This window comes from Verrucomicrobiia bacterium (assembly GCA_019634635.1).
In the GTDB taxonomy this organism is placed as follows: domain Bacteria; phylum Verrucomicrobiota; class Verrucomicrobiia; order Limisphaerales; family UBA9464; genus UBA9464.
On sequence record JAHCBB010000026.1, the window covers coordinates 1 to 57,671 of the forward strand.

General features: G+C 67.1%; 41 protein-coding genes, 1 tRNA gene and 1 pseudogene (1 of these 43 running past the window's edge). 17 read left to right on the forward strand and 26 right to left on the reverse strand.

Annotated features, from left to right (window positions below; all coding sequences use genetic code 11):
* Positions 1 to 116: 116 nt before the first annotated feature.
* The 6 genes and pseudogenes from KF791_15415 to KF791_15440 form a co-directional block, all read right to left on the reverse strand.
* Positions 117 to 2,834, reverse strand: coding sequence for a polynucleotide kinase-phosphatase (locus KF791_15415; protein MBX3733964.1), 2,718 nt, complete (start codon positions 2,832 to 2,834; stop codon positions 117 to 119).
* Positions 2,831 to 3,601, reverse strand: coding sequence for a nucleotidyltransferase domain-containing protein (locus KF791_15420; protein ID MBX3733965.1), 771 nt, complete (start codon positions 3,599 to 3,601; stop codon positions 2,831 to 2,833). Before KF791_15420 ends, KF791_15415 begins: the two co-directional genes overlap by 4 nt.
* Positions 3,602 to 3,700: 99 nt before the next feature.
* Positions 3,701 to 3,907 (reverse strand): hypothetical protein, encoded by a 207-nt coding sequence (locus tag KF791_15425; GenBank protein ID MBX3733966.1) that lies wholly within the window; start codon positions 3,905 to 3,907, stop codon positions 3,701 to 3,703.
* Positions 3,904 to 4,431: a hypothetical protein gene (locus KF791_15430; GenBank protein MBX3733967.1), complete on the reverse strand. Its 528-nt coding sequence runs from the start codon at positions 4,429 to 4,431 to the stop codon at positions 3,904 to 3,906. The genes KF791_15425 and KF791_15430 overlap by 4 nt, the downstream gene beginning before the upstream one ends.
* Positions 4,428 to 5,055, reverse strand: a pseudogene (locus tag KF791_15435) (nucleotidyltransferase domain-containing protein). The gene KF791_15430 and the pseudogene KF791_15435 overlap by 4 nt, the downstream one beginning before the upstream one ends.
* Before the next feature lie 2 nt (positions 5,056 to 5,057).
* The gene (locus KF791_15440; GenBank protein MBX3733968.1) at positions 5,058 to 6,704 is read right to left on the reverse strand and encodes a 3' terminal RNA ribose 2'-O-methyltransferase Hen1; all 1,647 of its coding nucleotides are present in this window, start codon (positions 6,702 to 6,704) and stop codon (positions 5,058 to 5,060) included.
* 616 nt (positions 6,705 to 7,320) lie between these two features.
* Here KF791_15440 and KF791_15445 point away from each other — a divergent pair.
* The 4 genes from KF791_15445 (at position 7,321) to KF791_15460 (ending at position 14,263) form a co-directional block, all read left to right on the forward strand.
* Positions 7,321 to 9,765, forward strand: coding sequence for a hypothetical protein (locus tag KF791_15445; protein MBX3733969.1), 2,445 nt, complete (start codon positions 7,321 to 7,323; stop codon positions 9,763 to 9,765).
* A gap of 68 nt (positions 9,766 to 9,833) precedes the next feature.
* Positions 9,834 to 10,553 carry a trypsin-like peptidase domain-containing protein gene (locus tag KF791_15450; protein MBX3733970.1) on the forward strand — a complete coding sequence of 240 codons (720 nt, stop codon included), beginning with the start codon at positions 9,834 to 9,836 and terminating at the stop codon, positions 10,551 to 10,553.
* A 48-nt stretch (positions 10,554 to 10,601) separates the two neighbouring features.
* Positions 10,602 to 13,274, forward strand: a complete 2,673-nt coding sequence (locus KF791_15455; protein MBX3733971.1) for a DNA translocase FtsK — start codon at positions 10,602 to 10,604, stop codon at positions 13,272 to 13,274.
* Positions 13,275 to 13,378: 104 nt separating this feature from the next.
* Positions 13,379 to 14,263: a hypothetical protein gene (locus KF791_15460; GenBank protein MBX3733972.1), complete on the forward strand. Its 885-nt coding sequence runs from the start codon at positions 13,379 to 13,381 to the stop codon at positions 14,261 to 14,263.
* A gap of 34 nt (positions 14,264 to 14,297) precedes the next feature.
* Here the strand turns inward: KF791_15460 and KF791_15465 are convergent, their stop codons facing one another.
* A complete protein-coding gene (locus KF791_15465; GenBank protein ID MBX3733973.1) occupies positions 14,298 to 15,350 on the reverse strand; it encodes an agmatine deiminase family protein in 1,053 nt (350 codons plus the stop codon).
* Between the two features lie 123 nt (positions 15,351 to 15,473).
* Here KF791_15465 and KF791_15470 point away from each other — a divergent pair, with 123 nt between their 5' ends.
* From KF791_15470 to KF791_15480, 3 genes are all read left to right on the forward strand, one after another.
* A complete protein-coding gene (locus tag KF791_15470) occupies positions 15,474 to 17,459 on the forward strand; it encodes a hypothetical protein (protein MBX3733974.1) in 1,986 nt (661 codons plus the stop codon).
* Positions 17,456 to 18,127: an HAD-IA family hydrolase gene (locus KF791_15475; GenBank protein ID MBX3733975.1), complete on the forward strand. Its 672-nt coding sequence runs from the start codon at positions 17,456 to 17,458 to the stop codon at positions 18,125 to 18,127. The genes KF791_15470 and KF791_15475 overlap by 4 nt, the downstream gene beginning before the upstream one ends.
* Positions 18,128 to 18,201: 74 nt before the next feature.
* On the forward strand, positions 18,202 to 18,492 hold the full coding sequence (locus KF791_15480; GenBank protein ID MBX3733976.1) for a hypothetical protein: 291 nt from the start codon (positions 18,202 to 18,204) through the stop codon (positions 18,490 to 18,492).
* Positions 18,493 to 18,564: 72 nt separating this feature from the next.
* Here the strand turns inward: KF791_15480 and KF791_15485 are convergent, their stop codons facing one another.
* The 5 genes from KF791_15485 to KF791_15505 all read right to left on the reverse strand — a co-directional run bounded on the left by KF791_15485 (position 18,565) and on the right by KF791_15505 (position 28,715).
* Positions 18,565 to 19,269: an FKBP-type peptidyl-prolyl cis-trans isomerase gene (locus KF791_15485; protein MBX3733977.1), complete on the reverse strand. Its 705-nt coding sequence runs from the start codon at positions 19,267 to 19,269 to the stop codon at positions 18,565 to 18,567.
* A gap of 160 nt (positions 19,270 to 19,429) precedes the next feature.
* On the reverse strand, positions 19,430 to 23,959 hold the full coding sequence (locus KF791_15490) for a lamin tail domain-containing protein (protein MBX3733978.1): 4,530 nt from the start codon (positions 23,957 to 23,959) through the stop codon (positions 19,430 to 19,432).
* Positions 23,960 to 24,155: 196 nt separating this feature from the next.
* Complete coding sequence (locus KF791_15495; protein ID MBX3733979.1) at positions 24,156 to 26,042, reverse strand: hypothetical protein; 1,887 nt, start codon at positions 26,040 to 26,042, stop codon at positions 24,156 to 24,158.
* Positions 26,043 to 26,862: 820 nt separating this feature from the next.
* Positions 26,863 to 26,939 (reverse strand) — tRNA-Arg (locus KF791_15500).
* Between the two features lie 108 nt (positions 26,940 to 27,047).
* Positions 27,048 to 28,715, reverse strand: a complete 1,668-nt coding sequence (locus KF791_15505; protein ID MBX3733980.1) for a c-type cytochrome — start codon at positions 28,713 to 28,715, stop codon at positions 27,048 to 27,050.
* Between the two features lie 594 nt (positions 28,716 to 29,309).
* On the opposite strand from KF791_15505, the gene KF791_15510 reads away from it, so the two are divergent.
* Positions 29,310 to 32,843 carry a HEAT repeat domain-containing protein gene (locus KF791_15510; protein ID MBX3733981.1) on the forward strand — a complete coding sequence of 1,178 codons (3,534 nt, stop codon included), beginning with the start codon at positions 29,310 to 29,312 and terminating at the stop codon, positions 32,841 to 32,843.
* Here KF791_15510 and KF791_15515 read toward each other — a convergent pair.
* From KF791_15515 to KF791_15535, 5 genes are all read right to left on the reverse strand, one after another.
* Positions 32,833 to 34,089, reverse strand: coding sequence for a cytochrome P450 (locus tag KF791_15515; protein ID MBX3733982.1), 1,257 nt, complete (start codon positions 34,087 to 34,089; stop codon positions 32,833 to 32,835). The two genes, KF791_15510 and KF791_15515, sit on opposite strands and share 11 nt — an antisense overlap.
* A gap of 149 nt (positions 34,090 to 34,238) precedes the next feature.
* Positions 34,239 to 35,027, reverse strand: coding sequence for a type II secretion system protein (locus tag KF791_15520; protein ID MBX3733983.1), 789 nt, complete (start codon positions 35,025 to 35,027; stop codon positions 34,239 to 34,241).
* Positions 35,028 to 35,311: 284 nt separating this feature from the next.
* Entirely contained in the window at positions 35,312 to 36,481 is a 1,170-nt protein-coding gene (locus KF791_15525; protein ID MBX3733984.1) for a Gfo/Idh/MocA family oxidoreductase, read from the reverse strand.
* A gap of 162 nt (positions 36,482 to 36,643) precedes the next feature.
* Positions 36,644 to 37,204, reverse strand: coding sequence for a hypothetical protein (locus tag KF791_15530; protein MBX3733985.1), 561 nt, complete (start codon positions 37,202 to 37,204; stop codon positions 36,644 to 36,646).
* 193 nt (positions 37,205 to 37,397) lie between these two features.
* Positions 37,398 to 38,810 (reverse strand): Gfo/Idh/MocA family oxidoreductase, encoded by a 1,413-nt coding sequence (locus KF791_15535; protein ID MBX3733986.1) that lies wholly within the window; start codon positions 38,808 to 38,810, stop codon positions 37,398 to 37,400.
* 181 nt (positions 38,811 to 38,991) lie between these two features.
* On the opposite strand from KF791_15535, the gene KF791_15540 reads away from it, so the two are divergent.
* From KF791_15540 to KF791_15555, 4 genes are all read left to right on the forward strand, one after another.
* Entirely contained in the window at positions 38,992 to 39,996 is a 1,005-nt protein-coding gene (locus KF791_15540) for a hypothetical protein (GenBank protein MBX3733987.1), read from the forward strand.
* A 139-nt stretch (positions 39,997 to 40,135) separates the two neighbouring features.
* Positions 40,136 to 40,870: a DUF1559 domain-containing protein gene (locus KF791_15545; protein MBX3733988.1), complete on the forward strand. Its 735-nt coding sequence runs from the start codon at positions 40,136 to 40,138 to the stop codon at positions 40,868 to 40,870.
* Between the two features lie 242 nt (positions 40,871 to 41,112).
* Complete coding sequence (locus KF791_15550; protein ID MBX3733989.1) at positions 41,113 to 43,605, forward strand: DUF1592 domain-containing protein; 2,493 nt, start codon at positions 41,113 to 41,115, stop codon at positions 43,603 to 43,605.
* Positions 43,606 to 43,643: 38 nt separating this feature from the next.
* Positions 43,644 to 45,038, forward strand: coding sequence for a DUF1552 domain-containing protein (locus tag KF791_15555; protein MBX3733990.1), 1,395 nt, complete (start codon positions 43,644 to 43,646; stop codon positions 45,036 to 45,038).
* Positions 45,039 to 45,081: 43 nt separating this feature from the next.
* On the opposite strand, the gene KF791_15560 is transcribed toward KF791_15555, so the two are convergent.
* The 4 genes from KF791_15560 to KF791_15575 all read right to left on the reverse strand — a co-directional run bounded on the left by KF791_15560 (position 45,082) and on the right by KF791_15575 (position 49,240).
* A complete protein-coding gene (locus tag KF791_15560; protein ID MBX3733991.1) occupies positions 45,082 to 46,356 on the reverse strand; it encodes a 6-phosphofructokinase in 1,275 nt (424 codons plus the stop codon).
* Positions 46,357 to 46,485: 129 nt separating this feature from the next.
* A complete protein-coding gene (locus tag KF791_15565; protein MBX3733992.1) occupies positions 46,486 to 47,418 on the reverse strand; it encodes an amidohydrolase family protein in 933 nt (310 codons plus the stop codon).
* Complete coding sequence (locus tag KF791_15570; protein ID MBX3733993.1) at positions 47,322 to 48,350, reverse strand: M23 family metallopeptidase; 1,029 nt, start codon at positions 48,348 to 48,350, stop codon at positions 47,322 to 47,324. Before KF791_15570 ends, KF791_15565 begins: the two co-directional genes overlap by 97 nt.
* The gene (locus KF791_15575) at positions 48,347 to 49,240 is read right to left on the reverse strand and encodes a hypothetical protein (protein ID MBX3733994.1); all 894 of its coding nucleotides are present in this window, start codon (positions 49,238 to 49,240) and stop codon (positions 48,347 to 48,349) included. Before KF791_15575 ends, KF791_15570 begins: the two co-directional genes overlap by 4 nt.
* Positions 49,241 to 49,267: 27 nt before the next feature.
* Here KF791_15575 and KF791_15580 point away from each other — a divergent pair, with 27 nt between their 5' ends.
* On the forward strand, positions 49,268 to 50,155 hold the full coding sequence (locus KF791_15580) for a sugar phosphate isomerase/epimerase (protein ID MBX3733995.1): 888 nt from the start codon (positions 49,268 to 49,270) through the stop codon (positions 50,153 to 50,155).
* Positions 50,156 to 50,298: 143 nt separating this feature from the next.
* Here KF791_15580 and KF791_15585 read toward each other — a convergent pair whose 3' ends face one another.
* The 5 genes from KF791_15585 to KF791_15605 form a co-directional block, all read right to left on the reverse strand.
* Positions 50,299 to 50,628 (reverse strand): YhbY family RNA-binding protein, encoded by a 330-nt coding sequence (locus tag KF791_15585; GenBank protein ID MBX3733996.1) that lies wholly within the window; start codon positions 50,626 to 50,628, stop codon positions 50,299 to 50,301.
* Positions 50,625 to 51,143: an adenylyltransferase/cytidyltransferase family protein gene (locus KF791_15590; GenBank protein ID MBX3733997.1), complete on the reverse strand. Its 519-nt coding sequence runs from the start codon at positions 51,141 to 51,143 to the stop codon at positions 50,625 to 50,627. The genes KF791_15585 and KF791_15590 overlap by 4 nt, the downstream gene beginning before the upstream one ends.
* Before the next feature lie 71 nt (positions 51,144 to 51,214).
* Positions 51,215 to 51,982 carry a 2-phosphosulfolactate phosphatase gene (locus tag KF791_15595; GenBank protein ID MBX3733998.1) on the reverse strand — a complete coding sequence of 256 codons (768 nt, stop codon included), beginning with the start codon at positions 51,980 to 51,982 and terminating at the stop codon, positions 51,215 to 51,217.
* A complete protein-coding gene (locus KF791_15600) occupies positions 51,969 to 52,898 on the reverse strand; it encodes a DNA-3-methyladenine glycosylase 2 family protein (GenBank protein MBX3733999.1) in 930 nt (309 codons plus the stop codon). Before KF791_15600 ends, KF791_15595 begins: the two co-directional genes overlap by 14 nt.
* A 9-nt stretch (positions 52,899 to 52,907) precedes the next feature.
* The gene (locus KF791_15605) at positions 52,908 to 53,438 is read right to left on the reverse strand and encodes an adenine phosphoribosyltransferase (protein MBX3734000.1); all 531 of its coding nucleotides are present in this window, start codon (positions 53,436 to 53,438) and stop codon (positions 52,908 to 52,910) included.
* 173 nt (positions 53,439 to 53,611) lie between these two features.
* On the opposite strand from KF791_15605, the gene KF791_15610 reads away from it, so the two are divergent.
* From KF791_15610 to KF791_15625, 4 genes are all read left to right on the forward strand, one after another.
* Positions 53,612 to 54,271, forward strand: coding sequence for a hypothetical protein (locus KF791_15610; protein ID MBX3734001.1), 660 nt, complete (start codon positions 53,612 to 53,614; stop codon positions 54,269 to 54,271).
* 330 nt (positions 54,272 to 54,601) lie between these two features.
* Entirely contained in the window at positions 54,602 to 54,802 is a 201-nt protein-coding gene (locus KF791_15615; GenBank protein ID MBX3734002.1) for a hypothetical protein, read from the forward strand.
* A 235-nt stretch (positions 54,803 to 55,037) separates the two neighbouring features.
* Complete coding sequence (locus KF791_15620; GenBank protein ID MBX3734003.1) at positions 55,038 to 56,624, forward strand: type II/IV secretion system protein; 1,587 nt, start codon at positions 55,038 to 55,040, stop codon at positions 56,622 to 56,624.
* Positions 56,621 to 57,671, forward strand: the 5' portion of a protein-coding gene (locus KF791_15625) for a type II secretion system F family protein (protein ID MBX3734004.1). 203 nt of this gene lie beyond the right edge of the window; the window shows 1,051 of its 1,254 coding nt (coding positions 1–1,051); it begins with the start codon at positions 56,621 to 56,623; the stop codon falls past the right edge of the window. The genes KF791_15620 and KF791_15625 overlap by 4 nt, the downstream gene beginning before the upstream one ends.

The following is a 57,671-nucleotide window of genomic DNA, read 5'->3' on the forward strand; positions in this document are numbered from 1 at the left end:
AGTTTCGTGACAGATGACCTGGCACTCTATCCATTCCCCAATGACGAATCCGCCGGCCGCCTCCGCGCGTCGCCTCCCCCGTAGCCCATGCTGCGCCGATGGCCGCGGCGCAGCCCTCACAGCCGCGGGTCCACCGGCTCGCTCTCGAGCGCGAGCACGCCGAAGACGCACTCGTGGACGCGGCGCAGCGGCTCGCGGCGGACGAAGCGCTCCAGCGCCTCGACACCGAGGGCGAACTCGCGCAGGGCCAGCGAGCGCTTCGCGTTCAGCCCGCGCGACCGCAGGCGTTCGAGGTTCTCCGGTGCGGTGTACTCCGGACCGTAGATGAGGCGCAAATACTCGCGGCCGCGGCACTTCACCGCCGGCTGGATCAGGCCGCGCCGGCCGCGGGCGATGAAGTCCAGCGGCTTGACCACCATGCCCTCGCCGCCGCGCGCGCTGAGCTCCTCCCACCAGCGGACCGCGGCGGTTTCGCTGTCGGGATTCGTCACGTCCACGACGCGGAACAGCGTGGGAAGGAGAAGGCCCTCCCCCGGAGCGCCGGTCCCCGGTCCGGCGCGTGGGGGCAGGCTTTCAGGGCCCGCCGGCCCGGAGGGCGGCGCTCCGCTCCCCGCCAGCCGCGCCAGCGTGGCCATGTGCCACTCGTGCGGCTGGTCCGTGTGGACCTTCCCCTCCGACGCGAGCAGGTGGAACGGCGCGAGCCGGAGGTCGTCCACCGACCCCACCGGCCAGCAGTAGCGGCGGTACGCGGCCACGTACCCGGCGGCCATCGTGCGGCGGGCCTCGGTGCGGCCGCGCAGTTCGCCCACATCCAGGCCGCGGGCCTCCGCCTGCCGGAGCAGGTTCGCCGCCTCGCCCAGCATGGCCCCGGCCGACGCGCCGACGGGGGCGTACTGCTCCCGCAGCAGCGACTGCGCCTTGGCGGACCACGGCATCAGCTCGCAGTCGAGGCAGAGCCAGCCGGTGGCCAGCTCGTCCCAAAGCCCGGCGCGCGTCACGGCCTCGCGCACGCGGCCGAGGAAATCCGCCTCCAGCGCCGCATCGTCGAAGAACCGCCGCCCGGTGCGCGTATGGACGACCCCCGCGCCCTCGCCTGCGACGCCGAAGCCACGCCGGGCGGCGTCCTCGTCGCGGCAGACGATCACCACCGCGCGCGAGCCCATGTGCTTCTCCTCGCAGACCACGCGCGGCACGCCCTCCTGCCGGTAGTACGCGAAGGCCTCCGCCGGATGCTCGAGCAGGCCGGGAAGCCGGCTCGTGCCGCACGGCGACATCGTGGGGGGCAGATGGATCAGCCATTTCGGGTTCACCGCGAAGCGGCTCATCACCTCCAGCGCGGCGGTCGCGTTCTCCCCGCGGACGGTCACGCTGCCGTGCAGCCGCGTGCTCACGAGGCGCTTGCCCGTCACGTCCGCGAGGTCGAGCAGGTCGTCGTGCTGCTGCTGGGCGGAAAGGGCCGGGGCCTGCGTCTCGGGCGTGAGGAAGGGCTTCCGCGGCTCGGCATACGTCCGCCGCGCCGGTACGGACACCAGCTCCTTCTCCGGATACCGCAGCGCCGTCAGCCTCCCGCCGAAGACGCAGCCGGTATCAATGTTGATCGTCCGGTTCAGCCATTCCGGCTCCGGCACGGGCGTGTGGCCATAGACGACCATCGCCGCACCGCGGTACTCGGCGGCCCAGTCGTGGCGCACCGGCAGGCCGAACTCGTCCGTCTCGCCCGTGGTCTCGCCGTACAGCGCGAAGTCCCGCACCGCGCCCGAGCCGCGGCCGTGCATCGCCTCCTTCAGCCCCGCGTGCGCCACGACCAGCCGCCCGCCGTCGAGCACGTAGTGGCTCACGAGGTCGTCCAGAAACTTCGCCACGCGCCGGCGGAAGTCCTCGCTCTCGCCCGCGAGCTGCGCGAGCGACTCGGCGAGGCCGTGGGTGACCTGCACGTCGCGGCCCTGCAGCTTGCGCATGAGCTTCACGTCGTGGTTGCCCGGCACGCAGAGCGCCACGCCGTCCGCCACCGCCCGCATGACGAGTTTCAGCACCTGCGGCGTCTGCGGCCCGCGGTCCACGAGGTCGCCGAGGAAGACGAGCTTCCGGCCGGCGGGATGGGAGACGCGAAACGTATCGGGGAGCGCGGGCGTCGCGCCGGAGGCATCGTCGGTACCGGAGGAAGTTGAAGGCGCGACGCCTTCAACGGCACGCGGGACGCGTGCGCTCCCCATGTCCACCTCATACCCCAGCTTTCCCAGCAGCTCGACGAGCTCGTCGCAGCATCCATGCACGTCGCCGACGAGGTCGAAGGGGCCGTGCTCGTGCTTCAGGTTGTTCCAGAGCGGCTCGCGGACGATCTCCGCCGCCTCGATCTCCTCCAGGGACCGCAGGACGTGGACGCGCCGGAAGCCCTCGCGCGGCAGCCCGCGCAGCGAACGGTGGAGCTGCGCCGCCTGCTGCCGGATGACGTGCGGGCCGAAATCGCGGTCAGGCCGGGACCGGTTGCGCTCGTGCGCCACCCGCTCCGGCACGTCCAGCACGAGGGCCAACGGCAGGCAGTGGAACTCCCGTGCCAGCTCCACCAGCGGCCGGCGCGCCTCGGGCTGCACGTTGGTCGCATCCACCACCGTGAGCCGGCCGGCGGCCAGCCGTTTGCGGGCGATGAAGTGCAGCACGTCAAAGGCGTCCTTCGTGGCCGCCTGGCTGTTCTCTTCGTCGCTCACCAGCCCGCGGCAGAAGTCGGACGACAGGATCTCCGTGGGCTTGAAATGCCGCCGCGCAAACGTGCTTTTGCCCGCGCCGGACACGCCGACCAGCACGACGAGGGAGAGTTCGGGGAGGGTAAGTTTCATCCGGCGGCAACCCATCCGTTCGTCCGCACCCGTACCAGCAGGTCGTTCAGGGCCGCCCGCGTCGCCTCGCCCGGCAGCTCCGGCAACGAACTCGCCTCATGCGCCGCCTGCAGTTCGCCGCGCAGGCGCTGGTATTCCGCTTCATGAAAGGCCAGGTCCGCGTCGGCCAGAGTGGTGTTCTCGCCGCAGGTCTTGCGCTCCACCAGCCCGCCGCGGTGGGGCAGGCGGAACTCCTCGTTGAGCGTGACGAGGTTCATCTCCACCTCGCCCGTGCGCATCAGGTGGATGCCGGTGAGGAGCACGCGGTACACGCAGAGCAGCGGCTTCACCCGGCGCGGCGACTCCTTGAGGAACAGCTTCCACTGCGTCTCGGCGAACCCGAAGTAGTGGTGGGAATGGTGCCGCGTGATCAGGCCCGTGCGGCACGCCTCCTTCAGCTCCCCGTGCTCCGGCGTGGCGTGGACGATGAGCGGGGAGAAGAGCTGCTCCAGCACGTAGCCGTTCTTCTTGAGGAGCAGCCCGAAGAACTTCCGCACGTCATGCGAGACGATGTCCATCTCCAGCCCCCCGATCACCCGGCTGTCCTCCACCGTCTCGTCGCGTACTTCCAGCCCGACGACCCGCTCCAACGGCAGCACATGCGCCCCGCGCAGATCGAAGTCCGAGTCCGGCGACGGAATCCCGTAGAGATGCGCCCCGCTGATCGTGGCGAAGAGCAACGGATGCGGCTGCGGCGCGACGATGCGGTGGAGGCGGGGGTCAATCATGGTCGGCTTGTGCCATCTGGCGCGGTGCTTCGAAGTCGCGGTGGAGTTCCTGACGCCAAGCGTCCGCTTCGGGCCACCGCATTTCGCCGTTTTCCGGCTTCATCGCACATCCTCCTCCGCTGCCCGGCAGGGCGACGCCTCCTCACAAAGCGCCACGGCTTCCCTCCCCGACGGAGGCGGGCGAACGGCCAGGGTGCGTTCCCGCAGGGCATCCAGCATGGCGAGCCTCTCCGCAATCGGCCGGGTGGCGAGGCGTTGGCGGAACTCGCGCTTGCCCGCGAGGATTCTGGCGAAGGCAGAGGTCATGGCGCGTCTTTCAGGAACTGGTCCTCAAAGCGGCGCCACGCCGTCTGCAGGCCATGCCGGGCGAGGATGTCGTGGAAGCGGCCGGCGTCGAGCACGCCGGCCTCAAGGAACTGGAGCAGGCGGGCCTTGTCCTTGGCGCGGCCGGTCTGGAGCGCGATGGCGGCGAGGTGCTCGGCGGAGAACACGCGGGCGGGCATCCCGGCCACATCGCGCTCGACCGCCTGTGACATAGCCTCCTCCAGCAGCGGGCCGGAGGCGGGCAGGAATTGCACGGGCCAGCCGGCGACGACGATGTATTCGCCCTCCATCGTCGCGCCCCGGGCCTTGAGGTAGTCGAAGATCGGCTGCGGGCTCGTGAGGCGGCGCCCTGGTTCCGGCCGGAACTCGACGAAGACATCCACGTCGAGCGTGGCGACGGGTTCGAGATAGAAGGTCGCACCCACCGCGCCGCCGATGGCGTAGCGTTCGATCACGCCGTCGGCCGGCAGCCGGCTGATCGTTGCGATGGTGTCCTTGATGTTCACAGGATCGGAAGCTCTGCGGTCATCCTGTCAGCCGGAGCGGCTGAATCAATGCCTGCCGAGCACCGCCGGGCCTTGATCAGGAAACCATTCGCAGCCTCGTAGCCCGGGCGCTCGGGGAGCCTGGTCTCGGCGAGGGCGCGCTCGAAGTCGCGGTGGAGCTGCTGGCGCCACGCTGAGAAATTTTTGCAGCTCCCAGTAGCAGCTTTGCTCCGCGTTGTCCTCAAACTGCTCCGGCGCGCCAAAAAGCGACCATTGCAGGTCGGCGGGCGCGAGGCAGATGCCGCGCCGGTCGGTGTCGGAGTCGTCGGTGTCCAGGCCGTAGGCCCGCGAGCCGACGACGCAGCGGTAAATGATGACCTCCTCCAGCTCAAAGCCCGCCGGCGCCTCCGGACCCGGCAGCCTGTCCTTGAAGTGCCTGAGCACGTCGAGCTGGTCACGGGTGAGCGGCGTTTCAAAACCGTCGGGGAACCGGACGAGGAAATGCTTCTCCGCCCCGCCCGCCGGTGTGCGCGTGATGACGCCAACCGCACCGCGCGGATGCACGAGCGAGTTGTTGGTCCCACGCACCTCGACGAGCGCGACGACCTGCGTACCGGCGGAGAGGTTGTGCGGCTGATGGGACATGGCTAGGCGGACCTATCAAACACCCCCATTTGCGTCGGCGCGCCGATGGCCGCGTCCTCCGGGCCGACGGGCAGGAAGCGCACGGCGTAGCCGAAGCGGGCGGAGACGCCCTCCGCCCAGGCCCGGAACTCCGCACGCGTCCACTCGAAGCGGTGGTCGCGGTGGCGGAAGCGGCCGGCGGGGAGGCTCTCCCACTTCACGTTGTACTCCCGGTTCGGCGTGGTGAGCACCACGGTGCCGGGCCGGGCGAACTCGAAGAGCACGCGCTCGAACGCGGCCAGCCGCGGCGGGTCGAGGTGCTCGACCACCTCGACCACGGCCGCGGCGTCGAAACCGGCGAGGCGCGCGTCGCGGTACATGAGCGAGCCGTGGAGCAGCTTCAGGCGCTCCTTCTGCGGGGCGGGCAGGCGGTCGTACCGGAGCTTGTCCGCGGCCATTTCCAGGGCGCGGTGGGAGACCTCGAGGCCGAGGATGCGGGTGAACTGCCGTTCCCGGAGCAGCAGGCGCAGCAGCCGTCCCTCGCCGCAGCCGAGGTCTAGCACGGAGGCCGCGCCGCCCGCCTTGAGCACGGCGAGCACGGCGCCGAGGCGCTGCTCGTGGAGCGGCGGGGTCTCGGGCCTAGCGTCCGGGGTCCCGGGAGATGGGGCTTCGCCGTCGGTGCCGGTGCCGGGCGGGGATCCTTCCCTCACGGCATGGGACCGGTTTCCAACCGGTACGCCATCCGCCTCGCAGCCGGGTGAGGACACAGGCGGTTGCATCGGCTCATGCAGCTGAGGCTCCACTTCCGCAGGGCGGTCAGTGGGCAGGTTGCCAACCTGTCCCACGCGGGCCTCCAGCGCAGCCTCCTCGGCGTCGCGCGCCGCGGCGGCCTCGTCCGGGGCGGTGTCGCCTTCGCCGAGCTGCTCCAGGGCGTCGTCCACGAGGCCGCGGCGGTGCTTGAGGTAGCGGCGGGCGATGAGGTCGCGCGCGGGATGCGCGGCCAGCCAGCCTTCGCCGTGGCGGAGGAGCTTGGCCACCTCGTCGTCGCCGACCCAGTAGTGCTTGTCGTTGTCGAGCACGGGCACGAGCACGTAGAGGTGGCTCAGGAGCCGGTGCAGCGGCAGCGTGGCGGCGAGCGTGACGCGGTGCAGCGCGCCCTCGCCCCACTCCGGAAACTGCGCGTCCAGCGGCAGGCGCGCGGCGGCGATCTGGTAGCCGAGCGGCTCGAAGAGACGGCGCAGGAACTCCTCGCCGCTGCGGACCGGCACGGCGGGCAGGGTGGCCTCCAGCGGCAGGGGCTGGTCCGCGAGTTCCGGACGCTCCTTGCACGCGCCGGAGAGCGCGGTGCCGAACACCTCCGCCAGCGCGACGCCCAGGAAGGACGACGCGGCGTAGGGCCGGTCGTTCACGTACTGGTCGAGCAGGCCGCCCTCGCCGGCCGGCCCGCGGCGGTTGCGGACGAGGCCCACGGGGTCCACCTCGACCAGCAGCGCGGCGGTGCAGCGGTCTTCCGCCGCCTCGGGGTAGAAGACGTGCGCGCGGCCGAACGTCAGGGAGAAGGATTGCGCCCGCGCCGGGTTCTTGCGCAACAAGTAGCCAAGGTCCGTGGCGGGCCGGTGCGTGGTGGTGAGCGTGAGGAGCACTGGGAAAGCCTGCCACAAGCGCCGCATCGCGTCAGCCGCGCCGTGGTCCAAGCCTGGAGGCTGGCCTCACAAAGTGAAAAGGGTTGCCCGGCGGCCGCGGGCGGCCCGGTGTTTCCGGCGTGTCGTGCTCACGCCTGGCCGGGCAACGCCGGCTGCGGCCGCAGTCGGTGAATGCCGCGAGGCTATTGATAAGAGCTTTTCTTTCACAGACAGGCTGCATCGCCCGCCCGCGAAACGCCAACTCAGCCGTTCTCTGCCCCATTTTCTGAGGGATGGCTGTGGATTTGCTTCCAGTGGCACGTACCCGCGCCCACTCCACTCCACCGCATGGCGGCCTCGGAATGGCAACTGGCATTTCTGGAGTCGCAGAGGGGGGCGCCATAGGTGAACTGAATCGGCCGTGCGCACCTTTTGCGGAAGCGAGTCGTGTGAAGATGTATCCGAATGACTGGCAGGTCCGCCCGGCCACCGGGGTGGTTTCTGCCATCGGTATTGCCGCCGCGTTGGTCGTGGTCGGCTTCGATCGTCATTGCGATAATCGTCGGGAACGTGCTCGAACTCCTGGAGGCGATGCCGTGGGTCCATCGTGTCGGCGTTCATCGCAAGGTTGCCGTCTGGGAGCGGGGCATGCTAAGCAGCAGCGATGTTTTCTACGTTGTCGGGTGGCTTCGCGAGGGTGCTGACCATTCTGGCCGTGTCCTGGGCCGTGTCCTGCGGGAGGGTGGACGCTGCGGAGGCCCCGGGTGCGTCCGGCTGGTCGGCCGAATTTGTCAGCCCGGTGTTTGGCGGAGAGATTTTCCCCGCCGTGGCCACCGCGGTTGCGGTGACGGCCGACGGCGCGTACGTCGGCGGGAGCTTCAATCGCATTGGCGCCGTTTTGGCGGGCGCCGGCAGCCTCGCGGCCAACGGCATTGCCCGCTGGGATGGACGGGTATGGCATGCGCTGGGCAGCGGTCTGGAGAACTTCCTCAACCCGCTGTTTGACGGCACGGTCCATGCCATCGCTGTGGACGGCACGGACGTGTACGTCGGCGGCACGTTCACCACCGCGGGCGGGGAGCCGGCAAGCCGGATTGCCCGATGGGACGGCACGCGTTGGTGGCCCCTCGGGCCGGGGCTCAATGGAGCGGTGCAGTCCATCACGATCCACGGGGGGCAGGTCTATGTCGGGGGCAGCTTCAGTGCGGCCGGGGATGTGCCCCTTCTGGGCATTGGTCGTTGGGACGGAGCGGGCTGGTCACCGATCGGCAGCGGACTTGCGGCCAATTTCAGGATCCGGGCCATTGCCGTCCATGACGGCCGCATCTACGCGGGCGGCAACTTTTTCGTGATCCAGGCGGGGGGCACCTTGATCCGGTCCATCGCCGAATGGGACGGCGAGCAATGGTCCCCGGTCGGCTCGGGCGTGAACATGGAGGTCAACGCGCTCGCCGTGTACGGCGGCAACCTGATGGCTGCCGGTAACTTCACCACGGCCGGGAATGTTCCGGCGAATCTGATCGCCCGCTGGGATGGGGCCGCGTGGTCGCCGCTGGGCTCCGGACTGGGCGGCGGGTTGTTCCCGGCGGCAAACACTCTCGTGGTGCACGAAGGAGCACTGGTGGCCGGGGGAACCTTCACCACTGCGGGCGAGGTTCCGGTGACCGGGCTGGCGCGATGGAACGGCACCGACTGGGGCGCCTACGCCGACCCCCTGAACACCTCCATCGGCGTGGTGGGCACGGTGGCGGCGCTGGCGGCCGGCTCGGCGGGAGTCTATGCGGTCGGCAATTTTTCCGAGGCCGGAAGTTCCACGGTTCCCGGCCTCGCGCTCTGGGATGGCGGGCAATGGTCGGCGATGGGCAGCGGCGTCGCGGGGTCTGTGCAGGCGGCGGTGTCCACTCCCGAGGGGACGTACGTGGGTGGACAGTTTCCGACCGCTGGCGGCGTGCGGGTGAACAGTATCACCGTACGGCGCGGCGGGGCGTGGCATCCGCTGGGTGGCGGCGTGCAGGCCCTTGGCCAGCCGGGATTGATCCGGGCCATCGCCACGCATGGATCGCAGGTCTATGTGGGTGGCAGCTTCAGCGTGGCCGGTGGCGTTGCGACGACGAACGTGGCCCGTTGGGATGGCGCCACCTGGTCCGCGCTGGGAGGTGGACTGTTCGGCGGCCCTGGAGCCGGGGTCCTGTCGCTTGCCGTGGCGCCCAACGGCGACCTCGTGGCCGGCGGCGCATTCAATCAGGCCGGGGGCCAGGCCGTCCGCAACATCGCCCGCTGGAATGGATCGGAATGGTCCGCCCTTGGGGAAGGGCTCGTCGCCCCCGGTGGCGGCACTGTCCAGGCCCTTGCGTTCCTGGGCGATGCGCTCTTCGCAGGAGGGGCCTTCAACCAGCCCGTGCCGTTCCTGGCGCGGTGGGATGGCGCCGCCTGGACGACTCCCGGGGGCGCACCGGACGCCACCGTTCTCGGCCTGAGCGTTCATGATGGCCGGTTGTATGCCGGGGGGTACTTTCAGCGGATTGGAGGGTTGACCGTCAATCGGATCGCGTCCTGGGACGGCACCATGTGGGCGCCGCTGGCGTCGGGTGTGGGCACCGACTCGATGCAGGAGTATGTCGCCGTGGTGAACGCGTCCGCCGCGGGGGTGTTTGCGGGCGGTGTATTCACCAATGCCGGTCCGGTCGCCACACGGCGCATCGCCCGGTTCGATGGCACGGAGTGGTCGCCGCTCGGCAGCGGGATCACGGCGGGACCGATTGGGACGGATCCCTTCGTGTACGGGCTCGCGGTGGAGGATGGGGCGCTGCAGGTGGGCGGGGCGTTTGCCGAGGCCGGAGGTCTTCCCGCGTCGAGTTACTCGACCTGGCGGTTTGCCGTGACGCCGACGGCGCCGTCCTTGTCGGTGACCCTGTCTCCATCGGGCCTGCTGGTGCTCGCGTGGAACGCCACTGCCGGCTCCCGGTATCAACTCATGGCGACGGGGGCCCTTGGGGAGGCCTTTGCGCCCCTTGGGGAACCGCGGACCGCCACCGGCCCGGTCCTTGAGGCGACGGTCCCGGTCGCGGAGGTGTCCGGCCAATGGTACCGGGTGGACCTGCTTCCCTGAGCGGGGGTGCTTCTTCTTGAACCGAACCGGGTGCGGACCCAGGCTGAAAACCGGAGTGCGTGCCCGACATGATTGAATCCCTGCTGCTCACCACCGCCCGGGTTTCGACCTTTTACGGGAACGCCCTGCTGACCGGCGCAAGCGGGTTCTTCTTCGAACGGAACAAGCGGCGGTTTCTGGTGACGGGCCGGCACGTCCTCTGTGACGAGGCGAGCGGCCACTTCCCAAGCCGCATTGAAATCGAACTGCACAATGACCCGAAGAACCTCACGCGCTCGATCGGACTTTCGGTGCCGCTGTATCGGGATGGACGGAGCCTTTGGCGGCAGGGGAGGGATTCGGGGGGCGAGATTGATGTGGCGGTGATCGAGTTGGAGCGGGCCGCGATGCCCAAGGACGCGGCGCTCCACTGCTTCACGCCGGCACATCTTCAGGGTGCCCTGGAGGAGGTGGAGGTGGGCAGTTCCCTGCTGATTGTCGGCTTTCCCCTGGGGTTCCATGACGCCCTCCACCATCTGCCTGTCGCACGTCACGCCGCGATCGCCTCCTCCTTCGGATTGCGCTTCCAGGGAAAGGGTTACTTCCTGACGGACGCCCGGACCCACCGCGGCACCAGCGGCGCTCCGGTGGTGCTGCGCAGCCCGGAAACCGGGCCGGCGTTGCCGTGGAAGCTGCTCGGCGTGCATTCGGCCCGTATGGACATGGGGGGGCGCGATCTGGTGCAGGATGAATCGCTCGGGCTGAACTGTGCCTGGTATGCGGACATCCTGATGACGCTGACGCATTGAGCCGCAATCCACTTGCGTCCGGTTCCTCGCGGCGGAGAACGTGGGGAGGTGTCGCGCGTCCGAGCCAACATTCCCGACGATCCCCGTGTCCGGTCCGGTGACCTCACCGGACTGGTCCTGATCGGGCTGGCCGTGGCGCTTGGTCTGGCGCTGTTCACCTACGACCACGGGGACCTGGCCTCGAATGCGTCGCCGCCCAATGCGCTGATCCAAAATGCCCTCGGACGGGTTGGCGCCGCCGTGGCGGACTGGCTGATTTTTGGACTCGGGGCCTCCTCGTACCTGATTCCCGTCCTGATGATCGGTTTTGGCTGCGCCAGCTTTGTTCCGGCGCTGAGCTATCTGCGACGCACCTGGCGGGCTCCGGTCGCCGCGATCGGCCTGCTGGTTTCCTGCGCCGGCATGCTGGATCTGTTCAGCAGCGACCTGCCCCCGATGGGCACCCGCGGCAGCGCCCCGAGCGCTGGCGGGCTGCTGGGATCCCAGCTCAACTCGGTATTGGTGGTCTATTTTCTGAACCGGACCGGGGCCAAGTTGGTATACGCCACGATCTACGTCGTGAGCCTGATCCTGCTGACCGACTTCATGCTGGTGAACCTGGTGAAGCGGCTGTTCGTCCGGGTGCCGAGAAACGAGGCGGAACGACTGGCCGCGGAGCAGGCGGCCATTGAGAAGGAGGCGAAGCGGCTGGCCCGCCAGGCGCGACGCCTCGAGGAGATTGCAGATGGCGAGCCCGGGTCCGGGGCGCCCCCCGGTGCCGGAGCGTCAGCCGAAGGCGGTCCCAGCGGCCTGGGACCCGATCTGATGCCGGTTCCGGAGCCGCGGTTTCAGGACAACAGTGTGTCCGTGCTTCCCGGGGCCGCCTCGGTGGCAGCCACCGAGGGCACGCGGATCAGTGCGGCGGAGGTGGCCCGGACCCTTCCCGGCTCCGACGCGTCGGCGGGCGTCCCGACGGATGCCGCAACGCCTGGCAGCCCGCCGGTATCGGAAGGTCCGGCGGCGGACGGGGAGGGGGCTTCGGACGACACGCCGCCGGTGCCGCTGCCCGTGACGGCACCCCGGGGCCGTCTCCAGCCGCGGCGCAACAAGCCGATCACGGTGGCCACCACGCCGCTGATCGGGGACTACCGGCTGCCATCCCTGGATCTGCTGCACCTGCCGGACCACACGATCCGCCCGACCGAAACCAAGGCGGAGCTGATGGCGAACTCGCGTCTCATGGTGCAGACGCTGGCCCAGTTTGGCATCGAGGTGGCGCCCGGCGACATCACCCGGGGCCCGACCATCACCCGGTACGAGCTGCATCCGGCCCCCGGGGTGAAGCTCGAAAAAATTGTGGGCCTGACCAACAACATCACGGCGGCGCTCAAGGCGGAGCGCATCCACATCCTGGCCCCCGTCCCCGGCAAATCCTCGGTGGGCATCGAGGTCCCGAACTCGGTGAAGACCAAGGTCATCATGCGGGACCTGCTGGAATCGCCGGAGTGGCAGGGCAGCCGCGCGCGCATTCCGCTGGCACTGGGCAAGGATGTGTACGGCCAGCCGGTGATCGCCGATCTGGCGGACATGCCGCATGTGCTGATCGCCGGCAGCACCGGCTCCGGGAAATCGGTCTGCATCAACACCATCATCGCATCGCTGCTCTACCGGTTCGGCCCCGACCAGCTTCGTTTCGTGATGATTGATCCCAAGGTGGTGGAGTTGCAGCAGTACAACGCCCTGCCGCATCTGGTGGTGCCCGTCGTCACCGATCCCAAGAAGGTCATCCTCGCGCTTCGCTGGGTGGTCAACGAGATGGAGAAGCGCTACCAGATCTTTGCCAAGGTGGGCGTGCGCAACATCAAGGCCTTCAACGAACGCCCCCGCAACGTCTCACCGCCCGAAAAGCAGCCCGAACTGCCGCTGCTGCAGAAACGGGAGAAGATCGAGCCGGGATCCGATGGCTTCGCTGTCGAGGTGGACGAGCAGATCGTCGTGCCGCGCGACGAGGACATCGTGATCCCCGAAAAGCTGAGCTACATTGTGGTGATCATTGACGAGTTGGCGGACCTGATGCTGGTGGCGCCGGCGGATGTCGAGATGGCCATTGCGCGCATCACCCAGATGGCGCGCGCGGCGGGCATTCATTGCATCGTCGCCACCCAGCGGCCGTCCGTGGACGTCATCACCGGGGTCATCAAGGCCAACATCCCCGCCCGGATCGCCTTCCAGGTCGCGGCCAAGGTGGATTCGCGGACGATTCTGGACCAGATGGGCGCCGACAAGCTGCTGGGCAAGGGCGACATGCTGTACCTGCCACCCGGGAGCGGACGCCTGCTCCGCTGCCAGGGGGCGTTGATCACCGATCAGGAGATCGAGAAGGTCGTCGCGCACATTGCCGCCCAGGGCAAACCGAGCTACGACGCCGAGATCCACCAGGCGTTGCAGAAAGCGCAGGGCAGCATGGGTTCGATGTCGCTGGATCCTGATGCCGATGACGGCACGAGCGACGAGGACGAGGCCATGCTGGCACGGGCGATGGATGTGATTCGCAGCGAGCGGAAGGCCAGCACCTCCCTGCTCCAACGACGTCTCAAAATCGGCTACGGGCGCGCCGCGCGCCTCCTGGATATTCTCGAAGACCGTGGTGTTGTGGGTCCCAGCAAGGGCGCGGAACCGCGGGACGTCCTGCTGGACCTGGATGGGCAGGGCTACGACGGTGGCGGTCAAAGCATGGTCTAACATCAGGGCCGGTTGCGAACCGGCAGTCCGGGGCAGGGGGCTCTTTTGATCCGCGGCCCCGAGTGCCTGCCGTTCTTTGTCCGCTCTCGATCCTCACGCTCAACATGAAACCTGTTGCCAGGCCGGTCTGGATGGTTGGCGTCGCCGTGGCGCTGACCCTGGGCGTGCTTTGGGCCGTGGTGTCGGGTTCCCCGGCACCGCGCCACGATGGGCGCACGGTCGGCGCGTGGTTGGAGCGGCTGGATCCGCTGCCGTCCAGGGCGGCGGACCGTGACGAAGCCGTTGCCGCGCTGGAGGCGCTTGGGGCTCGGGCGGTTCCCGGCCTGAGGGCGATTCTCAGGGTCCGTGGCTACGGATGGTTTCATCGCACCGAGGAACTGCTGGTGCGGTGCCGCATTCTCCCGGCTCCGGCGTTGTCGCTTTCCGAACGGAAGGCCAGGGCGGCCCAGGCCGCCTGGATGCTCGCAGAGAAGCAAGGCGTGGACATCAGCCCGCTGGTGCCTGCCCTCCGGCATGCGATGGTGCACACGCGTCCGCTGGCTGCGCATTTCGGCCGGGCGCTGGTCCGAAGCGGTCCCGACGGGGTGGCGGTGTTGATCCAGCTGCTTGGCGCCAGCGATCCGCGGGTTCGGGATCACGCCGGCTGGGCGCTGGCGCTGGACGAGGCGTCCCTACGGCAACCGGGTGCCCATGAGGCCCTGCTGGCCGCGATCCCCGGGGAGACGGATCCACGGGTTGCGGCCAACTGGGTGCTCTATCTCTCGAAGTTCCGCGGCGTGGGCGATGGACCGCGTCAAGTGGCCCTGGGACTCCGCTTCCTGGAAAGCACGAACGTGATGGATCGGTGGGCGGGCGCTGAACTGCTTGGGGCGCATGCCGGGGTGCCGGAAGCCCGCAGCGCCCTCGAGGCGTTGGCAGCCGACCCCGAACTGAAGGTTCGCAGCGCGGCGACCCGGGGTCTCGCCGGGATCGCCCCCGGCCGTCCTTGAGCGGTGTGTGGACTCCCTCCCGGCGCCGGTGCCTCTACAGGGGTTCCTGCTGGCTGATGCAGTGGAAGGATCCCAGGCCCCAGATCAAGTCCGAGGAGTCGAGTCCGATCACCTCCCGGTCGGGGAAGCACGACTGCAGGACGGCCACGGCATCGGCATCCCTGGGATCGCGAAACGTCGGCACCACCACGAGCCCGTTGGCGATGTAGAAGTTGGCGTAACTCGCCGGCAGTCGCTGGTCGTCCAGCTCGATCCGGCGCGGCATGGGCAGCTCCACAATCCGGAGCGGGACGCCGTCCTGGTCCGTCATCCCGGCAAGCCGGCGCCGGTTTTCCCGCAGCGGCGCGAAGTTCTCATCCGCCGGATCCGGCTCGACCACCGTCACCACGGTGCCCGGAGCGACAAACCGGGCGAGGTCATCCACATGCCCGTCGGTGTCGTCGCCGGCGATGCCGTCGCCCAGCCACAGGATCTTCGAGACATTGAGGTAGTCGCGGAGCTTCTCCTCAATCCGGGCGCGGTTGAGCAGGGGATTGCGGTTTTCATGGAGCAGACAGGACTCGGTGGTGAGCACGGCGCCGCGGCCGTTGACGTCCAACGCGCCGCCTTCCATCACGATTCCCGGTTCGAACAGCGGCAGGCCTCGCAGGTGCGCCACGTGCCTCGGGATGGCGTCGTCGAGGTCGTGGGGCGGGTATTTGTTTCCCCAGGCGTTGTACCCCCAGTCCACCACCGCCCGGTCCCGGATCCCGCCGCGGTCGCGAACCACAAACATCGGTCCATGATCCCGGCACCACGGCTCGTAGGCGCGGAAGGGATGCAGATGCACACGATCCATCGGGACATGATGCCGTCGGAGCACGCGGCGGATCTCCTCCCCAAGGTCCTCGTTCCACACGTTCAGGTGCACCGGTTCATGACGGGTGAGGTGGAAGATGAACCGGGCGTACACGTCGGGGATCGGCTCGTAACGCCCCGGGAAGCTGATGCCGTCGGGTCGCGGCCACGTCAGCCACGTGGCCGCATGCGGTTCCCATTCGGCGGGCATCCGGTATCCCAGTTCCCTGGGTGTCTGTGCACTGCTCATGCGCCCAGCCAGTCAATCGGAGCCGGAAGCGGGTGACCAGCCGAAGTCCTTGGGTGGAGTGTGCGGGTTGCCCTCGACTTCTACCGGCTCGCCTCCCGCCAGCCCCTGCGCTAGGCTCAACCCATGATCCCTGCGCGCCTTCACTGGATGGCCTTGATGGTCGGGAACATCAGCCTCCTTGGGGCGCCGCCGGCCGTCCATCATGCGCCACCGCCGGTGGTGGGGGTGGAACGTCCCGTCCCTGACGATCCCGACGGGGTGGATTTTCGGGTCGGCGTGCGACAGGCGTCGGAGCCTGGAGTTCATGACATCGGGGATCCGACGGACGAGGAACAGCTTTACCTGGAGCTGATCAACCGTTCGCGGGCCGATCCCGCGGCGGAGGGGCGGCGCCTCGCCGCGCTGAACGATCCGCCCACGCAGGGCGCCTACGCGTTCTTCGGCGTGGACCTGGAGCGCATGGAACAGGAGCTCGCCCGGTTCCCGCCGTCGCAACCGCTGGCGTTCGAGACGCGGTTGATTGCAGCGGCGCGTGGCCACTCCATCTGGATGCGCACGGCCGGGATCCAGTCGCACAATCAGTTCGTCCCGACGACGGGGCAGGTGCTGAACACCACCCGCGACCGCATGGATGCCTCGGGCTATCCGTGGCAGCGGTTCGGTGAGAGCATTTTCGCGTACGCCGAGTCGGCGGAGAACGGGCACGCCGGCTTCGTGGTGGACTGGGGTCCCGGTCCGGGCGGCGTGCAGGAACCGCCGGGCCATCGCATCAGCAATTTCCAGCCCGAGTACCGCGCGGTGGGCGTCGGCGTGGTCGAGGGCAACGGGCCCAACGAAACAGGACCCGGATTCGTCACGATCAAGTTTGCCGCGCCCCGGAATCCGGTCCCGTTGATCACCGGGGTGATCCACTACGATTTCAACGGCAACCAGTTCTACGATCCCGGCGAAGGGGTGGGGGATGTGGTGGTGACGCTGTCGGGCGCCGCCACCCGGGCGATGTCCGCCGCCTCCGGGGGATTCGCACTGCCGGCGGCGAATGGCAGTCACGAGGTGGTCTTCACCTGGGAGGGCCTGCCGCTGGCAACGGCCTCGGCCACGGTTTCCGGAGGGGAGAATGCGCTGCTGAACCTCACCCTGCCCTATCCCTCACCGCAGTTGAGCGGGCCTGGAAATCCGGCGTTGAACCAGTCACAGCCCTACCAGTACACCTTGGTGCCCGGGGCGACCGGATACGAATGGCGGACCCTGACCCGCGGGGAACTTCCCGTGTTCAACGCCCAGTCCGGGCTGGCGGGACTGGTGACGGCGCTTGACGGCACGCCCTTTCCCCTGGTGCCGGCCAATGGTGGCACTGTCTACCACCTGACCCACGCGGGGACCACCGACGATCAATCGCTGGAGGTGGATGCGTGGGTCCAGCCGTCGGCAACGGGTGCGGTGCGGTTCCAGCATCGCATGGGGATCGCGGGTGACGGGCAGGTGGCCCAGTTGCAGGTGCGGGAGGAGACCGGTTCCTGGCAAACCCTGTGGTCCCTGCGGGGGATGGGGCCTCCCGGGGACGCGCAGTTCACGGAGACCGCGGTTTCCCTCGCGGACTTTGCCGGACGGGTGCTCCGCGTGCGCTTCGTCTTCGCTTCGGGGCCGGGGACCCTCTACCCCCAACCCAATGCGGAGGTCGGCGTCCAGTTGGACAATATTTCGTTTCCGGGGGCGGACGCCGTGGAGTCGGGTCCGACCCGGACCCTGGAGCCCGGCGCGCCCGTTGCCTTTGCACCGGAGAGTCTCGAACCCGTGGAATTGGTGGTGCGTCCGGTACGGACCCGGGGTCCCTGGCCTTGGGGCCCGTCCCTTCGAGTGACACCGGTGGTGGCCCCGCCCCAGGCACCCATCATCACCGGGATAGCCGCGGAGGCTGGCGGTGCGATCCGTATTGATTTCAATCTCGCCGGGACGCCGGCGTCCACGCCGGTGCTCCAGCGGGGACTCGCGATCGGCGGGCCGTACGCTCCGGTGCCGGCCACGTTGCAGGCCGATGGTCCGGGGCGGTACCGATTTCACCACGTCCCGGACACCTTGGAAGGATTCCTGCGCGTCGTGCTGCCATGAGCCCCATCCGGGCGGTGACGTTCGACGTGGCCGGCACCCTGATCGAACCCCACCCCTCGGTGGGAGCCGTGTACTCCGCCGCGCTGCGGCGTCTGGACGTCGGGACGCTGCTGGAGGCCCCGGCACTGGAAATCCGTTTTCAGGAAGCCTGGCGGGCACGCGGGGCATTCGATTACTCCCGAGTGTCCTGGACCGGTGTGCTGCGTCGTGTGTTCGATGGCGTGGTGGATCCCGCCGATTTCGACCGGGCCTTTGAGGCCGTTTGGCTGCGGTTTGCGGAAGCGGATGCGTGGCGGGTTCACGACGATGTGAATCCGTGCCTTGAATTCCTGCGGCGGCGCGGGATTCGCAGGGCCGTGGTCTCCAATTGGGACGAGCGCCTCCACGCGGTGATGCATGCAATCGGACTCGCCCCCTGGTTTGAGTTCATCCTTCCTTCGGTGGAGGGGGCGGGTCCGAAGCCCGAGCCGCGCCTGTTCCTGGAGGCGGTGGAGCGCTTGGGGCTGAACCCGGGCGAAGTGCTGCACGTCGGCGACAGTTTTCGCGAAGATGTCCAGGGAGCTCGGGAGGCCGGACTGGCGGTTTGCTGGTTGCGCCGGGGTGTCGCCGGGAGTGGCCTGGCGCCGGGCTCGATCTCGACCCTTGGGGATCTGAAGACCCGGCTTTGAGGGTCGCCGGCCGGTCGCGACGCGGCCCCGGCCGCGGCTTGCTTCTCCAGGGGCGCCCCAATAGGCTGACCGGGATGAAACAAGGCTGGACCCGGGGATTCGCGATCGCGGCGTTGCTGGTGCTTGCGGCCTGTTCCTCGACCGATTCACGGGCGAAGAAGCTCCAATTCGGAATGGATCGGGCCGAGGTGATCCGGCTGCTCGGAGATTCCTACACGGTCGCGGGCGCGCGCCAAGACCCGGGTGGGGCGACGATGGAGGTCCTGATGTTCACCCGGAAAAAGGACTCGGACTTCTACGTCTTCCTCCGTGACGGAAAGCTGGCCCAGTGGGGGGACCAGCAGGCGATCCAGTCCGCGCAGTAGTGGATTAGGGGATTACGGGATCCCCGGAGCGAAGGCACCCGGAGCCGTGAAGGCGCGGCACCTTGCGGCGGATCAGCGATCCCCGGGCTCGATGCCCAGCAGCTGCACTTTGAAGAGCAGCACCGAGTTGGGCCCGATGTCCCCGCCGGCTCCCTGTTCGCCGTAGGCGAGATCGGACGGGATCGCGAGCTGCCACTCGTCGCCCACCTTCATCAGCTGCAGCGCCTCGGTCCAGCCCGGGATCACCCCGTTGACCGGAAACGTTGCGGGTTCGCCACGATCAATGGAGCTGTCGAAGACGGTGCCGTCGGTCAGGGTGCCATGGTAGTGGACCTTGACGACATCCGTCGCGGCCGGGGTCTTGCCGTTGCCAGACTTGAGCACCTGATACTGGAGGCCGCTGGCGGTCGCCTTGACGCCCTCCTTCTTGCGGTTCTGGGCGAGGAACGCCTCGCCGTCTGCGCGGTTCTTTTTCCCCTCGTCCGCCTGCTTCGCCTGCATTCGTGCCATCATCTGGCTGCGGAATTCGTTCATGATGTCGCGGATCTGATCGGGAGTCATCGCCGACTTGCCGGCCACGGCATCGGTCAGCCCTTCGGCCACCCGTTTGGGATCCACGTCAATTTCCTGCCGTTTGAGGTTGTTTCCGATATCGGCCCCGAGGGCATAGCTGAGGCGGTCGCGGAATTCCGCAGCATCGGACGCGGGCTGGGCGATCAGTGTGGGCAGTCCGACAACGGTGGCGGCGGCAAGCACCGCAAATGGCAGTGATTTCATCAAGAAATGGGCTCGGAGGCTCCTGAACAGGAAAGCAACCTCCGCCAATGCGGGGATTCCGGTCAAGCTTCCGTCGTCGTCGGTTGCGAGCCGGTCCAGCGCACTCCCCTGGCGGGATACCCTGAATCGTTCCGCCGATTGCCCGGGTGGCGCCTTCACGTCATGGGGTCGCGACCTGATAGAATCGCCCGGCATCCTCACCGGGAACCGTCGCCTCCCATTGGACCTCACGCGCGAAGGTGCCCGCCGGAATCACGTGCACCGGTTCCCACGCGCGACTGCCCAACGGCTCCTGTCGGCGAATTGTGTAGCTTCGTCCCGCCTCGGCACGGAACCGCAGAACCCGTGAATCAGAACGGGCCTCTGCCCGGACCTGCAGACGACTTCCCGCTTCGAGCGGATGGGTGCCCGCCAGGTATTCGTCGCGGTTGGAGAAGCCATCGCCATCAGGATCCAGCGCGGCATCGTCGGCGTCGGGATCCAGACCCCGCGACCGTTCCCAGGCGTCGGGCATGCCATCCAGGTCTGCATCCCGTCCGCCGGTGGCAACGGTCGAGGTCACCGTGATGCGGTTCGAGGCCGCCAGTTCTCCGCGAAAGTTGTAGCCCAGCACCTCCAGGGGGTTCTCCCCCAGCCATAGCGGTACCCGGACCTGCCAGTTCGTGAACGAGGTCCAGGTCCAGACCTCGCCGGACTCCGGGGCCCGCAGGACCAGTTCCTTGTATTCTATCCCCGCCCGCCCGGCCAGGGTGATGGCCGAAGTGTTGACGAGCAGGTCCGCGCCCCCTCCGGTCGAGATGGACAGCGGCACGGGCCGCGGCAGTTGGTTGCGGGCGGAGGCGGCGCGTTGCTGAATAAAGCTCAAGACACCGCTGTAATTCTGTCCGGCGAGCAGGCCGTAGTGGGCGGTCCAGCGGCTCATGTAGGTGGCGTTGAAGGAACGTTCCAGCAGATCCCCCACGTGGCCGAGAAAGCGGCGTTGGTTGCCGGGGAGGGCAAGCACCCGGCCGATATTGGCGCCGACGGGCAGCGGATCCGACGGGTTCCGCGCCCAACAATAGTCCATGTCCCAGGTGAAGGTCATTGCCCGGCCGTCCCCGGGTCGGAAATAGATCATCTGGTTGTGGGGATACCCCAGCCCGTAGGTGTCGAGATCCCCGCTCAGGGTCTTCAACGCCATCACCCGCGCCCATTGGTCAACATCCATCCACTGCCGGGTCTGCTGGTCCAGCGCCGCACCGGAAAGGCTCATGGCCTTCGCCAGCCGCACCACGGGCGCGTAGTCATCGTCGTCCCGGCGGTTCTCGATCAGAAAATGCCAGCGGTAGGCTTCGGGATCGTCGCCGCGATCTTCGATATCCGAGCTGATGACGTCGTCGGGTTGGGGCAGTTTTGGACGTTGCGGATCGTTTCCCGCGGTGGTGGTCGGAAAATAGATCAGCTCGATCTTGAACAGCCCGCCATCACCACCCCTGGGAACCGAGTCTTCCAGGAAGGTGCCTCCGTATTTTGACGTCGCGAGCTGCGCGATGCCGTTGCGACGGCCTTCGAGCGGACGGGGAAAGATCCCGCGAACGAGGTCGTTGTACATCTCGGCCATTCCGCCGGCCTGGTTGATGATGTGGTGCAGCACGATTTCGTCCTGGCGGCCGCCGCGTCCGGAATAGCCGCCACTGCGGTCCAGGGTCACGGAGTTGTGGGTGCCCCGGAACAGGCGGTCGGCAGCGAATTGGACGGTGAATCCCACCCGGCTCTCCTCCGGCCTTCCGCGCTGGCTGGCTTGCAGGCGAACGCCGACATCGTGGAACACCTCGGACTCATCCACGACCACTGTGCCGCCCAGTGCCTCGTTGCTCATCAGGTTGGTGCGGGCAAACTGGAATGCGGAATCGGCCGCCGTCATGATGATCCGCAGTTGATGGAGTCGGGTGTTGGCGCCCTGGCCGTCGCGGACCTGATACAGCGCTCTGGAATCCGGGCCTGCCGCGGGGTGGTGGCTTCGGGCGCCCTGGCGGTCCGTGGCTTCGATGTAGAACTGGACCACGGTGGCGGTGGCCTGCGGCGGGATGGTCCCTTCAAAGCGGTCCCCCGTGGTGCGGCTCATCCCGCTGCTGCGCCAACCTTGACCAGCCGGGTTCCACCACAACGTGCATTCCGTCACCCCATCCGGATCGGAGACCCTGGCGGACACGGTCGTGGATTCGGACGGGGCAGGGACCGCCGGTTGATGCTGGAATTGATCAAAGGCCGGCCCGGCATTGGGGGTCCATCGTGAGTTGCGCGCTCCGGGTGTACCGCTCCGGGCGGGTGTTTCAAGCAGGGTGGTTCGCGCGAGGCGGTTGAAATAGAGGCGCGAGTTCAGCCGTGGACTTCCGGAGATGGAACGGGCGCGAAAGGAAATCCGGTAGGTGCGCCCGTTCACAATGGGCGTGTTGTTGACCAGTGTGGTCTCGAGATGGTTGTGCATGTGCTCGGTCGGACCGCTCGCCACCAGTCGAAGGATGTGGTTGCCGGGCCGGTCGGGATCCGGAATCACCTCCGAGCGGCGATGATTGCCCAGGAAGCGCCACGCCGCAGACCCGTTCTCAAAGTCCCCATTCTGAAGCAATTCGTGCGCTCCCGCGGTGTCCGGAGATTCGGTCACCCGCAGGTCATCCAACCAGACCTCCCCCGTATCGAGGAGTCCGACGATGAACTCGTTCCAGCGCGTTGGACCGCGGTCTGCCCGGGCCACACCGCTGTAGGCGTAATCCACCCAGGTCGTGCGTGCGGACTCGTCACTGGCCGCCCAGGATTCCGCCCGCCGGGGATCGGAGCGCGGGTCGCGCAACTCCAGTGTGGATCCGCCGCCATCCGCCGCCGCCGGCCACGGCCGGCGATCAAAATAGCGCACCTCGCCGGCCACATTTCCCACCGCGTCCAGCAGGGTCAGCCGGTCGCTGCTTCGAGAGAGGCGCCCGGAGAAATTGCCGAGGATCCGGAGGTTGGGATACCGGTTGCGCAGTTCGGCCGCATCCGCTGCAACCACGAGGTATTCGCCGGCCGCGATGGAAGTCCCTTCCGGAAAGGCGAACCGGATGCCATCCGTGAGCTGCCATCCGCCCAGTTGGACCGCTGTCGAACCCTGGTTGAACAGCTCCACCCACGCCTCGGGAGACTCCCCCGCCGGGATTGCGGGGTGGATCTGCTCCGTCAGGCGGGCTTCGAGTCCGAAGACAATGTCCGAGCTGCCCGCGCTGTTCTGATGCACCTCGACCGCCAGGACATTCGTTCCCGTGCGCAGGGCGGAAAGGTCCACCGGAGTCCAGCCACTGAACGCCGCATCCCCGACCCCGACGTTCGCCAGTGTGTCGAAGGCAATGGGCCCATCCGGCATGTTCAGACGCAGGATTTCGGTCCCGTTCAGGTGGATGACGGCGCCATCATCCACCAGCAATCGCAGCGCCAGCTGGCACCCGTTGGTGTTCCGGTCGAACGTGAAGGCCGTCCGAAAATAGTACGTGATTCGACCCAGCGTCAGCGGTGTGTTCTTCGGTGCCGGAAGCTCGGCAGCCTCCGCGTACAGGACGCCGCGTCCTGAAGCCCAGTCGTCATCCGGATAATCCGGACGCCGCCATGCGGTTCCGAGGTCTGCGCCCGATTGATCGAAGCGCCAGGAGGCGTCCACTTCCAGGAGGAGACGTTCCTCGACCACGGCCGGCCGCCCCGGAATCGGCCGGGGATGGTACTGGATTTCGTTGATCACCACATCGCGGTGGAAGTGGAACGTATTGGTCGCACCGGGAGTGGATTGCGTGGGGATCTGCCAGCGATCCTCCATCACCTCCCGCGCCCACGGGCCGGGACCCACACGCACGGCGTCCAGGAGGTTGGTTCCATCTGCGGCAAACAGGAACAGACGGTCGCCCGCCTCGGGTACTGTCCCCAGGATCTCCTGGTCAAGAACCCGGAACCCGCCCGGATGGACCCCCTCTCCTGCCGGCAGCACCCGGTCCAACGTGGGCGGTCGGGAATGGCGGACAATCAGTCCCGCCAGGGTGGCCGTCTGGTCGGAGTCATTGGCCAGCTCGATCCAGAACGGGCGCGCCCGTGGGCTGCCGAGCTCGTTGAAGCGGATGCCCGGAAGTGCGGGAACGACGGACGGGAAATTGGCGGCACCAGGCGTTCCTCCGATCTGCCGGCTGTGCGACCAGCTCTCCGGCTCGGGGCTGCCCAGGCCCGGCACTCGCTTGGCGAGGGTGACACCGGAACCGGTCGGCGCCACGGGCCACCGGCCTTCGATGCCGTAGCGGACTTCGTCCATGAGCCGGCCGTTCTGGTTGCGCAATTCCAGGCGTTCACCCTCGTTGGCCAGGCGCCCTTCGAACGGGCCCAGAACATGGGTTGCTCCGGCGGCGGCCGGCAGGGCGGCCGGGTCGCCGGCCACAACCAGGTATCCTCCGCCCGGAAGGATGGTGCCCGACGGGAAGGTGTACCGGATGCCGCTGGTCAGGCCCCATCCAGATAGGTCCATGTCAACGGCCATGAGGTTGTGAAGTTCCACCCACTCCACAGAGTCGCCGCCGCTGCGTGGCTGATACTGGAGTTCATTGAACACCACGGTGGCGTCACCGGCCTGCGGCCGATGGGCCAGCATCAGGAGCAGCAGCGCGAATTGGAATCGGCGGAGCAGGGAACACGCGACGGCCATCGAATGGCCGAACCATGACTGGGTCCGGCGCGGGAGCAAAAGGGGAACTCCCTTCGGATCACCGATGATGCACCGTCGCCGGGATGTGGGGTGCGCCCGGTGCGCGCCAGATTTGCAGGAGCGGTCGCCAATTGCCCGGCCCCTCGTGGGTTCCCGGAGGCGGCGTACCCGCGGGCACGCCTGAAAGGGCCGGCGTCTACGGCGGTGAAGGTTGGGAAATCACGCGGAACCATGCCCCCGGGGAACCGGCAGCCTGCGGGACGTCCATGGTCAAGGTTTCGCCAGTGCCCGGGCGTGACCCGGCAATCGCTGACCAGGCTTCAGCCCCGACCGAGGGGCTCGACTCCAGTTGGTAGAAGTGTCCCGCCAGCGTTTCCCAAGCGAGTCGGAGGTCGGCGGAGAAGGGCTCGGGTTGGGCGATCGTCAGGACCGGGACGTGCAGTTCTGGCGCATTGCGGACCACCAAATTGGCGATGCGAACCCGCGTGCCGGGACCCTCGCCACAGAGTTCCAGAGACTGGGCCGACGGGCTGTGAAGTGCCGGATCCGAAAGGAATCTCCGCACGAGGCGATATCCCGGACCAGTCCCGCCATCCGCCCGCACGCGAAGGAGCTCACGTCCCCCCAACCGCACCACCAGGGCGCCGCCGGCGCTCATCCACCGGAGGTCAAACTGCACCTCGATCGGTGTGGCCTCACGGGTTGAAAACAGGGTGGACGTGCACTGCCCCTCGCAGAGTTCCAACCCGCGGCGCGTCACGCCCCCGGCATCCGTCTCGGCGAACGTCCCCCCGCAATCCTCAATCGGCGGCCCCTGCCAGATGGGACCGGGAACGAACCCGGTCCACCGGCTGATCAGCCCGTCACGTCCCTCCGCACCCGCGAGCCCCTGCAACAGGACGCCACTGGGCAATCCCGGTTCGCCCGGGGGACTGCCGCTCCCCCCGCGTCCACCCCGGGCAACGGCACCGGGGCGTCCCGGACCGCCGGCGCCACCCCGGCCGCCACGCACCTGCGGGCGGCTGGTGATGACCAGGTCGCCGTGGACATCGAACACCAAGGAACCTCCGGAGCCTCCGGCTCCCCCTCGCCCGCCCCGCGGACCGCTGCCGTTGACATTGCCGGCATCGCCACCGCGACCGCCACGCGACGGGGGATCCAAGACGCCGGCACCGCCATCCCCTCCCAATCCCGGCGTGCCCGCCGCGCCGCCGTCACCGCCGTCGGCGCCATTGAGGGATATCTCGCCCTCGATCCGCGCGGAGTCGGCGCCAATGGTCAACAACCCGCCGGGGCCACCCTGCCCCCCCTCGCCACCACCACCAGCGGGCCCGCCGCCGCCGCCAGGACTGCCCGCACCCTGGGTTGCATTTCCGGCGTTCCCGCCGTTCCCGCCATTCCCACCCTCGCCCCCGCGGCCGCCCCGTCCGAGATTGTCCAGAAGGATGCGTCCGCTGGAGAGCAATTCCACCCGCCGGCCGATGATCCACACACTGGCACCCACGGAGCCGCGGCCGCCGCCATTGCCAAAACCGGCCTGGCCGCCGAACCCGCCGGAACCATCCGCCGGACCATGCCCACCACGTCCGCCATCACCGCCCCGGCCGCCGTCACCGCCCTCCCGCTCCGGTCTCAAATCCAGCGTGCCGGAAATGATCACCGTCCCCTGGGAACGGAGGTCCAATCGGGCTCCCGGCGTCGTCCAATCTGCCCCCCGCTCTGCGAGAATTCCTCCGCCACCGGCCCGTTGCGCCAGGGAACCCTGGTCCAACCCGGGATCCCCGCTCCGTCCGGGGCCTCCAGCCGCCTGCTTGCCCGTGGGTTTGGAGAGAATTTGACCGGAAATCTGGGCGTCCCCGGCGACATTGAGCGTCAACGGTCCGTCCAGCACCAGGACGCCGCCGTCGAGGATCGCCAGGGACTCGTAACGCAATGAGACCGGGCGCTCCGGATCCCCCAAATGACGGGTTTCCCCCGGGCCGATGGTCAGCGATTCCGCCCTCGCCAGGGTGACCGCGACCAGAACGGTTGCGATCCGCGCGGCCGGGAGCGACCTGGGAGCATTCAGAATTGAGTACTTCATCGGGCGGGCTGCCGGGGAACGGCACGGATGGTCCATGCCAGGCGGAACGCTGCTCGTTAACATTCGCTGGACTTACATGACGCTCCGTGCGCGCTGAAGCCGTGTCAAGCACGAGTGGCGTGCACCGGGCTATTCGTTGAACGGCTTGTCGAGGTCGGCGTCATGGAATATCGGCGCATCCCGGTTCTCCGTGAACCTGACCGAAAAATGGAAGTGGGGCGTTGACGCTTCGCCGAGAGAGGCCAGCTCGACGGAACGCAGGGAACGGAGGCCTCCATTGGGGCAACGTCACTCCGCCATTGCTCGAAGTCACTGATCAGGGAATCAAATCCACGGCGACCAAGAGCATCCCAGTGAATTCGGCTAGAACATCCTGCTACGGGTGCGGTCAAGCGACGGGCGTGAACCTTTGGCGCTGTCGCGCTCATAGGGGAAGGACTTCGAGCCGAGGCGCTTTCTCGTCAATCCTTAACAGCAACCATCCGCGGGGTGGCGGGCGGTCTCCCCGTCCCCGCTGAAAACTCGCTGGTGCCCCCCTTCCGCTCGAAGTCCGCGGCGCTTTGTCGGAATCCGGACTCGGGGGATACCGAAGTTAATTTCCCGTCGACACCGTCCGGGCATGCACGCCCCGTCCGAGATGGCGGTCCGCCTGATCCGGGAGGCCGCGACCGTAGAGGTTCTGCAGTTTACTCCAGACGGGACCCTTGGTCGTGGTCTGGGTGTGCAAAGGCCACCCTCATTGAACGCACTTGCAACGAAGCGCTGCGACGTCTCAAGAATTGCAAAAGTGGCGAACACTTGGGTTTCTCGGCCTTTTGGCTGGTGCGCCCGGCGCGAGTCGAACGCGCGACCGTCCGCTTAGAAGGCGGATGCTCTATCCAGCTGAGCTACGGGCGCCCACCGACCGGACTGTCCTCACCCGGGCCGGTTTGGGCAACCCGGCAGTTGACTCCCGGCCGTTGGGCCATCGGGCCACTGGTCAGGCCCGAATCCGTTGACCCGGGTTCACTTCGAGGCGGGTGTGGCCGAGAGCTCGAGAATTCGTCCAGGCAGCCAGCCGACCTGCTCCTTGAAGTTGGTCGGACGGGTGTATTCCAGAATGTAGAGGGTTCCTGGAGCAACGACGGCAACATCCAGAGGGCGACCCAACGGGGCCAGCAGGGTTTCCACTTCGGCAACCCAGGCACCGTCCACAGCCTCCCGGGGACGCACCGTCAGGACATCGAAACCGCAATCGTCGTCAGAATTCGTGGGAAGCAGATTGCCGAACCGGCCGACTGCAAAGGCGTTCCGGAAGGGCATTGGGAAGGTCTCGTCAAGCCACGCGAGGCCCGCGGGGGAGCTGTGCGGATCGAACGTGGAGCCGGGAAGGGGACCGCGCCATCCAGCCGGACCCAGGTTGGCCACGGGCATGACGAAGGTCAGGCCTTCGGGAGCGGCAGGTGTATGTGGATACCACGCCGTGCCGGCCGGAGCATGACCGAGCTGAAACGGGAACCCGTGATGCCGGGACGGTTGGCCCGGCGCGGGGGGGATGACGAGGTCCATTTCTTCGCCGGCATGTGCGTCCGGTCCGTTGCTCACCGTGAAGAGGCGGCCTGATGCGTCCCATCCGAGGCTGTAGGCATTGCGGATGCCGCGCGCCACGATCTCCACAGAGGGCTGTTCCGACGTCGGGTCGAGACGCCAGATCGCCGCGGTCAGATCGGTCTCACCCATGGTTCCCAAATTGGAATCGCTTCCCGGTTCGCCCCCGTCGGTGCGCGATCCGCTGCTGACGTACAGCAGGCCTTCGGGGCCGAACCGGATGTCAGAGATCCCGTGGTTGTAGGGGCCGATGCCGTAGGGGTAGGCGGTTCGGAACCAGAGTTGGGGTTTGGCGATGAGTGTCCGGGCCGTGACGGGATCCGTGCGATAGATGGATACCACATTGCTCACGAGCGGACCGCCCTCGACGCGCTGGTTCATGGTGATCCAGAGCCGGCGGGTCGCATCGAGGGTGATGCCCAGCGTATTGAATCCGCCTGGTGCGGTCCCGGGGTAATCTGCCGGGGCCATCACGGGGACGAGCTTTTGAGCGGCGGCATCCACGCGCCAGACCGCCCCCTCTTGTCCGAGCACGTACACAGGTCCGCCCCGTCCGGAGGGAGCCAGGCGCGTGGCAAACTCGGGGAGTCGCACCACCTCCCGCAGATCGAAGCCCGCGGGCGGCCGGGGCAATGGCGGATAGGCGTTGGCAGCCGTGAGCGCCTCGAAGGTCGGGAAGCGTGACCCGGCACGGAGCGTGGCGACCTCGGCCGGGGACACCGTTCCGCCGGGATTTCCCCAGGAATTCAGGACGAATGTCATCACGTCGGCGACCTGGAGGTCGTTCAGGACGGCGGGTGGCATGCGTCCGTGGTAGGAGCGTCCGTTGACCGTGAGGGGACGGTCGAGTCCCTCGAGCAACGCGAGGATGGCCTCGCGTCGGTGGTCCTGCAGATAGTCGGCGCCGGCGAGCGGCGGATAGCTGCCCGGGACGCCTGCACCGGTGACCTGATGACACATGGAACAATGGGCGAGGTAGAGGATGCGTCCGCGCTGTGGCGACGGGGTGGCATCCTCAGGTGCTTCCGCCGCGGTGCCGGAGATCGCGGCGATGCCTGCGGCAAGCAGGCCGAAGATCCAGTGCATGCGGCCGAACCTATGGAGGCGGTCCCGCCCCGCCAAGCGCCGACAGGCCTTTTGCCAGGGGGACAGGTCTGCTGGGCCAGGACGAAAGGACAGAGGGACAGGTCCTTTGTGGCTCCCGGGGTGCCGAGCCCCGTAAATCCATGACTTCCCCCGATCCGCGTACGGAGTGCAAAGGTACAGGACCATGGTGATGGCGGTCCCGCCAGCGGCACCGCGGCACGATTTCCGACTTTACGCCTTGAGCCGGCTTGGATTTGCCGCCACTTGTTCCCCGGCGCTTCCAAGCGCCGGCTCTTTTCAAAAATTTTCCCTGCCCGGTGCGTGTATCGAGACAACGTCCTTCGACCTTGTATCCACATCGGGGGCTTCAAAGCGGAAACCAAGCAGGCCAACGCCAGGCCTTGTTTTACAGGAAGGCGACGGCTGCCCGCTGCTCCCACTTGGTCCTTCAGGTAGAATGGACCTGTCTCCAACGGCCAGGGTGGGGTTTTTTTGTCGGCCGTTGTCGTCGCGTTGTCGTTGTTGTGGCGGCCGTTCCCGGCGGGGCCGGGCTTTCTGTTTTTCGATCGGGTCTCTTTGCGCTAGACCCGGGGTGTGTCGTGGATCATTCGCAGGATGGCGCTGGTCGGGATGCTCGCCGTGGTGGTGGCGCCTTGGGTGTGGGCGGCGGAGTCCGGGTCGGCCCCCTGGCGTGAGCAGGTCGTGGGGCCGGGCGCTCCAGCCCTTCCCGGAGGTCCGGTGTGGCTCCGGGCCTGGTTGCGCGTTCCCGACTCGATGGCCGGAGATTCCGGTCCGGACCTTTGGCGTGATTCGATGACGTTGACCTTGGGCGCGTTGCCGGGACCGGTGGAGGTGTTCCTCAATGGCCGGCGGATCGTCGTCACGCGCGACCTGCCCCCGGACACGTTGCGACGTTTCAAGGTGCCCAAAGGCATCCTTGAACCGGGCGCCTACAATGCGTGGATCATCCGGCTCGACGGCGGTGAGGCCCCCGGGGGGCTCGTCGTGCCCCCGGTGTTTGCTGGATACTTCGACGAGGTTCGCCTGGAGCGTCCGTGGCAGATCGCGCAGATCGAACCCGAAGCCGCTGCGTTCCGCGCGTTGACGGTTGCGCCGCCGGTGGCCGCCTACAGCGAGACGGACTTCCGGCCGGCGACCACGGTGATGTCCGCAAGCCCGGAGCCCGAGCGCGGCCGTCAGGTGTCTCCCGCGGAAGCCCTCGTTGCGCTGGAGCCGGCAGCGGATCTCGAAGTCGCCGACCTGCTCCATGAGCCGCTCATCGCGCAGCCAACCCACATGAGCTTCGATGCCCGCGGACGCCTCTGGGTGGCGCAGTATCGGCAATATCCGTTTCCAGCCGGGGTGCGAATGCTGAGCCGCGACAAGTACTACCGGTCCCGGTATGACCGGACGCCCGCGCCGCCGTCTTCCCCCGATTTTGTGCCCGGGGCCGATCGCATCAGCGTGCACGAGGATCGGGATGGGGACGGCTTGTATGAGAACCACCGGGACGTGCTGACCGGGTTGAATCTGGCCAACGCGGCGCTCCACGGTCACGGCGGGATCTGGGTGATGAACCCGCCCTACCTTCTGTTTTATCCCGATGCGGATGGCGATGACGTTCCCGACGGCCCGCCGGAGGTGCGGCTGCAGGGGTTTGGTCTGGAGGACACCCACAGTGTGGCCAACGGGCTGGCCTGGGGACCCGACGGCTGGTTGTACGGCGCCCAGGGAAGCACGACCACCAGCCGCGTGACGCGGCCCGATCGGGATCCGGCGTCCGCCCCGGGCGTGTATGTCGAGGGTTGCATGGTCTGGCGGTATCATCCGCAGCGCCGGCTGTATGAGATTTTTGCCGACGGCAGCGGGAATACGTTTGGGGTGACGTTTGATGGCGAGGGACGCCTCTTCACCGGTCACAACGGGGGGGACACCCGCGGGTGGCATCATGTGCAGGAAGGTCAGTACCTCAAGCAGGGCAAGGATCCCGCCAAGTTCGGCCCGGCGCCGAACCCCTTTGCCTACGGCGAGATGCCGATGATGCGCAGCACGCATCCGGTGCCGAGGTTCACCCATGTAACGCTGTGGGTGGATGGCATCGCGATCCCGGAACGCTGGCGCGGACGTTTCTTTGCGGCGGATCCGCTGCACCACCAGATCATTGTTGCCGACCGGATGGCGGCAGGGGCCACATTTGAGACCACCGACGCCGGCGTGGTCCTGCAGACCTCTGATCTGACCTTCCGGCCGGTCTATCTGGCCAATGCCCCCGATGGCAGCCTGCTGATTGCGGATTTCCGCGAGGAATACATCGCCCACGGGCAGAACTATCAGAGCCAGATTGATCCCTCGACCGGACGCATCTACCGGCTCCGCGGACGCGCCCTGGCTGGCGAGCGGATCACCGATCTGTCGGCATTGACGAGTGCCGGGCTGGTCCGATTGCTGGAACATCCGCAGTCCTGGCAGCGGCAGACCGCGGTCCGTCTGCTGGCGGAACGACGCGATCCGGCATGCTTCCCGTGGCTCCGCGCCGCCCTGGACGGTGCCGCGGCGCACCCCGCGCTGGAGGCCTTGTGGGCCTTGCACCAGCTGGGCCGGATGGATCCCGCCGCGGTGCGGCGCGGACTGGACCACCCGGCTGCGATGGTCCGTGCCTGGACCGTGCGCCTGGTCGGTGACGAGCGCCTGTGGCCGGGAGAACTCATGGAGGCTTTGGTGACCCTCGCCGCGACCGAGCCCGACGCGGAGGTGCGCAGTCAGGTGTTGTCCACGGCCCGGCGGCTGCCGGCGGAGCAGGCCCTGCCGCTGGTGGCGGCGGTGGCGCGCCGTGGTGAGGACGTGGCGGACCCCTTCATTCCATTGCAGGCGTGGTTCGCCCTTGAGGCGCATTGTGATGCGCAGCGCGAGCGGGTGCTTTCGTTGTTCGAAGATCCCGCGTTCTGGTCCGCACCGCTCGTGCGCCAGCATCTTGCCGGAAAACTGATGCGGCGATGGGCGGACTCGGGGACCCGGCAGGAGCTGGCCGCGTGCGCAGCGCTCCTGCGGCTTGCGCCGGATGCGGAGGATCGTCGTGTATTGCTGCGGGGATTTGAGGAGGCCTTCCGGGGCCGCGTTCTGCCGACGTTACCCGACGAGTTGACGCACGCCCTTGCCACGTCCGGGCAGCAGAGCCGGACCCTGCGCATCCGGCGTGGTGACGCGGCGGCGATCGCTGAAGCCATGGGCGATCTGGAACGTAACGATGCGGACCGGGGGCGCCTGTTCGAGGCCATCCGGTGCCTGGGTGAGATCCGCCACTCCCCGGCGGTGCCTGCGCTCGGCCGTCTGGGCACCCGTCACGGGGATCCGGATGTCCGTATCGCGGCCCTGGCAGCGCTGCAATCGTTCGACGATCCCGGGGTTGCCGGCATGCTGGTCGCGCAATGGGATGCGCAGCCGCCAGCCGTCCAGTTGGCGGTGTTGAACCTGCTGGCGAGCCGCGCCTCGTGGAGCCGCCACTTGCTGTCCGCAATCGGCGCCGGACGCGTCCGACCGGGAGTCCTCACCCCCGACCTTCAGGACCGGATCCGCAGGTTCCCCGATCCGGAACTTTCGCGGGAGCTGGATCTTCAGCTACAGACCACAGTGTTCGCGATGGGCTCGGAGCCCGGCGCTGCGGACGGCGGCAGCGAATCCGCGCGGTTGCGCGCCGTGCTGGCGGAGGCTTCCGGCGATCCCTACCGGGGCGAGCCATTATTCGCCGAGCGGTGCGGCACATGTCACACGCTGTTCTTCAAGGGCGGCCGGATCGGGCCGGATCTCACCGCCTACCAGCGCGACGACCTTGGCACCCTGCTTCCGGCGATTCTCACTCCGGGCGCCGACATCCGCGAAGGCTATGAGAACGTACTGGTCACCCTGCGCGACGGGCGAATCCTGAGCGGATTTCTGACCGATCAGGATGCCAACGTGGTGCTGCTCCGGGGGCTCGACGGTGCCGACCACGTATTGCGGCGCGACGAGGTCGAAGCGGTGGACCCCGCCGGGCGGAGTCTCATGCCTGAAGGACTGCTGGAGGGCTGGACTCCGGATCAATTGCGGGATTTTTTTGCGTATCTCCGCCAGTCACAGCCCATCACGAAGTGACCGCACCGGTCCGGGACCGGAGCACGACCGGCAGGGAGTTCGGGCAACGAAAGCTGAGGGTGGGGCGCCAGGCGGGTGATGCTCCCTCCCATGCTGGCTCGATGCGTGGGAACCGTTGCAGGAGCGCGGTGAAGAACGTCGTGGCCTCCAGTCGAGCCAGGGCGTTGCCCAGGCAGAAGTGGCGTCCGTGTCCGAAGGACAGGTGCGGGTTGGGGTGACGGGAAATGTCAAACCGGTCGGGATCCCGGAACACCGACTCGTCGCGGTTGGCCGAGCCCAGGCCGACCGCGACCAGCGTCCCGGGTTCGAGCCGCACGCCCCCAAGGTCCACCGGGACGTTGACGCGTCGGGCGACGAACTGCGCCGGTGCATCGTACCGCAGCATCTCCTCCACGGCCGTCGCCATCGCCTCCGGGGCCTGCCGCAGACGTTCCATCTGCTCGGGAAACTGGAGCAAACGCAGCAGGCCGTTGGCCAGGAGGCAGCCGGTCGTTTCCTGGCCGGCATTCACCAGGCCGATCACGTTGGCGATCAACTCGTTCTCGTCGAGAAATTCGCCCTCCTCACGGGCATGCACCAGGGCCGACAGCAAATCGGGCCGCGGGGTAATCCGGACCGCTTCCATGTGCCCCCGCAACCGCCCACGCAGGCCGTCCACTGCCTCCAGAGCCCGATGGGTACGTTCCACGATGGAGCCGGGAAAGTGACCCATCCATGCATAGATGGCGTCGGTCCACGTGCGCATGTCGTCCTGTTCCCGGAGGGGGATGCCCAGCAAGGAAAGGATCACCATCCCGGGAAGGAGACCGCACACCCGCTGCAGCAGGTCTACGGGTTCATCCCGGGGCAGGTCACGGAGGAGCGCATTCAGCCGATCGGTGATCAAACCGGAGTAGTTCTGGAGATGGGCCGGTGTGAACCCCTGCATCAGGAGCGCGCGCAGCCGGCGATGGCGCTCCTCCTCGGTGAAGAGCAGCCGGGGTTCGAGGAGGGGACGCAACGGCTCTGCCAGGGAACGGTCCGCCGCCGGCAGGCGGGCGAAGAGCTCGGCGGTCCTGGCATTGGAGAATTCGGGGGCGTCCAGGACGTGCCGGACATCGGCATACCGGGTGACCGCCCAACTCCCGGAGGCGGGATTATGCCAGACCGGCGCGTCGCGTCGCATCCGGGCATAGACCGGATACGGGTCGGCGATCACGCCGGGATCGTGGAGATCGTAAAGCAGGGGATGAATGGTGGCGTCCATGGTGCAGCATTCAGGTTCCGGATCGGTGGGACCACCCTCCGTTGTCGGGTGGCACGAAGGTCAACAGGTCAGGACCTACCAATCCTCCTTCAGGAGCTCTTGCACGACCTAATTCGGGATTCTCGGGGAGGGCGCATGTACTGCGCCGATCATCGGCCCGGCACACGTGCGGGGTCCCGGTAGAATTTGGCGAAGCTCCAGGCACCGGAGGAAAGCTTCGGGGCCATCAGAACATTCGACTGCAGGCTCTCCACATGGCCGTCGGCAAAGGACACCGTCTCCCGGCGCAGATGGCGGAACTGGAGGATGAACAGGTCCTCGCGTGCAAAAAGCATTGAGCCCCAGCCTTCGCCCGGATTGGAAACGCCGCCAAAGGCATAGGAAGCATTCTGATTCCGGATCTCCGTGAGTGCGACGGTGTCGGACGGCGCCGCCAGGTCCTCGGGACGCACGGAAAATCCGAGGGCCATGACCCCGGTCTGGCGTGGGTTGCCCTCGCGTTGCTGCGCGTTGTCCACGTTGGCGTTCGCCCAGTAGTGGCGGCGTCCGAACTTGTGACTGGCGCAGACGAGCAGGTTGGTGATGCCGCCATAGGGGACCACGGATTCGTCCCAAGTGAGGTATCCCTTGGCGTTGCGGCCCGGGGTGTTCATGGATCCGCAAGGCAGGTATCCGCGCTGGTCGCCCACGTACAACATGCAGGCCAGCATCAACTGGCGGTTGTTGTTGAAGCACCGGGTCTTCTTGGCCTGTTCCTTGGCCCTGGCGAGGCCGGGCAGCAGCAGACTCGCCAGGATGGCGATGATGGCGATCACCACCAGCAACTCGATCAGGGTAAACCCGTGGACTCCCGGCCGCCGACGGATGGCGCGCGGCTCCGGCGAGGCCGGCCTCCCGGCAGTCACCCCGCAGGCTCCCAGCCGGTTGCCGGAGTTCATGCCGTTTTATGCAATGCACAGGGGGTTTGATGCAAACCGGAATTGCCGACGGCGACTGCGACCATCCCCAGCCGCCTGCCCGGGGGTGAAGATTTGACGCGGTGAACAACTCCAGGTTGCGCGGGTGTCATCCCGCGTGCGAGGGTTCCTGAGCATTGTGGCGGATCCGTCCGCTCCGGTGTGGGGCGGCCCGCGCAGCAGACCTCCATGTGGGCCGCCCTTTTTTTTGTCCGGGTGCCGGGCGATGCCTGGCCACCTGCAGCTCCGGACCCTGACCCTGACCTTCAGCCGCGGACGTCGAGGCGCGTCCAGGCGGCGTTGGCCTTCGATGATGCGACGACGGCTTCAATGAATGCCATGCCGCGGACGCCATCCTCGATCGTCGGGAAATCGAGTGCCGGGTCCTCCTTCGCCAGCTTGCGTTTTTCCAGCCGCGCCCGGATTGCGGCGGCAAAGCTGCGGTACAGGTTGGCGAAGGCCTCCAGATAACCCTCCGGATGCGCCGGCGGCGTGCGACCCGCGGCCTTGGCGGCGGTTCCGAGGTAGCCGTTGGCCGTGCGGTACACCTGCATGGGCTGATCGGGCCACTTCAGCAGGAGCGTGTTGGGTTCGCGCTGGTGCCATTCGAGCCCGCCCAGTTCGCCATACACCCGCAGGTTGAGGTTGTTTTCCTCGCCGACGCTGATCTGGGAGCTGTGCAACACCCCCTTGGCACCCCCCTTGAACCGGAGCAGCACGTTGCCGTCGTCATCCAGCTTGCGCCCCTTGACGAACGCCGTGATGTCGGCGGCCAGTTCCGAGATCTGCAGTCCGGTCACGTACTCGGCGAGGTTTTCCGCATGGGTGCCGATGTCGCCGATGCAGCCCGCGGCGCCGCTCCGCTTGGGGTCGGTGCGCCAGGAGGCCTGCTTTTGTCCGGACGCCTCGATGCGGGTCGCCAGCCAGCCCTGGGGGTATTCGACCACCACTTTGCGGATTTTCCCGAGCCGGCCGGAGCGGACGAGTTCGCGCGCCTCCTTCACCAGCGGGTAGCCGGTGTAATTGTGGGTCAGACCGTAGAGCAGCCCGGACTTCCGGACGAGCACCTGCAGGGTTCGGGCCTCGGCCAGATCGAACGTGGCGGGCTTGTCGCTCAGCACGTGGAATCCATTTTCCAGCGCCATTTTTGCCGGCGGGAAATGCATGTGATTGGGGGTGACGATCGCGACGAAATCCATCCGCTCCCCCTCGGGCAGGGCCCGCTCTGCCTCGATCATCTCTGCATAGCTTCCGTAGCAACGGGAGGGAGGCAGGTAGAGATCGGCGCCGCTGGCGCGGGACTTTTCGGGATCCGAGGAAAAGGCGCCGCAGACGAGCTCGATCTGGCCATCCATGTTCGCCGCGATGCGATGCACCGCGCCGATGAACGCCCCGCGTCCGCCGCCAACCATGCCGTAGCGAATTTTTCTGCTCATGAAGTTAGGGAGTGAGTCCGGGAAAGGCTGGCAAGCCAGCGATCCAAGGAACGGGGCGACCCTATCTCCTTGCCTTCGTGGGCGTCAACGCGCCCGACACGATGCCTGGTTCCGCAGTCACGGCCATGAACTCCATTCTGGAAACGCGTGACTGGAGTGACTTCAAGTGTTTCGGCCTGGAACCGTTCCACGGCCGCGTTCCGCCCGTCCGCGGCCCACCCCGTGTGGGCACGGAACCCCGAAGGCGACCTGTGGCGCAAGGGACTGCGGCGGTTGCCGTTGCGGATGCGAACGACCGGCCGGTCGCTCCATGGGGCGGATTTTGCCCTCCATGGGAAGTTTGTAGTACTCAACGCGCCCATCCCGGAGGAGAAGCAGGACATGATGGAGCGATCGCCCCCCAAAGTACACGTTGACCAGCCATCCGAATTCGTGTCGTCCGCCTCCGGCCCGATCCCGAGCATAGAGAGATCCCTTGAACGGCTCGTAGCTCCGGAACGGCAACATCAGGAAGTCTGAAGCTTCCTCGTGGAAGGCAGGGTCAACCACCCTCGCAAACTGCCGCACGGCGGCATCCACCTCCTCGGCGCTGGGGGCGGGCCCGAATCGTGCATTGGATACCTGCTCTCGCGTGGGTCTCGGGTCACTGGCGCACGACATCAACAGCGAGACAGCGGACACGGCGACCATGGCCTTGAGTCGGATTTGCAACCGGGCATTCATGCCTTGAGACGTTCGACCTGGCACCGAGGGTCGCCGGCGAAACCGGCCGGTGCCGCAGCGCTCCCGCTGCCGGGACGCCTGTTCTCGACGCGTCACGCGGTTCCTTCGAGCCTGCTTCGAGGCATGCTGGAGTGACAGCGTGAACTGCTCTCCAGGCGAAGCACCGGACCCGGGCTCGTGCGGCCCGCCCGATTCAAACGGTCCAGCCGGCCCGGTTCTCCCGCTTCACGAAGCGGGCGGCCTCGGGAATATTGGGCGAGCGCATGTTGGGGCCGTCCCACTCCATCACACGCCCTTCGCCCACGCGAACTGCGACGCAGCCGAGCAGGATGATCTCGGTGAGATAGGCCGCGATGTCGAAATTGGAGTAGGCCGGGGTGCCGTCCCGCATCATCCGGAACCATTCCTCGCTGTGTCCCGGAGAGCGCGGAATGGACTCCGCCACGGCCCGCGCCGCCTCGTGCTGGTCCCCGGGGGTGTAGGCGTTCTCGGCGTCCGCCATGAGGAAAAACCTGGAACCGTAGTCATCGGGTGAGAACAGCTTGCCGCGCTCTCCGACGAGGAGGCATCCGCTGGCCGGGAGCGTCCCCTGGAGGGCCACGATTTCGCGGGTGAGGTCGGCGGACGGGCGCAGCGGACCCAGATCCTGATCCCCCGGATTGCCGTCGTACCACCAGAACTTGAGCGGGGGGAGTCCATCCCGCTCGGGAAATTCGAAGCGGAGTCGCGAGGTTTTGGGAAAGGTCTCGGGAAACATTTCGGACGTGATTTCGGCGACCACGCGGGTGGGGTATCCGAGCTTCAGGGCACGGAAGGGCATGTTGACCGTGTGGCAGGCCATGTCGCCCAGGGCTCCAGTGCCGAAATCGTTCCAGCCGCGCCAGGCGAAGGCGTGGTACACGCCGCTCTTGTACGGACGGAACGGCGCCGGTCCGAGCCAGAGGTCCCAGTCGAGAGCTGCGGGCACCGGATCGGACCCTCCCGGCCGTGCGAGACCCTGGGGCCAGACCGGGCGGTTGGACCAGACGTGGAGTTCACGCACCGGGCCGATCACGCCCGACTGGATCACCTCGACGGCGCGGCGGAGTCCGGAGCCCGCGCTGCCCTGGTTGCCCATCTGGGTCGCCAACTTTTTGTCGCGGGCCAGTTGGCGCAGTTCCCGAGCCTCGAAGACGGTCTGGGTGAGCGGTTTCTGGCAGTAGATGTGTTTGCCCATCTTCATGGCCATGGCGGCGGCAACCCCGTGAACGTGATCGGGTGTGGAAATGGTGACGGCGTCCACCGAGGAGCCGAGTTCCTCCAGCATCCTGCGAAAGTCCGCGTACCGCCGGGCCTCGGGAAATTTCTGGGCCTTTTTCGCCAGCGACTCGGAATCCACATCGCAAAGGCCAACGATGGTTCCGCCGCAGCGTGCGGCGTCGTCCGTGTCGCTGGAGCCCTTGCCACCGACGCCGATGCAGGCCACCTGGATGCGGTCGTTGGCTCCGAGCACCCGGCCCACGTACGGAAAGGCCAGCGCCGCCCCCGTGGCGACAGCGCCGCGACGCAGGAACTGGCGGCGGTTCGGATGGCGCGGGAATGAATCGGAATCACCGGAGGTCTTCATAGGAGTGCCGGGGAGGTTGCCGGAGGTCCGGGCGAAAATGAACGAAAATGCAGACAGGTATTTCGCGACCTTCTCCGTCCGTTCACTTGACGGTTTAGAGGCTCCTGAACAGGCTGAAACACCGGCCATACGACGGGCGACGTAAACCCGGGCACTTGAACCCCAACCCACATCAGGACCCATGCTTCGCAAATCAATCCTCCTGCAAATTCTTCTGGCACCGGCACTGCAGGCGGCCGGTGACGGCGTCGTCCTCCATCAAGCCGCTGACACGCTTCGGAACATTCCGTCCCGGCTATGGACGGTGGTCTTCTCCCCGGACGGCGGACGGCTGGCCACCACGGCCGGGTGGGACAGCCCCAAGGAACCGGGGGAATTGACGGTGTGGGAGGTTGCCACCCGGAAGCGCCAGTGGGTCTGGCAGCAGGATTCAACGGTGCGTTGCGCCGCCTTTTCTGCGTCGGGCGACCGTCTCGCGTTTGGGGATTTCGATGGAGGGGTCCGGGTGATGGATCTTGCGTCCGGCAGGATCACCCTGACCCTGCCAAAGCAGGTCAAGTTGGTGAATTCGGTCTCATTCACTCCCGATGGCGCCTCCCTGGTGACCGGGGGATTCGACGGGAGCGTTCGCCTTCACGACGCCTCCACCGGCAGCCGCATGGCCGAATATTCGATGCCCGACGTTGGCGTCACGGCCGTCGCGATCGCTCCCGATGGCCGGCACCTCGTGGCCTGTACGTGGCCGGGCACCGCCGTTGCCCTGGACCTGCCGGCCCTGAAGCCCGTGGGCGACGCGGTGGTCACCGGGAAGGGGATTGCCGAGGTCCTCGTATTTCGTCCCGACGGCCTCGTGGCATTCACCGGCAATTGGGACGGCTCGGTGAAGCAATGGGATTTCGGGGCCGGCGGGCTCCGGAACCCGGTGGAACTTCTGAAGCGCAAGGATTCCATCCAGAATCTCGCGATGTCGCCGGACGGGTCCACGCTGGCCGTTGCCGATGCGTTTGGTGATGTGGTGCTCTGGAACCTGTCCGCCGGGCGCCAGGAGGCGGTGGTGGACGCGCACCCCGACCGCTGCTTTGGACTGGCCTTCTCGCCGGATGGCCGGCAATTCGCGACCGCCGGTTGGGACCGGAAGTTGCGCCTGTGGGACACGACCACCCGCGAGCGGGTCGCCGACTTTTGAGGGCCTCCGGTCCGGGGCGGTGATCGGCCGGGATCAGGCCGGGATCCACTGTGGTCCGTTTGGGCCGCGGGGTGGAACGATTCCCGGGATTCCCGGATTGCCCCAGAGAGGATTCCGGTGGGACACTCCGCTCGTTCCCATGAAGCGTCGTCTCCGGCTTTCTGCTCTCAAGCCAGGCTCCGCGGCCGCGTTCACCCTGATCGAGTTGCTGGTCGTGATCGCGATCATCGCCGTGCTGGCGGGAATGCTGATGCCCGCGCTGGGGCGGGCACGGGAACGGGCGCGTTCCCTGCAGTGCCTCAACAACCTCCGGCAGCTTGGGCTGGCGACGATGCTGTATGTGGACGAGAACCGCGGCAGCTTTCCTGAGCGCCGGAACGAGCGTCGCTGGCCCACGCAATTGCTGCCCGGGTACCGGCAGGTGTCCCTGTTGCAATGCCCCAACGACCGGCGGCGTCGCTCCCGGGCGGAGGCGTCCGCCGCGGCCCGAAATCCCGACCTGGCGCTTCGCAGCTATATTTACAACGGGTTCAACGACCATTTCCGGCTTCGCTTCGGCCATTCGAGCGCCGAGCAGTCGTTGAACCGGCCCATGCCGGAATCCGCGATCACCGAGCCGACACTGACCATCGTGATCGGGGAAAAGCTGACCAATTCGGACCACTTCTACATGGACTTCCTCGAGGGCAACGACCGGGACCAGATCCATCGCAACGTGCACGCCGGCGGCAGCCGGCGGAACCGTGCCGGTGGATCGAACTACACCTTTGCGGACGGCCACGCGGAATTCATCCGGTACCGTGGCGCCCTCTTCCCGCTCAATCTGTGGGCGGTGACCGAGACCTTCCGAACCAACCGCGCCCTCGCGAACTGACCGGTGAGTTGCAGCGAGTTGCGGGTGGTTCTTGTTTAGGATCCCCCGAACACCGCGGTCGGCGAAACGGTGGTCCATGACGATGTGGCTCGGGAAAACGGGTGGCAAAACGGGCGGGAAACGGCGTTGCCACACACCGGGTCGGGTGGTAGACCGACGGGAAGATCGGGAAGCTGGAACCACGACGCCGTCCGACGGCGTCGCACCGCAAACCCTGTGCTGACAGATCATTGATGATACGTGTGCGTAAAAAATTCGGCCGCCATTTTTGTGCCCTTCTGGGGGGCTTTGGCGTGGCTGGATTCCTGATGGCCAGTGAGACCGAATTCGCTGCGAAGGTGCAGCCGTTGCTGGCGAACTACTGTTACGACTGCCACGGGGATGGCGCGGCCAAGGGCAACGTGACGTTCGACGGGTTCAAATCGCACACCGAGCGGACCCGCGATACCGATTTCTGGCTGAATGTCCTTCGGAACCTCCGTGCGGAGGTCATGCCTCCGGCGAAAAAGGAACGCCCCACCGCCGACGAACTGGCATGGATCGAGCGATGGATCAAATCGGATGTCTTCAAGCTGGATCCGCTGAATCCGGATCCTGGACGGGTCACGCTGCGGCGCCTGAACCGGGTCGAATACCAAAATACGATTCGCGACCTGATGGGCGTGGAGTTTCGCGCCTTTGAGGAATTCCCGCCGGACGACACGGGCTACGGTTTTGACAACATCGGCGATGTGTTGGCCACGTCTCCCCTGTTGTTGGAGAAGTACATGGACGCGGCTGAAACCATTGTGTCCCAAGCCGTTCCGGTGGTTTCCCGGGTGGTTGCCGAGCAGCGGGCGGGCGGGGGGGAGTTCAAGAGCGCGGACGGCAAGACCGATGCGCGGAGCATCAGCTTCTATCAGGCGGCAACAGTTTCCCGAGTCTTCCAAGCGGCGCAGCCGGGCGAGTACCGCCTGGTGCTCGACGCAAACGTGTCCGGGGCGTTCGATTTCGATCCGGGACGCATGAAGCTGACCGTCCGGCTGGGCGATGAGATCCTGCTGGAGGAGGAGCACAAGTGGCAGGACGGCAGGAAGGTGAACCATGAGTTTACCCGGGAGCTTCCGGCCGGTGAGCATCGGGTGAGCCTGAACCTTGAGCCGCTGGTCCCGGAGGAGCAGAAAAAGACGCGGGTGGATTTCCGACTGCGCTCGGTGACGCTGCAAGGTCCGCTGGCCCCCGAACAGTGGGTGCATCCGCCGAACTACGACCGCTTCTTCACGCGGGATGAACCCCCGACGGACCCGGCGGAACGGCGGGGGTATGCGGGTGAAATTCTGGACCGGTTCGCGTCGCTGGCCTTCCGGCGTCCGGTGGAGGAGCGGACGGTGACCCGGTTGACCGGCATCGCCGAGGATGAGTATTCCCGGCCGGGCAGGACCTTCGAGGCCGGTGTCGCGCGGGCGATGGTCGCGGTGCTCGCCTCGCCGCGTTTCTTGTTCCGTACGGAGGGTGTTGAGCCGGAGAGCGCGGCCGGCCGGCACCCGAACCTGGACGAGTACTCCCTGGCGTCGCGACTCTCGTATTTTCTCTGGTCCACCATGCCCGACGGGGAATTGTTCGATCTCGCGGCGCGCGGGGAGCTTCGCAAGCACCAGACGGCGCAGGTCCATCGCATGCTGGCCGACCGGCGCGCTGGCCAGTTCGTCGAAAATTTCGTCGGGCAATGGCTGCTCGCGCGGGATGTCGAGGGCATCAGCATCAACGAGCGCAGCGTGCTGGCGCGCGAATCGGCGCCGGATCGTGAACAGGAGAAGCTCCGGGCGCGCTTTGCGGCATTGCGGGATCTCCCCGCCGAGCAGCTGACGTCCGAACAACAAGAGGAACTGGAGGCGTTGCGCGCCTCCTTCCGCCGGCGCCGGGGTCCCACCGTCGAGTTGACCACCGAGCTGCGGCGCGCCATGCGGCGGGAAACCGAGGCGACGTTTGAACACGTCCTCAGGGAGGATCGCCAGATCACCGAGCTGATTGACGCGAACTATGCGTTTCTGAACGAACCGCTGGCCGGCCACTACGGCGTGCCCGACGTGAGCGGCGAAGACTTCCGCAAAGTGGCCCTGCCACCGGACAGCCCGCGCGGGGGCGTGCTGACGCAGGGCAGCGTGCTGGTGGTCACGTCGAATCCCACCCGCACGTCGCCGGTGAAGCGCGGCGTTTTCCTGCTGGATCAGATCCTCGGAACCCCGGCGCCGCCGCCGCCGGCGGACGTTCCGGACCTTGAGGAGGCGGAGAAGGAGTTCAAGGATCGGGAACCCACGTTGCGCGAGACGCTTGAGCGCCACCGCAGCCAGGCCCTTTGCAAGTCCTGCCATGACCGCATGGATCCGCTGGGGCTGGCCCTGGAGAGTTTCAATGCCCTCGGCATGTGGCGGGAGATGGAACGGGGTCACCCGGTGGACCCCGGCGGCGTGTTGATCACCGGCGAGCGATTTGCCGACATCCGGGAGCTGAAGCGAATTCTCGCGACGGAGCGCCGGCTGGACTTCTACCGCTGCCTCACGGGGAAGCTGATGACCTACGCGCTGGGGCGGGGGATTGAATTTTACGACACGCAGGCGGTGGACGACATTGTCGCACGCCTCCAACGCGAAGACGGCCGGTTCTCGGCGCTGCTGCTCGGCGTCATCGAGTCGGCTCCGTTTCAAAAGCGGCGCGCCGGCGGCGGTCCCGTTGTGGTGACTCCGGAGAACGAATGATTCCAACTCGTGTGAACCCGCAAATGCCCCCCATGAACATGAAACCCCACACGCCCCGCAATCGGGCTGCCGAGCGTCATTGGAGCCTGAACCGTCGAACCTTCCTGCGCGGACTCGGCGCGTGCCTGGCGGTCCCGGCCTTGGAATCGCTCCAACCTCTCCGGGCGGGTGTGCCGACCACCTCCACCCTGGCCACAACGCCGGGCGGTGCCCCATTGCGCATGGCGTACGTGTATTTTCCGAACGGTGCGATCCAGCCCGACTGGTGGCCGACCGGTGAGGGCAGCGCATTCCAATTTGCGCCCACGATGAAGTCGCTCGAGAAGGTGCGGCATCAGGTGCAGGTCCTGGGGGGGCTCGATCACGTCAACGCCACGCCGGGTCCGGACGGGGCGGGGGATCACGCCCGCGCCAGCGGCACGTTCCTCACCGGAGTGAGGGTCCGCAAGACGGCCGGATCGGATATCCTGGCGGGCGTCTCCGTGGATCAGCTCGTGGCGCGGCAGGTGGGGCATCTGACCCGGTTTTCGTCCTTGGAACTGACCTGCGATGCCGTCCGCAAATCCGGCAATTGCGATTCGGGGTACTCCTGCGCCTATCAATACAATCTGGGCTGGAGCTCTCCGACGACCCCCGTGGCGCCCGAGCCTAATCCCCGGCTCGTTTTCGAGCGGCTGTTTGGATCCGGCGCGCCCGGCGAACGCGCACGGAGCCTGGCCCTGCGCCGCGAGCAGCAGCGCTCGATCCTCGACTTCGTCCTCGACGATGCGAAGGCGCTGCAGACACAGCTCACGCACCGGGACCGCGACAAGCTGGACCAGTATCTCACCGACCTGCGGGACATCGAGCAGCGCATCGAGCGTGCGGAGCGGTTTCCGGAGACGCCGGATCCGGACCTTGCGACGCCCGAGGGCATCCCGGGCTCCTTCCGGGAGCACATCGCCATCATGTTCGACATGATGCGGCTCGCATTCGAGACCGATTCCACGCGGGTGGCGACCTTTCTTCTGGCCAATGAGGGCAGCAACCGCGCCTTTCCGGAGATCGAGATCCCGGAGGGGCATCACTACCTGACGCATCACCAGAACCGGCAGGAGATGATCTCCAAGGTGGCGGCGATTGATGCGTGGTACGTGGCCCAGTTTGCCCGGTTTCTCGAGAAGATGGAGGCGACGACGGATGTGGATGGCCGGTCGCTGCTCCAAAATTCCATGATCGTCTACGGCAGCGGCAACGCCGATGGCAACCGGCACACCCACGTCAATCTGCCCCTCATCATGGCTGGTGCCGGGGGCGGCCTGGTGACGCCCGGCCGCTATGCGAAGTTCGGCGGCGTGCCGATGAGCAACCTGCTCCTCAGCATGGCCGACCGGATGGGCGCCACCGGGATCGAGAGGTTGGGCGATTCCACCGGCCGGTTGCAGGGGATCTGATGCCCCTCCCGGCGGGTCGGTGCCAGGCCGGGAGGCCGGGCGTTCAGCCTCGTTCGGGCAACCTCTTCTCAACCGGACTGCGATCGAGCACTGCGTACTGGGGCAGGCCGTTCACCATCGGGGGACGCACCTCGCCCTGCACCAGCGGCGCGGCGTACTCGATGAATTTCTCGTTCGGCATCATGCCGTCCTCGCTGATCCAGTCGCGCGGAACGAAGTGCTCGACATTGGCGATGTGGGCGAGGTCCTCGAGTTCAATGGTCCATTGATACGGCTGGCTGGAGAGCCGGACAATCTTCGGCATGAATCCCGACTTGCCATCCATCGCGGCGCGGACGGCCGCGGCACCGCACGCGAAGGCCTCATCGGCATCGGTCTGGCTGGCAAAATGGGCCGCCGCGCGCTGTGCATATCCCAGCTTCACCGTGCGCGTTTTCAAGTTCAGGCGGCCCTGCACCAGCGTGGCGAGGGCGTCCGCCGCCCCGGAAAGCACCGGGTGTCCGAAGGCGTCGAGGCGGGTCTTGTCGGCGCCGATTTCCTCGCCAGCGGCGTTCCTCACGCCCTCCCCGGTGACGACCACGCAGTACTGATGCCCGGCGATCGTCGTCTTGACGCGGTTGAGGAAGGCCTCCTCGTCGAGCGGAATCTCGGGCAGCAGGATGATGTGCGGCGCCTTTGCGGGATCGCCCTGTTTCGCGAGCACGGTGCCCGCGGCAATCCAGCCGGCGGCGCGGCCCATCACCTCGATGATGCAACAGGAGCCGTCGTCCGTGGCCATCGAGCCGACATCGAGGCCGACCTCCAGCACGGTGGCGGCGTTGTACTTGATCACCGAGCCGTAGCCGGGGCAGTGGTCGGTGTGGGGCAGGTCGTTGTCTATGGTCTTGGGCACCCCAAGCACGCGCATCTCGTAGCCGCGTTGCTGCGCCTGGAGATGGATCTTGTGCGCGGTGTCCTGGGAGTCGTTGCCGCCCGCGTAGAAGAAGTAACGGATGTTGTGGGCGGCGAACACCTCGAACAGGCGGTCCATGTCGCGTGCCGCCTGCTCCGGCTTCTTCTCGAAATTGATCTTGTACCGGCAGGTCCCCAGGGCGGCCGCCGGTGTGAAGCGGAGGCCCTCGATGGTCCTCGCCCTTTCGTCGCCAAGGTCAATCAGCTGCTCGTTCAGGATCCCGAGGATTCCGTTGAGCCCGCCGTAAATCTCCTCAATCGCCTCGTGCCGTCCCGCCTCCGTGATGACGCCGGCCACGCTGGCATTGATGACGCAGGTCGGGCCGCCGGATTGGGCGACAAGCAGGTTTCCTTGGAGTTCAGCCATGTCAGCATTCGTTGAAGCCCCGAAACCTTGCCTGCCCGTCAAAGCGGCAGGCAAGCGGCGAATGCGTCGAATCCCGGTCGGCATCCCGCAGGATGCCGCGGACGTCGTGCGGCCCGGTGCGATCCGGGATCAGCGCCCGCCCAGGTAGAATTGCCGCGCGTTGCCCCCGAAGAACGCCTCCTGCTGCGCCGCATCCCAGCCCGCCCTTCGCACCAGCTGGTCGGTTGCGAGCGACACGACGGCGCCGTAGTCCGCAGCGAGCAGGCACACCGGCCAGTCGGAGCCGAACATCAGGCGGCGGGGCCCGAAGGCCTCCAGGACCACGTCGAGGTACGGACGGAACTCCTCCGGACGCCAACCGTCATGCCGGGCCTCGGTGACCATGCCGGACACCTTGCAGCACACGTTCGGATGGCGCGCCAGTTCACGGATCCCGCCGGCCCAGGGTTCCAGGAGGCCCTCGCGGATCGCGGGCTTGGCGAGGTGATCGAGCACGAAGGCCTGCGCGGGAAAGCGTTGCACCACCTCGATGGCCGCCGGGAGCTGGCGCGGATAAATCAGCAGATCGTAGGTGAGGCCGAAGTCATGAAGCTTGCCGAGGCCCCTCAGGAACGCGGGCCGCAGCAGAAACCGGTCGTCGGGTTCGTCCTGCACCACGTGTCGCACCCCGGCAAATTTCGGATGCGTGGCGAGCGCGGCGAGTTCGGCGTCCACGGATTCGGACTGCAGGTCCACCCAGCCGACCACACCCACGATCCGCGGGTCGGCATCGGCGAGTCCCAGCAGCCAATGGGACTCCGCAAGCGACTGCCGCGCCTGCACGGCGATCGAACCGTCGAATCCCAGCGGACCCTGCAGGGCGGCCAGATCTGCGGGGAGCCAGTCGCGCTGCAGCGGTGAATTCGGGGGGATCCAGGGGTACTGGGTCGCGTGGTACCGCCAGAAGTGTTGGTGGGCGTCGAGTTTCACGGGGAGGGCTGGTAGGTGATCAGATCCACGATGTCCTGTCCGCGGGGCAGGAGGGTCCACAGCGTGCCGCGCCGGATGGCGAGCCGGCTGCATGGGTGACGGGACGATTCCACGGCCGAGACCTCCACAAGCCGGACGCGGTCGCGCCACGGCATTTCGGAGGCAGCCAGCGGCTTCAGGCGAACCGGCAGACCGGTGAAGGCGAGTCCGAGTTCGTATCCCGCAATGCCCTCGCGTTCGGCCACGGAATTGGGGACGACCAGCTGCGGATAGCGGCGCAGCCAGGGGAAGTGGGTGGACCGGACGGCGACCCGGGCGAGGACCGGTTGCCCGCGGAGGAAGTCCACGAAGCGGAATTCCCGGCCCATGCGGGCTTGCTGGAGGAAAACGGCGGCCGGGTCCACACCCATCAGATTCCGCCCATTGAAGTTCGCATGATCATTTCGCTGATCCGTGAGGCGTTCGCGATGCCAGGCGGCGTAGCGGTCATTCACCACCAGGCAGATCTCAAAATGCAGGTGGGCCCGGTCCTTGGAGATGCCCGGGTTCGTGTTGCTCGTGCGCCCCAGGGTCGCGATGCGTTCCCCGGCCTGCACGACCGTGCCGACCTTGAGGCCCTCTCGGACCTCCCGCAGGTGGGCGTAGAGGGTGTACACTTCCATCCCCTCAATCCGATGCCGGAGCACGATGTAGATCCCGTAGTTGGAGAGCGGGGATCGCGCGTTGACATAGGCGACGGCCCCCGGGGCGGACGCCAGCACAGGGTCCACCGGTTCTCCGGCGCGGTCGCGTTGGATCGCCCGGATGTCCACCCCCTCGTGAAACTGGTTCCCCTCGGACCGGACGCAGCCGTACTGCCCGCTGGTCCAGGGCCGTCCGGCTGTGCCCTGAAAGAAGTCCGCCTCGCGTCCCGGCTGCAGGAGCGTCCGGTTGGCGGTGGGAAACTGGAACGGCTGGGCGCCGGCGGCCGCGGTCAGCGCGGCGACCGCGAGCCAGCCGCAGGCGAGCCGGCGCCAGGCGGTCACGGCTTGGAGTACTGGTTGATCAGGTCCCCGGCGGTGGAGTTGGATTTCACCGGCGGCTGCTTGGTGGTGGTCGGGGCGCTCGATGTGCCCCTTGACTTGGGCTGGTTCTTGAGCTTCACGGCCACGTTGTTCAACCCGTCCACGAAGTGCCGGGCCTCCGTCAGGTCACAGTCCGCCGCAAACCGCATCGTGCCCTCGCGCAGCGGCCCCCGGAGCAGCGGTGCCGCGAGCCAGCGTGACTCCGTCACTTCGGTGTCCGTGCTCCACTGCCCAAAGATCACCATCCGGCGCCCGTTCGCGGTGACCGTGGCCATCTCGAGGGCTTTCGTGCCGTGGGGGGTGGTGTCAATCTGGATTGCAAAGCTGCCGTCGGGTGTCTCCACCAACTGGGCCACGGCGACATCGCGCTCGTCGAGGAAGTACTCCTTCTGGATCGGAATGATCTGCGGTCGGCTGCGGATCACCTCCGCCTTGGGTGTGTTGCCGGTGTCGGTGGCTTCCAGATGCACGCGGATCACCGCCAGGCGATCCGAGGCCTTCTTGGGTTTCGCGGGCTTGGAGCCGGATCCCGGGGCCGGGCCGTCGGCGGCCGCCAGCGGGCCGGCGACCGCCAGGACGGTCAGGGCCGCGAGGAGCGCCGTTCCGGTACGCCTGAGAAAGTGATTGATGAAGCGGGCTCCCATCCGGAGGCTGCCGGGCGCGTCAAGAGTCATCGGATATCGAATACACCAACCATGGGCAAACAACACAACAAAGTCGAGAAACGCCGTCGCCGGGTCCGCCAGATCAAGCGCCACAAGGCACGAAACGCCAAAGGGGCCGCCAAGGCCTGAGGCCGCCCACGACCGGATGGCGCCACCCGTTGCGGGTGGCGTTTTTGTTGGCTCCATGATGTCCCCCGGGGTTGGATTGCGGCCATGATTCTCTGCGGTATCGGCGACGAGGCGGGCAACCGCCTGGAATCGCAGATCGAGGCGACGCGCCGCTTGGGCTGGCGCCATCTGGAGGCCCGCAACCTGCAGGTGGACGGTGCGCCGAAGGCCAATCTGCACGACCTCTCCGATGCGGCTTTCGACCGGGCGGCCGCCATGCTCGAAGCGGGCGGCATCTCGGTGTACTGCCTTGGGTCCACGATCATGAACTGGGCCAAACGGGTCACCGACCCCTTCGATGCGACCCTGGATGAGGTCGGCCGCGCCCTGCCACGGATGCAACGGTTGGGCACTCGATTGGTCCGCATCATGAGCTACAAGCCCGACGACGATGCCGATCGCCTGCCTCCGGAGGTGATCCGGCGGGTTCGTGAGGTGACGGCGCGCTTCCGGGAGGGCGGTTGCTTGGCGGTCCACGAAAACTGCATGAACTACGGGGGCATCAGCCCGGGTCATGCCGTTGAACTGCTCGATGCCGTGCCCGACCTGCGGTGGGTCTTCGACACCGCGAATCCGGTGTTCAATGCCGACCGGTCGCGTCCGAAGCCCTGGCCGCGACAGGATCCGTGGGCGTTCTGGACCCGGGTGCGGGACCGGGTGGCCCACATCCATGTCAAGGATGCCCGCTGGAATCCGGCGAAGAACGATGCGGACTACACCTGGCCGGGGGAGGGGGAGGGCGCTGTTCGACGGATCCTGGAGGATGCCCTGCGGCGCGGCTATGACGGCGGCATCAGCATCGAACCGCACATGGTGGCGGTCTTTCACGACACGACCGCGCCGGCGGCGCAGGACGACATGCTGCGGGATAATTTCGTCGAGTACGGCCGGCGGTTGGAGCGGTTGCTTGCCGAACTGCGGCCCGGCGGCTGAGCCCGGGGTCGAGGCTCCCGGCCTTTCCGGGACATCCGAACCCGGTGCGCGACGGTGACTCACCGGGATCCGGGGCGCAGCGTGTTCCGCTCGCGTTGCCCGTGCCCTCCTGCGCCGTGCCCCCGGGCCTTCAGGGGCCGGATTCAGCCGCGTTTGGGGACGGCGGGGACGGCTGGCGTTGGCGGCGACCGACGTCGAAACAGCACGGCCACATTGCCGACCCGCTGCACCAGCTGGGCACCGCTGCGAGACACCAGTTCCGGCACGAGCTCGCGCTTTCGGTCCTTGAACTCCTCGAAGCGCACCTTCACCAGCCCATGGTCGGCAAGGCACTGGTCGAGCGCGGCGAAGAATTCTGCAGACAGGCCGGCGCGGCCGATCTTGAGGACCGGTTCCAGTCGCTGGGCGCGGGCCTTGAGGTCCCGGAGTTCGCGGCCTGCGGCGGGGGCGTGAGTCGGCCCGGAGGGGTTCATGAGGCTGGGTGGCTTGGGGAGCCTGTGCGGAACCCGGGATGGAACCGTTGAACGAGCGCGGTCGTGGAATGGCCGGGGACGAACGGAATGAATTCCATGTGCCCCCCCACCGCCTCGATGGCGCGCCGTTCATCGGGATCCATGGTATTCAGCGTGTAGTCGCCGCCCTTCACATACACCTCTGGAACGGCCTCCGAGAGGAAGCGCGTCGCACGCATTTCCGGGAAAATGCAGACGCCGTCCACGCACGCCAGGGCGGCGAGCACCCGGGCGCGGTCCGCCTCCGGGTTCAGCGGACGGCCGGGCCCCTTGAGTTGACGGACACTGTCGTCGCCGTTGAGGCCGACCAGAAGGGCGTCGCCGCGGCTTCGTGCGGCCTCCAGATAGGTCACATGGCCCACGTGGAGCAGGTCAAAGCATCCGTTGGTGACCACGAGACGCCGGCCCTGGTTCCGGAGGGCCTCGCGCCACGCGCCGAGCGTCGTCGGCGGGATCACCTTGTCCGCGGTGTTCATGGACGACGGACGCTGGAGTGGCCGGCAGACAATTGGGATCAAAATCTCTGCGGAGACACGAGGCCCGGCGGTCAGTGACCGGCGCGTTCGGCGCGGAAGCTGCCGTCGGGCTGCCGCCGGGCCACAAAGTCGAAGCGGTCCGCCTCAAGGCACCAGGAAACATCGTCCGCGAGGTCGGGCCACTGGAGCAACCGGTGGCCATTGCGGCCTTCGGAGACGGTGCGCAACAGGTCGCCCCGATGGTCGCGGTACAGGTGGCGGGCGATGCGGACGGCGTCGTCCACCCACCCGGTGGACGCCCGGGACCACACGGCGTCGGCCAGCGCCCCGACCGCCAGCACATCCTCGAGGGCGGCGTGGTCCTGCGTGCCGGATCCGACAAGGAGGAGGTGTCCGGGATCCCGGGTCTCCAGCCAGCGGGCGGTGGCGCGCAGGTTGCCGAAGGACGCCGCCAGGACGGTCTCCGCAGCAGTGCAGGCCTGCAGGGCCCGGGTGCCGTTGGTCGTGGTCATCACGATCCGGCGTCCCCTCACCCGTTCCGGAGTGAATTCGCGCGGGGAATTCCCGAGGTCGAAATCCGTTCCACCGGTCTGGGCTGCGCGGATCCGGCGTCCGTCGCGTTCCCCGGCCAGCAGGCAGCCCGGATCCGCGGCCCGCAGATCAATCGCCTCCGGGATTCCGCCCACGGCATCCACCGCGGCCGCCCCGCTGTGCAGCGCCGCGAGCATTGTTGATGTGGCCCGCAGCACATCGAAGACCACGCAGACGCTGCCTTGGAGGTTGCGCGCCTTGAGGGAGTGCAGTTCTGCGGGACTGAGGAGCGCTTCAATGCGTTGCATGTGGGGCGGGCGAACGGGACGAGGCGCTCACAGGGCGCCTGATGCGTCGGGGACCGCCCGCGAAGGCGCCTCGACCGAGGTAGGTGCGGGCGTAGTGGAAGAGGTACTGCTGGGCATAGCCAGCATGGGGGCCGAAATGGGTTGCAGTAAACCGGAGCAGGGTGCGGGGTTGGGGACGTCGCTTCGGGAAATACAGCCCCCGGAGCGCCCGCAGCACCCAGACGTCCACCGGAAAGGCCTCCGGACGGCCGTACGCGAACAGGAGGACACAATCCGCGATCTTGCGGCCGACCCCGGGCAGAGACATCAACTGCTGGCGTGCCTCCGGTGTGGGCCGTTGACGGACCGCCTCGAGGTCCAGGACACCCGCGGCCACCCGGTTGGCCACCTCGGCGAGGTAACGAGCCCGGAACCCGAGCCGGCATTCCCGCAACGCGGCCTCTCCCGCCCGCGCCAGAACGGAGGCCTCCGGGAACTGGTGGTTCGGTGAATGGCCCGGCGGCACCGGGACCGGACGGCCAAACCGCGCGCAGAGCATGGCGACGCACTGACGAATCTGGGCAATCTGCTTGGTGGAACTGAGGAGGAAACTGGCGAGGCATTCCCAGGGATCCTGATGCAACAATCGGAGGCCCGGGCAGGCCGCGATTGCGGCCTGCATCGGTGGGTCGTTCGGAAACGTGCGCTGGATGTCTTCGAGCACGTCGTCCATGCCAAGGAAGCAACGCAGGCCCGTCCAATCCGCATCGGCCGTCGCTGCCGTGGCCACCAGCGCGCCTGAAGCCGGTTCGATTCGGTACCAATGGGGGCCAACAACCCCCTCCCACGCGGTCCCGCGTTGCTCCCAGCGGAAGACCTGGCCGCTTTCCAGGGTGGCGGCGAGGTCGTAATCCCGCACCGGAAATCTGGCGGTCATCCTCCAGGGTCAGTAGCAGACCACCGAATTCACGGGCAGTCCTTCCAGCTGGGACCTTCCGTCGAGGAATCCGAGTTCGATGAGGAAACTGACGCCGGCGATCTCGGCACCCAGCCGGCGCAGCAGGCGCACGGTGGCGGCCGCCGTGCCTCCGGTGGCAAGGAGATCATCCACCAGCAGGACGCGCTCCCCGGGGTCCAGGGCATCCACATGCACGGCAACCGTCGCCGAGCCGTATTCCAGGTCGTAGCTCTCCTCGTGGGTGACCCACGGCAGTTTTCCCTTCTTGCGCACGGGCACGAAGCCGGCACCCAGCCTCAGGGCGGCGGCCGCCCCGAAGATGAAGCCGCGGGCGTCAATGCCCACCACCTTGTCCACACGCGTCCCCCGCGCCGGGAGCGCCAGGTGTTCGATGGCCGCTTCGAGCAGCCGGCAGCTGGCCAGGACCGGGGTGATGTCCTTGAACTGGATGCCCGGTTTGGGGAAGTCGGGCACATTGCGGATCGCCCGCTCAATTTCGTCGCGTGTCGCCAGGCTCATGACCCGCGGGTTGTCCGTCAACGCGCCAACCCGGTCAAGCGTCGCCCGGGTTGTGCCGCGGTCCTGGTGTCTCCTGCCCGGAGCCGCACACCGGGCCCCGGATTGGAGTTGTCCATGGACAAGGAGCGATCGCCAAAGCAGTTTTGCGGCGCGACAAAACCAAAGGACCATTCATGAAGCTCAATAGAATCGGTGTTGTGATGATGGGTGCCGTGCTGGCCGGAGCGGGCGGCGTGGCCGAAAACGACGACCTGACCACCCTGCCGTGGTCCGTGACGGCTTCCGACGTGGCGGGACGCCCCTGGAGCAACTCCACGCTGGTCTTCACCCAGCAAACCGCCGAGGGCGACGGCTTCCTGCTGGAAGGCTATTTCGACTGGTACCTCGACAACGCTCCGCAGGGGCGGGAGCTCGTCCGCGGCACCATGTCGGCGACCGGGGGCATTGAGCTGGCCGGGTATGAGCTGATCAACCCGGGCGACATCATTCTTGACGTCTATCAGGCCCGGCTCAACGCCGAGGGAAACGAGATTGTCAACGGCACCTTCGGGGTTCCGGAGGGCATCGCGGGGGTCTGGTCGGCAAGGCAGACCATTCCGGCCAGCATCCGGTTCACGCCGCCGGACGAACTGCAGGTCTGCTGGTCCAGCCCCACCAACTACTGGTATCAGCTTCAGTTCACCACGAATCTCGCCCTGGGCACCTGGGAAGCCGTATCGGTGGCCTGGACTCAGGGTGCCGGCGAGGAGGAATGCACCGTCCTCACCGTGCCGCCCGACACGGACGAACAGTCCTACCGCGTGGCGCTGTCGAAGGACGCCCCCGGTGATTGAAGTCCGCGGACTCCGGAGCCCGGGTAATTGAAGTCCCAGGCCCGCATTGGGCTTGGCGCCGAACGCGTTCGCGATGCTGAACGAACGTTTCGTTCGAGGCGTTCACCGATGCCACACCCGATGCCGCCGCTGGCGGTTCCACCGTCTCCTCGAAGGCGAACCGGATGGAAATGAGATCGAAATGGCGGACGTCCACCTGCCCTGACCCTGACTGCGGCTCTCCCGCGAGAACGGTCCTCGTTCCCGATCTCCTTTCGTGGCGATCCCAACGGCAGGGTGCTGGTGGAGTCCGCCGTTTCCGATAGGAGCTCGAGGAACGTCGTGGCTTGAATGCCGCTGTATGCTTCGGGTGCAGGCCGGGTGCCCATGGAGAACTTCGCCTCCGAACCGGACTCCTTTCTTCGGCTCCTCACCGAGAGATCGGGCAGCATCGGCACGCTGGCCCCCGGGGACTGCTGCCAGCGACGATGGACCATTGATAACTTCTTCGATTCGACGAAGAACGGCTCGCTGCGATGGCTCACGGAGTGACCGCGGACTCCACTCCGGCGATGGGTGCTCCCGCAACCATCACCTCCAGACCGGGCGCTGTGGTGATTTTCCTGAAGCCTATTTCGAACAGACCGGGATCCCGGGCGTCAATGCAACGTTTTCGCCCTGCAAAATTTTCCAAAACGGTCGCCCCTCCAGTTTGTCCATCTCGACAGTTGCCCATTTCACCGGCGCTTGGCGAATCTCCGCAACGCCAGTGCGAGTCATCTGAGCCATGTCCCCCTCCCACCCTCGACCGGTTCCAGAGGCTTCTGCGCCTGGTGGGTGGCCGCCCCGGGCCGAAGTTCGGGAGCCGCTGAGTCCCGGATCGCTGGCCGCCCTGCCCATTGATCCCGACGCTCTCGGCAGCCTGCCCAAGGAGTTCGTCCAGCGTCACCGCGTCCTGCCGATTCACTTGGGCGATGGCCTGTTGACCATCGCCACGGCCCACCCGGGTAACGACCGGATTTCGGACGATATCCGGCTGCTCACGGGATTGGAAGTGAGCGAGCGGCAGGCTCCGGAAGGGGAAATCACCGAGCGGATCGCCGAGTGCTACCAGGTCACCGTCGAGAGGATGATCGAGAACTTCGATCCGTCCCACGGGACGGGAGCCGAAGCGAAAAACCTCCATGACATCGAGGTGATGGCCAATGAGCCGACGGTGGTGAATCTGGTAAATCTGATCATCGCCACCGCCCTCCGGGAACGGGCCAGTGACATTCACCTGCTGCCCTTCGAAAACAGTCTCCAGTTGCGTTATCGCATTGACGGCCTGTTGCAGGAGAACTCCCCGCCGCCCAAGCCGCTCCATGCCGCCCTGGTGTCGCGCATCAAAATCATGGCGGACATGAACATCGCGGAGCGGTTTCTTCCCCAGGACGGCCATATCCAGATCCACCACCGTGGCGCCCGCGTGGATATTCGCGTGGGCACCATGCCCAACATCCACGGCGAAAGCATGGTCATGCGCCTGCTGGTCAAGGACGAGAAGCTCCAACACCCTCGGGAACTCGGCCTGGGGACGGAGCGGGCCGATCAGTTGGAGCACATGATCGCCAGGCCGCATGGGCTCTTTCTCACCACCGGTCCCACGGGCAGCGGCAAAACCACAACCCTCTACTCCATCCTGCAGGGGTTGAATGCGCCCGAGAAGAAAGTCGTGACCATTGAAGATCCGGTGGAATATGAACTGGCAGGAATATCCCAGATTCCGGTGCGTCCGAGCCGGGGGTTCACCTTCGCCAGCGGGCTGCGCGCCATCCTCCGTCAGGATCCGGATATCATCATGGTTGGCGAAATCCGCGACGCCGAAACCGCCGAGATCGCCATTCGGGCCGCCCTGACCGGCCACCAGGTGTTCAGCACCCTGCACACCAACGACGCGCCCAGCGCCATCACCCGGCTCATTGATATGGGGATCGAGCCTTTCCTGATCTCCTCCTCCCTGGAGGGCGTGCTGGGACAGCGGCTGGTCCGCCGCATTTGTCCCGCGTGCCGCCGTCCCGCACCCATTACGGCAACGGTGCGCGCCAAGCTGGAGACCCTGGGTGGCCGGCGTCTGGAGGGGGAATTTTTCGAGGGGGCGGGATGCGACGAATGCCGCGGCGGTTATCGCGGACGGGTGGGCATTTTTGAATTGCTGGTGATCACCCCGTCGCTGCGGGAATTGATCCTGAAGAAGGGCTCGGCCGTCGAATTGCGGTCCAGGGCGCAGCGCCACATGATCACGCTGCAACAGGACGCCCTGCGCAAGGCGGCGGACGGAATCACCACTCTGGACGAGATCGTCCGGGTGTGTGCCAGCGAAGCCCAGGAATGACCTCATTTCGCTATCAGGCGGTCGGCGCCGATGGCGGCGCAGTGAACGGAGTCATCAACGCCGAGGACCGGCGGGCCGCGCTCCGCCAACTCGGTGAGCGTGGCTTGTTCCCCTCGCAGCTCGAGTCGGCCGCGGCCCCGGCGTCCGCCACCCGATCCACGGCCGGAGCGTTTTCTTCCGCCGGTCCTGCGGGCACGGGCTGGTTCCCGACCCGGCGGGTGGGGCGTAAGGACGTCACCGGCTTCACCCGGCAGATGGCCGCCTTGCTGGGCGCCTCCATTCCGATCCCCCAAGCCCTGGCCGGGCTGGGGGAAGAGGAGGAGAATCCAGCGTTACGCAAGATTCTCCTCGATCTTGCCGGGGCGGTTCGCACCGGAGCCTCCTTCTCCGGCGCGCTCGGCGGCCAGCCGGCACTCTTCGGACCGCTTTACGTCAGCATGGTGCGCGTCGGCGAGGAGGCGGGTGCGCTTCCCGCGGTCATGACGGATCTCGCGAACTTGCTTGAGCATGAGGATGAAGTGCGCGGGGAAGTCATTGCGGCAGTGGCCTATCCCCTGTTTGTCCTCGGCTTCGGCGTCCTCACCGTCATCGTCCTATTGTCCGTGGTGCTGCCCAAATTGTTCTCCATGCTGCAAGACATGATGAACATCCTGCCCTGGCCGACGTTGGTGCTGCTGCGGGTGAGCACCTTCCTGGACCGCTACTGGCTGACCACGTTGATCGCCGGGGTCGGCGCCGCAGCGGCAGTGCGCACGGGTCTTCGCAGTCCCGCGGGGGCCCGGTGGGCCGATGCCGCCAGGCTGCGGCTGCCCATCATGGGCGGCATGTTCCGCTCTGCGGCCCTTGGGCGCTTTGCCCACACGTTGGGCATCCTCGTGAAAAGCGGCGTTTCGCTGCTTCCGGCGTTGCGCATTGTCGAGTCCACAATGGGCAACCGGGTTTTGGCGGCCCAGGTCGCGCAGGTTGCGGACGAAACCCAGGGCGGCGCATCCCTGGCTGCGCCGCTGCGCCGGCTGGGCCTGTTTCCCAGCAGCGTGGTGCAGATGA

Coding starts and splice junctions, on each gene's coding strand:
- KF791_15530 (MBX3733985.1), bottom strand. CDS start 37,204: ATGAATGCCCGGTTGCAAATCCGACTCAAGGCCATGGTCGCCGTGTCC.
- KF791_15600 (MBX3733999.1), bottom strand. CDS start 52,898: ATGACCGCCAGATTTCCGGTGCGGGATTACGACCTCGCCGCCACCCTG.
- KF791_15620 (MBX3734003.1), top strand. CDS start 55,038: ATGTCCCCCTCCCACCCTCGACCGGTTCCAGAGGCTTCTGCGCCTGGT.
- KF791_15520 (MBX3733983.1), bottom strand. CDS start 35,027: ATGAACTCCGGCAACCGGCTGGGAGCCTGCGGGGTGACTGCCGGGAGG.
- KF791_15505 (MBX3733980.1), bottom strand. CDS start 28,715: ATGCACTGGATCTTCGGCCTGCTTGCCGCAGGCATCGCCGCGATCTCC.
- KF791_15545 (MBX3733988.1), top strand. CDS start 40,136: ATGAAGCGTCGTCTCCGGCTTTCTGCTCTCAAGCCAGGCTCCGCGGCC.
- KF791_15560 (MBX3733991.1), bottom strand. CDS start 46,356: ATGGCTGAACTCCAAGGAAACCTGCTTGTCGCCCAATCCGGCGGCCCG.
- KF791_15420 (MBX3733965.1), bottom strand. CDS start 3,601: ATGATTGACCCCCGCCTCCACCGCATCGTCGCGCCGCAGCCGCATCCG.
- KF791_15540 (MBX3733987.1), top strand. CDS start 38,992: ATGCTTCGCAAATCAATCCTCCTGCAAATTCTTCTGGCACCGGCACTG.
- KF791_15450 (MBX3733970.1), top strand. CDS start 9,834: ATGATTGAATCCCTGCTGCTCACCACCGCCCGGGTTTCGACCTTTTAC.
- KF791_15480 (MBX3733976.1), top strand. CDS start 18,202: ATGAAACAAGGCTGGACCCGGGGATTCGCGATCGCGGCGTTGCTGGTG.
- KF791_15425 (MBX3733966.1), bottom strand. CDS start 3,907: ATGACCTCTGCCTTCGCCAGAATCCTCGCGGGCAAGCGCGAGTTCCGC.
- KF791_15555 (MBX3733990.1), top strand. CDS start 43,644: ATGAAACCCCACACGCCCCGCAATCGGGCTGCCGAGCGTCATTGGAGC.
- KF791_15615 (MBX3734002.1), top strand. CDS start 54,602: ATGCCGCTGTATGCTTCGGGTGCAGGCCGGGTGCCCATGGAGAACTTC.
- KF791_15490 (MBX3733978.1), bottom strand. CDS start 23,959: ATGGCCGTCGCGTGTTCCCTGCTCCGCCGATTCCAATTCGCGCTGCTG.
- KF791_15585 (MBX3733996.1), bottom strand. CDS start 50,628: ATGAACCCCTCCGGGCCGACTCACGCCCCCGCCGCAGGCCGCGAACTC.
- KF791_15595 (MBX3733998.1), bottom strand. CDS start 51,982: ATGCAACGCATTGAAGCGCTCCTCAGTCCCGCAGAACTGCACTCCCTC.
- KF791_15575 (MBX3733994.1), bottom strand. CDS start 49,240: ATGGAGCCAACAAAAACGCCACCCGCAACGGGTGGCGCCATCCGGTCG.
- KF791_15525 (MBX3733984.1), bottom strand. CDS start 36,481: ATGAGCAGAAAAATTCGCTACGGCATGGTTGGCGGCGGACGCGGGGCG.
- KF791_15465 (MBX3733973.1), bottom strand. CDS start 15,350: ATGAGCAGTGCACAGACACCCAGGGAACTGGGATACCGGATGCCCGCC.
- KF791_15580 (MBX3733995.1), top strand. CDS start 49,268: ATGATTCTCTGCGGTATCGGCGACGAGGCGGGCAACCGCCTGGAATCG.
- KF791_15515 (MBX3733982.1), bottom strand. CDS start 34,089: ATGGACGCCACCATTCATCCCCTGCTTTACGATCTCCACGATCCCGGC.
- KF791_15440 (MBX3733968.1), bottom strand. CDS start 6,704: ATGCGGCGCTTGTGGCAGGCTTTCCCAGTGCTCCTCACGCTCACCACC.
- KF791_15495 (MBX3733979.1), bottom strand. CDS start 26,042: ATGAAGTACTCAATTCTGAATGCTCCCAGGTCGCTCCCGGCCGCGCGG.
- KF791_15565 (MBX3733992.1), bottom strand. CDS start 47,418: ATGCAGCCGGCTCGCCATCCGGCGCGGCACGCTGTGGACCCTCCTGCC.
- KF791_15535 (MBX3733986.1), bottom strand. CDS start 38,810: ATGAAGACCTCCGGTGATTCCGATTCATTCCCGCGCCATCCGAACCGC.
- KF791_15605 (MBX3734000.1), bottom strand. CDS start 53,438: ATGAGCCTGGCGACACGCGACGAAATTGAGCGGGCGATCCGCAATGTG.
- KF791_15460 (MBX3733972.1), top strand. CDS start 13,379: ATGAAACCTGTTGCCAGGCCGGTCTGGATGGTTGGCGTCGCCGTGGCG.
- KF791_15610 (MBX3734001.1), top strand. CDS start 53,612: ATGAAGCTCAATAGAATCGGTGTTGTGATGATGGGTGCCGTGCTGGCC.
- KF791_15485 (MBX3733977.1), bottom strand. CDS start 19,269: ATGAAATCACTGCCATTTGCGGTGCTTGCCGCCGCCACCGTTGTCGGA.
- KF791_15415 (MBX3733964.1), bottom strand. CDS start 2,834: ATGAAACTTACCCTCCCCGAACTCTCCCTCGTCGTGCTGGTCGGCGTG.
- KF791_15470 (MBX3733974.1), top strand. CDS start 15,474: ATGATCCCTGCGCGCCTTCACTGGATGGCCTTGATGGTCGGGAACATC.
- KF791_15590 (MBX3733997.1), bottom strand. CDS start 51,143: ATGAACACCGCGGACAAGGTGATCCCGCCGACGACGCTCGGCGCGTGG.
- KF791_15475 (MBX3733975.1), top strand. CDS start 17,456: ATGAGCCCCATCCGGGCGGTGACGTTCGACGTGGCCGGCACCCTGATC.
- KF791_15445 (MBX3733969.1), top strand. CDS start 7,321: ATGTTTTCTACGTTGTCGGGTGGCTTCGCGAGGGTGCTGACCATTCTG.